Annotated in this window: 33 protein-coding genes and 1 pseudogene (1 of these 34 cut by a window edge); 13 read left to right on the top strand and 21 right to left on the bottom strand. The window is 69.2% G+C overall.

Annotated elements, in window-relative coordinates; translation table 11 throughout:
- Positions 1–202: 202 nt before the first annotated feature.
- The gene (locus J7E91_RS28555; protein ID WP_214909493.1) at positions 203–3,424 is read left to right on the top strand and encodes a Tn3 family transposase; all 3,222 of its coding nucleotides are present in this window, start codon (positions 203–205) and stop codon (positions 3,422–3,424) included.
- A gap of 47 nt (positions 3,425–3,471) precedes the next feature.
- Here the strand turns inward: J7E91_RS28555 and J7E91_RS28550 are convergent, their stop codons facing one another.
- Both J7E91_RS28550 and J7E91_RS28545 read right to left on the bottom strand, forming a co-directional pair.
- Positions 3,472–4,197, bottom strand: coding sequence for a TetR/AcrR family transcriptional regulator (locus J7E91_RS28550; protein ID WP_251016369.1), 726 nt, complete (start codon positions 4,195–4,197; stop codon positions 3,472–3,474).
- Positions 4,198–4,454: 257 nt separating this feature from the next.
- The gene (locus tag J7E91_RS28545) at positions 4,455–5,522 is read right to left on the bottom strand and encodes a hypothetical protein (protein WP_214909491.1); all 1,068 of its coding nucleotides are present in this window, start codon (positions 5,520–5,522) and stop codon (positions 4,455–4,457) included.
- Positions 5,523–5,783: 261 nt separating this feature from the next.
- On the opposite strand from J7E91_RS28545, the gene J7E91_RS28540 reads away from it, so the two are divergent.
- Entirely contained in the window at positions 5,784–6,851 is a 1,068-nt protein-coding gene (locus tag J7E91_RS28540) for a tyrosine-type recombinase/integrase (protein WP_214909490.1), read from the top strand.
- A gap of 305 nt (positions 6,852–7,156) precedes the next feature.
- Positions 7,157–7,624 (top strand): SUKH-4 family immunity protein, encoded by a 468-nt coding sequence (locus J7E91_RS28535; protein ID WP_251016368.1) that lies wholly within the window; start codon positions 7,157–7,159, stop codon positions 7,622–7,624.
- A gap of 24 nt (positions 7,625–7,648) precedes the next feature.
- Here J7E91_RS28535 and J7E91_RS28530 read toward each other — a convergent pair whose 3' ends face one another.
- From J7E91_RS28530 to eccB, 9 genes and pseudogenes are all read right to left on the bottom strand, one after another.
- On the bottom strand, positions 7,649–8,263 hold the full coding sequence (locus J7E91_RS28530; RefSeq protein WP_214909489.1) for a transposase: 615 nt from the start codon (positions 8,261–8,263) through the stop codon (positions 7,649–7,651).
- Positions 8,176–8,712, bottom strand: a pseudogene (locus J7E91_RS28525) (winged helix-turn-helix domain-containing protein); the annotation flags it as partial. The pseudogene J7E91_RS28525 and the gene J7E91_RS28530, both read right to left, overlap by 88 nt.
- Positions 8,713–9,113: 401 nt before the next feature.
- Complete coding sequence (gene mycP, locus J7E91_RS28520) at positions 9,114–10,358, bottom strand: type VII secretion-associated serine protease mycosin (RefSeq protein ID WP_308377401.1); 1,245 nt, start codon at positions 10,356–10,358, stop codon at positions 9,114–9,116.
- A 126-nt stretch (positions 10,359–10,484) separates the two neighbouring features.
- Positions 10,485–11,933: a hypothetical protein gene (locus J7E91_RS28515; protein ID WP_214909485.1), complete on the bottom strand. Its 1,449-nt coding sequence runs from the start codon at positions 11,931–11,933 to the stop codon at positions 10,485–10,487.
- Between the two features lie 36 nt (positions 11,934–11,969).
- Positions 11,970–12,320, bottom strand: a complete 351-nt coding sequence (locus J7E91_RS28510) for a hypothetical protein (RefSeq protein ID WP_214909483.1) — start codon at positions 12,318–12,320, stop codon at positions 11,970–11,972.
- Positions 12,321–12,383: 63 nt separating this feature from the next.
- Entirely contained in the window at positions 12,384–13,670 is a 1,287-nt protein-coding gene (mycP, locus tag J7E91_RS28505) for a type VII secretion-associated serine protease mycosin (RefSeq protein WP_214909481.1), read from the bottom strand.
- Positions 13,671–13,825: 155 nt separating this feature from the next.
- Positions 13,826–14,110, bottom strand: a complete 285-nt coding sequence (locus tag J7E91_RS28500; protein ID WP_214909479.1) for a WXG100 family type VII secretion target — start codon at positions 14,108–14,110, stop codon at positions 13,826–13,828.
- 49 nt (positions 14,111–14,159) lie between these two features.
- Positions 14,160–14,471, bottom strand: coding sequence for a WXG100 family type VII secretion target (locus J7E91_RS28495; protein WP_028814813.1), 312 nt, complete (start codon positions 14,469–14,471; stop codon positions 14,160–14,162).
- Between the two features lie 206 nt (positions 14,472–14,677).
- A complete protein-coding gene (gene eccB, locus J7E91_RS28490) occupies positions 14,678–16,255 on the bottom strand; it encodes a type VII secretion protein EccB (protein ID WP_214909477.1) in 1,578 nt (525 codons plus the stop codon).
- A 309-nt stretch (positions 16,256–16,564) separates the two neighbouring features.
- Here eccB and eccE point away from each other — a divergent pair, with 309 nt between their 5' ends.
- The 4 genes from eccE (at position 16,565) to J7E91_RS28470 (ending at position 22,147) form a co-directional block, all read left to right on the top strand.
- Positions 16,565–17,899, top strand: coding sequence for a type VII secretion protein EccE (gene eccE / locus J7E91_RS28485; protein ID WP_214909475.1), 1,335 nt, complete (start codon positions 16,565–16,567; stop codon positions 17,897–17,899).
- Positions 17,899–18,738, top strand: coding sequence for a hypothetical protein (locus J7E91_RS28480; protein ID WP_214909473.1), 840 nt, complete (start codon positions 17,899–17,901; stop codon positions 18,736–18,738). Before eccE ends, J7E91_RS28480 begins: the two co-directional genes overlap by 1 nt.
- 213 nt (positions 18,739–18,951) lie before the next feature.
- The gene (locus tag J7E91_RS37105; RefSeq protein WP_214909471.1) at positions 18,952–21,792 is read left to right on the top strand and encodes an SCO5717 family growth-regulating ATPase; all 2,841 of its coding nucleotides are present in this window, start codon (positions 18,952–18,954) and stop codon (positions 21,790–21,792) included.
- 121 nt (positions 21,793–21,913) lie between these two features.
- Positions 21,914–22,147 carry a DUF397 domain-containing protein gene (locus J7E91_RS28470; protein ID WP_069926601.1) on the top strand — a complete coding sequence of 78 codons (234 nt, stop codon included), beginning with the start codon at positions 21,914–21,916 and terminating at the stop codon, positions 22,145–22,147.
- 85 nt (positions 22,148–22,232) lie between these two features.
- On the opposite strand, the gene J7E91_RS28465 is transcribed toward J7E91_RS28470, so the two are convergent.
- Positions 22,233–22,880 carry a hypothetical protein gene (locus J7E91_RS28465; protein WP_214909468.1) on the bottom strand — a complete coding sequence of 216 codons (648 nt, stop codon included), beginning with the start codon at positions 22,878–22,880 and terminating at the stop codon, positions 22,233–22,235.
- Between the two features lie 312 nt (positions 22,881–23,192).
- Here J7E91_RS28465 and J7E91_RS28460 point away from each other — a divergent pair, with 312 nt between their 5' ends.
- The 5 genes from J7E91_RS28460 (at position 23,193) to J7E91_RS28440 (ending at position 29,439) form a co-directional block, all read left to right on the top strand.
- The gene (locus J7E91_RS28460) at positions 23,193–25,055 is read left to right on the top strand and encodes an ABC transporter substrate-binding protein (RefSeq protein WP_214909467.1); all 1,863 of its coding nucleotides are present in this window, start codon (positions 23,193–23,195) and stop codon (positions 25,053–25,055) included.
- A 3-nt stretch (positions 25,056–25,058) separates the two neighbouring features.
- Entirely contained in the window at positions 25,059–26,129 is a 1,071-nt protein-coding gene (locus J7E91_RS28455; RefSeq protein WP_214909466.1) for an ABC transporter permease, read from the top strand.
- Positions 26,126–27,046: an ABC transporter permease gene (locus tag J7E91_RS28450; protein ID WP_214909465.1), complete on the top strand. Its 921-nt coding sequence runs from the start codon at positions 26,126–26,128 to the stop codon at positions 27,044–27,046. Before J7E91_RS28455 ends, J7E91_RS28450 begins: the two co-directional genes overlap by 4 nt.
- Positions 27,043–28,047: an ABC transporter ATP-binding protein gene (locus tag J7E91_RS28445; RefSeq protein ID WP_214909464.1), complete on the top strand. Its 1,005-nt coding sequence runs from the start codon at positions 27,043–27,045 to the stop codon at positions 28,045–28,047. The genes J7E91_RS28450 and J7E91_RS28445 overlap by 4 nt, the downstream gene beginning before the upstream one ends.
- Positions 28,048–28,386: 339 nt before the next feature.
- Positions 28,387–29,439, top strand: coding sequence for an ABC transporter ATP-binding protein (locus J7E91_RS28440; protein ID WP_214909463.1), 1,053 nt, complete (start codon positions 28,387–28,389; stop codon positions 29,437–29,439).
- Here the strand turns inward: J7E91_RS28440 and J7E91_RS28435 are convergent.
- The 9 genes from J7E91_RS28435 to rimP all read right to left on the bottom strand — a co-directional run bounded on the left by J7E91_RS28435 (position 29,414) and on the right by rimP (position 41,498).
- Positions 29,414–30,367 (bottom strand): bifunctional riboflavin kinase/FAD synthetase, encoded by a 954-nt coding sequence (locus J7E91_RS28435; protein ID WP_214909462.1) that lies wholly within the window; start codon positions 30,365–30,367, stop codon positions 29,414–29,416. The two genes, J7E91_RS28440 and J7E91_RS28435, sit on opposite strands and share 26 nt — an antisense overlap.
- Positions 30,368–30,411: 44 nt before the next feature.
- Positions 30,412–34,245: a serine protease gene (locus J7E91_RS28430; protein WP_251016366.1), complete on the bottom strand. Its 3,834-nt coding sequence runs from the start codon at positions 34,243–34,245 to the stop codon at positions 30,412–30,414.
- A gap of 258 nt (positions 34,246–34,503) precedes the next feature.
- Positions 34,504–35,406, bottom strand: a complete 903-nt coding sequence (gene truB / locus J7E91_RS28425; protein WP_214909461.1) for a tRNA pseudouridine(55) synthase TruB — start codon at positions 35,404–35,406, stop codon at positions 34,504–34,506.
- Positions 35,403–35,867: a 30S ribosome-binding factor RbfA gene (gene rbfA / locus J7E91_RS28420; RefSeq protein WP_214909459.1), complete on the bottom strand. Its 465-nt coding sequence runs from the start codon at positions 35,865–35,867 to the stop codon at positions 35,403–35,405. The genes truB and rbfA overlap by 4 nt, the downstream gene beginning before the upstream one ends.
- A gap of 33 nt (positions 35,868–35,900) precedes the next feature.
- On the bottom strand, positions 35,901–36,194 hold the full coding sequence (locus J7E91_RS28415; protein WP_214909457.1) for a DUF503 domain-containing protein: 294 nt from the start codon (positions 36,192–36,194) through the stop codon (positions 35,901–35,903).
- 148 nt (positions 36,195–36,342) lie between these two features.
- On the bottom strand, positions 36,343–39,492 hold the full coding sequence (infB, locus tag J7E91_RS37100) for a translation initiation factor IF-2 (RefSeq protein WP_214909455.1): 3,150 nt from the start codon (positions 39,490–39,492) through the stop codon (positions 36,343–36,345).
- A gap of 147 nt (positions 39,493–39,639) precedes the next feature.
- A complete protein-coding gene (locus J7E91_RS28405; RefSeq protein ID WP_214909453.1) occupies positions 39,640–39,924 on the bottom strand; it encodes a YlxR family protein in 285 nt (94 codons plus the stop codon).
- A 75-nt stretch (positions 39,925–39,999) separates the two neighbouring features.
- A complete protein-coding gene (nusA, locus tag J7E91_RS28400; RefSeq protein WP_214909451.1) occupies positions 40,000–40,998 on the bottom strand; it encodes a transcription termination factor NusA in 999 nt (332 codons plus the stop codon).
- A gap of 2 nt (positions 40,999–41,000) precedes the next feature.
- The gene (gene rimP / locus J7E91_RS28395) at positions 41,001–41,498 is read right to left on the bottom strand and encodes a ribosome maturation factor RimP (RefSeq protein ID WP_214909449.1); all 498 of its coding nucleotides are present in this window, start codon (positions 41,496–41,498) and stop codon (positions 41,001–41,003) included.
- A gap of 154 nt (positions 41,499–41,652) precedes the next feature.
- Here rimP and J7E91_RS28390 point away from each other — a divergent pair, with 154 nt between their 5' ends.
- Positions 41,653–41,738 carry the 5' end (the start) of a twin-arginine translocation signal domain-containing protein gene (locus J7E91_RS28390; RefSeq protein WP_214909447.1) on the top strand. It continues 424 nt past the right edge of the window, so 86 of the gene's 510 nt are visible here — the first part of the coding sequence; it begins with the start codon at positions 41,653–41,655; its stop codon lies off the right edge, out of view.

Below are 41,738 nucleotides of genomic sequence, written 5' to 3'. Positions count from 1 at the left end.
GAAAGACATAGAGACACCCCCCGTCGGCGCCGCCGACACCACCGCCTACCGCATTGACCACGGCGCTCTTGGGGTGTGACCGAGATACGCGCCAAAGGGGCAACGAGATGATCTTGAAGCCCTGACGCCCGTCGCCCGTCACCCATTCGGCTCAGTGTCGTTGGTGGTGATGTTGAGCGTCGTCTGGGGCCTGGGGTGGGTTGTGACATCGATTGAACGGACCGCGTATCCGCGGTTCAAGCGGCTGATCACCGCGCATGAGCTGCATCTGTTCTTCTCGCCGAGCCGCGATGAGCTGGAGTGGGCGGCCGATGCTACGGACTGCGATGAGCATCTGCTGGCCCTGCTGCTGATGCTGAAGTCGTACCGGCGTATGGGGTGTTTCCCCGCGCTGGAGGACGTCCCGGAGATGGTGGTGGACTTCGTGCGCCGGGCGGTGGGGCTGCCGGATGGCACGCTGCCGGTGTACCGGGCGGAGCGGACCGCCAAGCACCACCGGGGCCTGGTCCGCAAGCAGGCCGGCGTGACGTACGACCAGGCCAAGGCCCGGGGGATCGTCGAGCAGTCGATCCGCAAGGAAGCCGCGGCGAAGAACCGCCCGGCGGATCTGATCAACATCGCGCTGGAGAAGGTGGTGGAGGCCGGGCTGGAGCTGCCGGGGTTCTCCACCTTCGACAAGATGGCCTCGAAAATCCGCACCGAGGTGAACGCCTCGATCCGCGCAGGTATCCACGATCGCATGAGCGGCGCTCAGCGGGCGGGGCTCATGCGGCTGCTGGAGGAGCGCGACAGCGACGGGACGACGCTGTTCAACCGGCTGAAGAAGCCCGCGCAGGGCCCGACCTGGTCGCACTTCAAGAACCTGACCAAGCGTCTGGAATGGCTGGACGAGCTGGGCGACACCGATGTATGGATGGACGGAGTCGCCGCGGGGAAGATCACCGACTTTGCCGGAGAGGCGGACGCGGCGGATGCCTCGGAGCTGCGGGACTTCGTCTCCGTCAAACGCATCGCGCTGGTCGCGGCCCTGACGCACAAGGCGAGGATGCGGGTGCGGGACGACCTGGCGACGATGTTCTGCAAGCGCGTGGCGACGAAGATCAAGAAGGCCAAGGTGGAGCTGGAGGAGATCCGGCTCTCCGAGCGGGAGATCGTCGAGGCTCTGATCGGGAACTACCGCACGGTGCTCAAGCACATCGACGAGGGCGGCCCGGCACAGGAGGCGTTGGAGAAGGCCGCGGCCATGACCGCCGAGGTACGCCAGGCCCTTCAGGGTCTGGACGAGGAGGCGTCGGTGGACGAGGTCGCGACGCGGTTGGAGGGCAGGGTCTCCCCGGCAGTCCTCGCCCTGGTGAAGGCCCAGGTGGTGCAGGCCGGCGGGTTCGGCGCGGTCACGCAGGCGGTGGACGGCTTCGGTGGATTCGCGAAACAGTACGAGCAGATCGAGAAGGTCTCTGCCCACCACGGCAACTTCTGGGAAGTGCTGCTGTATGGGCAGATCGGCCGGGACCGGGCGGTGATGTTCGACCTGGCCGACAACGACAAGCTGGAGTTCACCGCGACCAGCGAGGACAGCCGGGTCTTGGACGCACTCGCGCACGCCCAGCGGCACCAGGCGGCCCGTGGCGAGTACATCACCGCCTTCAACGAGGAGGGCAAGGAGGTCGACCTCTCCTTCGCCACCCAGAACTGGCGCAAGGCTGTGGTCGACAAGACCCGGACCGGGCAGTTCGTCCGCAAGCACTTCGAGGCGATGGTCTTCACTGCCCTCGCCGAGGAACTGCGCACCGGCGACGTTGCGGTGGTCGGCTCGGAGGAATACGCGGACTGGTCCGAACAGCTGCTGGCTTGGGAGGTCGTCCAGGAGACGCTGGGGTCCTATCTGGTGGAGGTCGGCCTGTGCGAGGCGGGCGAGAGCACCGAGTTCGACGCGAAGTTCTTCCGTCGGCAGCTGGAGGACAAGCTGCGGAACGCTGCTGCGGCGGCAGACGCCGGGTACCCGGAGAACGACGGCCTGGTCATCGACCCCGAGACGGGCATCCCCTCACTGAAGGCGTTTAGGGCGGACGGTCAGCGGCCCTCGGCGAAGCGGCTGGAGCAGGAGATCAAGGCGAGGATGCCGGAGCGTTCCCTGATGGGGATCGTGGCCCGGACCGCGTACTGGGTGGAGTGGTGGCGCCGTTTCGGCCCGCCTTCCGGCAACGAGCCCAAGCTCACCGACCCCCTGGGCCGCTACGTGATCGTCACGTTCGTCAAGGGCACCAACATGGGCCCGTACGAGGCCGCCCGGCACATCCCCGGGGTGAGCGGGCACGAGCTGTCGTACGTCGCCAACAAGCACTTCTCGATCGTGCTGCTGAACGAGGCGGTCGCCGACCTGGTGAACGCGCACGCCCGCCTGGACATCTCGCAAGCGTGGGGCGACGGGACCACAGTTGCGGCGGACGGCACCCACATGGACACATATCTCGACAACCTGCTCTCCGAGACGAGCGTCAGGTATGGCAAGCCGGGGGGAATCGCCTACCACCATGTCTCGGACACCTATATCGCGCTGTTCACGCACTTCATCCCGTGCGGGGTGTGGGAGGCCGTCTACATCATCGAGGGCCTGCTGAAGAACACCTCCGAGGTGCAGCCGACCACCGTGCACGCGGATACCCAAGGCCAGAGCTTCCCCGTCTTCGCGCTCGCCCACCTGCTGGGCTTCGATCTGATGCCCAGGATCAGAAACTGGAAGGAACTGACCTTCTACCGGCCGAGCAAGCAGAGCGAGTACGTTCACATCGACGCCCTGTTCGGCGAGCCGGGCAAGCACGTCATCGACTTCGACCTGATCGAGTCCCAGTTCCGCCACCTGATGCGCGTGGCCGTCTCCGTACGCGAGGGCACCATCTCCTCCTCCACACTGCTCAAGCGGCTGCGGTCGGGGTCGAGGAAGAACGCCACCTATGCGGCCTTCCGCGAGGTCGGCCGCGTGATCCGCACCGTCCAGCTCCTGCGCTACCTTTCCGACGCGCCGCTGCGCCGGCGGGTGACCGCGGCGACGAACAAGGTGGAGTCGTTCAACCGGTTCTCCCAGTGGATCGGGTTCGGCAACCGCGGCGTGATCGCGGACAACGACCCGATCGAGCAGGAGAAGGCGATGAAGTTCAACGCGCTACTCACGAACGCGGTGATCTTCCACAACGCCCTGGACATCGCGGAGATCGTGCGGCAGTTGTTGGAGGAGGGATGGGAGATCGACCCGGAGGACCTGGCGCACATCTCGCCGTACCTGACCGAGCACATCAACCGGTTCGGCGAGTACAGCACGCACGAACTCGGCATCCAGCCCGAGGCGTATGACCCGAAGCTGGACGTCGACTTCACCCCGTTGCGCGAGCAGGACCTGACCGCTGCCGGCCTCAGTCAGGCGGCCTGATCACATCCTGGCCTCGCTCCCGATGGTGCCATGTCCCTCCAGCGGGCTTATCGGGTCGGCGGCTGGTACTGCTCTTCTAGCCCCATGCCACGCATCAGGTCTTGCATCAGCAGCTCGAACATGGGCTCTTGGTCGGAAAAGAGAGGGGCGAAGTGTGCAAAGACCTCCAGCGCGACCTGGCCGTAGATCGACCGCCAACAGCTCAGCATCACCACCATCGCGCCGGGCGGAAGGTCCACGCCGGTGTCTTCCCGGTAGTCCTGCATCTGCTGCCGCAGACACGGATCCATCTCATCCTCGGCGAGAATCGGAAACGGACGCGTCGTCCACAGCTGCACGAAGACCTGACCCCAGACGGCGGCAAGTCGCCGCACCCAGGCACTAGTCAGCTCGGCGTGGACGTCACCGGCAGCTGCCGAGGGTGTGCCGAAGAGCAGGTTGAACTCACGCGGTCGCGTTATGAACCACTCTCGGAACACGCGCGTGGGTTCAATCATGCGCATCGCGAAGTTGTTGTCGGGCTGTGAATCGACAGCGGCCTGGAGGCCTTGGACCAGGTCGTCGACGATGTCCTCGGCGACCCGGTACACGATCTCTGGGAGCCCTCCTTTGAAGTGGTGATAGAGGGCGGCAGAGGTCACGCCGACACGCCTTGCAATCGCGGCAAGGGTGAGGGCATCGATGCCCTGGTGCGTGATGATGTTACGGGCGGCGGACCGCACTTCTGCGGACATCTCAGCGCGCATCCGCTCACGTCGCCCCGGTGTCGCCATCTGCCGCCCCTCCTTACAACCTGGCCTCATTCAGGGAGCACGCTACGTCGTCGTTTCTCGGATAAATCAGTGCGGTAGTCGTTTGCGTAGATTCGCCGGGGCCATGAAAGCCATTCGGACTTCGTCGGGTTTACCTGCGAGCTCCGCCTGAATTGGCCCTCATCGCTCTGATGAACCAGCGCTTGACCCGCCGCGCGGCGGCGGCTCAGAAGTCCGCTGGGTGGCGGGTGAGCCCCACGGCCAAATTTCGTTGGAGGTCAGCCTTGAATCGAGATCGAGAAGAGCTTGTGCGCTTCCTGGTCTCCCTCATTGGTCCTCTCCTGGCGAACACTGTCAGGACCGCGGACATCTAGGGTAATCTTGGTCAATTTGTTCGTGGGGACTCCGACCAGGACGAGGGTCGCTGTGTCGGTCGCTCCGGGCGCGTTCCGACCGCCAAGGTCGTATCCCGTACAGGAACCTTCATCCCATTGGAAGTAATCATCGATGCCGCTGGGGACGTTCTTAGTGGAAACCAAGGCGGAGTCCGGGGAGAATTTGATTGAATCCTCCCAACCTGGATCGTTGGTATTGGTCAGCTCGATTGTTACGGGAACGATCGATGTACCAGGAAGAGCCTTTAATCCGCACGCGGCATAATTTTGCGTGGCCTCGCCAACTGTGGCGGTAACCACCCCCCGGGCGCGGTAGAGGGTTTTCTCGCCCGCAAGGTTGGTGGAACTGCCCGTGATGTCGAAGTTGACTGTCTTGGACTCTGGCGCTTCGGACTCGCCAATACCGGAGCCGTGCACGCCGCCCGTGTCTCCGGTGACAGATGACTGGTCACCTCCTTCCGAACCGCTGTCGCCGCCAAACCACCGCGTGACGCCGTAGCCGCCAAGCACAACGGCCAGGACGGCGAATGCGCCGATGCCGATGCGGATGTTGCGCTTCTTGCTGTTGTCGATGTTGCCGCCGGCGACCTGGTGGCGCTTCCCGCTGATGCCTCCACCGCTGATGTTGACCTGGTGGTGCGGCGAGCCGGAGGTGGCGGTGCCCTGGCTCGTGGCCTGGTGGTAGAGGTTGACCGCATCATTTAGGGCCTGTGCGTACGAGGGGTCACTCTGAGCGGCACCGGCGAGAATGCTCGCGGCCTCCATCCGCCGCCCGGAATCCTGCGGAGTCTCCTCGAACCGTTCCAGGGCTCTTGTGCCGTCATCAGTCGTCCGCAGACGCTGCCTCACCAGGTCCGACACGGCGCTGGCAGCCATGTTCTGGACGACTCCGGATAGGAAGTCCCCTGCGATGCCCACCGCTGCCGCCGCCAGGATCCCAAGCTCCACCATTGCTTTCCTCCCCGTGGTGCGGGCCAATTGCCCCTGAAGTAAAGAACCTTTAGAAAGTAGCGCACGCTTAAAGATCATTTCTCTAGTTGGGTACACCATGAGGGCGACCTTGGCGTGAGCAGTCGGCGCCTGTCGCAGTAAATGCCGGATTTACCGCGACGGAGCCCCTACCGTGATCATCGCGACCTGCGGCGGGCCGTTCCGGCCGCCGGGACGAGGTGTACGCATTTACTGCGGCAGCGCTAGAGAGGTGGGGCGGGCATGTCGATCGAACCAGTGACCGAGATTGGGAGCGGGGGCGTGTTGCGGCTGCCGCGCGCCCGCATCGTGCCCATGTCCGCCCCTCCCGCGTCGTACACCGCGGCGGTCGACCGGTACTTGACGGGTGCGGGCATCGCGAAGTCCTCCGCGCGGATCTACCGGATCTCGCTGACGACATGGGGATGGATGCTCACCGGCGAACCCGCGCCGACCGGACCAGCCCGCCGGGGCGCGAAGCCGCCTCTCTTCCCCGTCGCCGCGATCGACGACCCGGCGCTGCCGGAGCTGCTGTCCGAGCTGGCGGCGGCACGGGCGGATGAGATGGACGCCGACACCGTCAACCGGGAGCTGTCCATCGCGCGCAAGGCGATCGGCTGGTGGCAGCGCCAGGGCTGGATCGAACGCGATCCGACGATCGGCATCGAGCGGCGGCCGGCCCCGCCGGACCGGACCAAGGCCCTGGCCGAGAACCAGATCGCCGCCCTGTGGTGCCTGGACGTCGGACTCCGGGAGAAGACGCAGTGGAAGATGCTCTACGAGTCCGCCGCACGGGCCGACGAAGTGCTGTGCCTGAACGTGGAAGACCTGTACCCGCAGGACAAGCGCGGCAGGATCACCGCCAAGGGCGGGGCGACGGAGTGGATTCACTGGCAGTCCGGGACCGCCCAGCTGTTGCCACGTCTGATTGCCCGCCGCACTCGCGGCCCGCTGTTCCTCACCGACCGCAAAGCCCCGGCCGGAACGCCGACGCTCGACGTGTGCCCGGAGACCAGCCGGGCCCGGCTCTCCTACCGCCGGGCTGAGGAGATCTTCGAGGAGAACACCCGGCTGCTGGCCAACCCGCTCGCCTCACCCGAGGACATCGAGGACCTGGACGGCTGGACACTTCACCGGCTCCGGCACAGTGCCCTGACACACGACGCCGAGAGCGGCACATCCACCCCGATGCTGCTGGCCCGCTCCCGCCACGCCTCCGTGCGCTCCCTGGAGCGGTACGCCCGCCCCGGCGTCGACTCGGTCGCCCGGCACGTCGCCGAGCGGGACCCTGCCGCCCGCCGTCACAGGTGAGTCCGAGCGCATCAAGGCTTCAAGATCATCTCGTTGCCCCTTTGGCCCGTATCTCGGTCACACCCCCTCTTCAGTCACTCCGACTTGTCACTGCCCGTGGCCTTGGAGACTCCGTCAACAGCGACTCCATCCCCGACATTTCCTACTAGCTCACCCACTACTGAACTTGATTGGGTGATGTCGGGACCGGCCGCCCGATGTGTGAGTCGCCTGTCTCGCGGGCCGGTGGGTGTTGCCGGGCAGTCCATTGGGAGAGGATCCTGTGGTGAGCCAGCCCCTGCCGCAGTTGCAAGCCCGAGTTCGTCTTGATCCCCATCGAGGCCCCACCCGACGTGCCCACCCAGATCGCTGTGGATCTCGGCGAGACTGGCATCCCAGGCGGGTTGATCGGATACGAGTACCGGCCGCTGAGCGAGCCGGTGTACTTCGGGGGGTTCGGTGAGCGGGGGCTTGTCGTCATCGCGACGAGTGGCCTGTTCGGACGCACCGCCGTCGACGTGGCCACTGGTCACTTGGTGCAGATCCCCAAGATCAAGTCAGCGATGGCCAATCACGTAAACAGCGACCTCGACTCCTTCAACCGATGCGCCGCTGCCGTGATCGCACGCTTCCCGTTCTACGCGGAGGACGACGAGGAGAGATTCGAGGAGGTGGCGGAAGAGCTGCGCGATCTCATCTCCGCCATCGACGAGACCGCTCTCGCGCACAACGGGTTCTGGGATACCTTCTGCGACGATGTGGCGATCGGGGACTATGCGAACTGGGATGCATGATCCGGGGCCGGTCCCCGGCTTCGGTCAGCCGTCCAGGCTCAGGCCGGTGGCAGCGATGCAGCCGTCGACGAGGCCAGGGCGGTACTGGATCCCCTTGAGCTGACGCTTCACGGCTCTGGTGATCTCACCGAGGTCCGCGGCGGCCAGGTTGCCCAAGTCTCGCTTGACCAGCGCCCAGATGCCCTCGGTCGGATTGAGGTCAGGAGCGTAAGCCGGGAGTTGGAACACAGTCAGCCACTCGGCATTCGCGTCGATGAACTCTTTCATACCGGCAGTCAGGTGGAGGCGGACGTTGTCCCAAACCAGCACGATCGGACCCCCGAGCTGGAGACGGGCGCGAACGACAAGGTCGCGGAAGTCCCGCCAGCCGAAGCCCTTCGGCTCGTCCTTACGGCCCCGATACTCGCGGATCGCATAGATGAGCCGGGACCGCCGGCCCGGCTTGAAGCAGGCCATGCCCGCCATCGACACCCGTCCCGAACCGCGGCCTCGAACCCGCACGATCGGGGTCTGACCGATCCGCCCCCAGGACCTGGGACGCGGCGGAGCCATCGACTGCCCGGCCTCGTCCTCGAAGACGATCCAGGCCCCGCGCTCCGCCGCGATGCTCTTACCCGCGGCCAGGTCTCCTTCTTCCACACCTCAACCGCCTCATCGTCCCGTTCGATGGCCCGCCTGGTCGGCTGCTGCCAGCTCCACCCGTGCCGCCTCAGCAACCGCCACGTGCCCTCGACGGTGTAAGAGACCTGGAACAGCCGACCGATCAACGTCTTGATCCGCGCCAGCGTCCACCGCTGGTCCGCCCAGCCGTGGACCAGTGGACCACGCTCCAACTCACGCTCCAACCTGGCGATCTGGATATCACTGAGCCGAGACCGCCCCGGAGAGCCCTGCGAAAGCACCCCGGCCTCGCCACGCTCGCGCCAGGCCCGGCGCCACCGCTCCACCCACCGCTCGCTCACCCGCAAAGCGGCGGCGATCTCCCGGCTTGTCTCCCCACCCTCGAAACGGACGACAGCCTGCAACCGGATCCGCTCCCGCGCGGCCCTCCCGGCGTCGGTCAGCCCACCACCCTGCGCGTATCTCACTCCCCAGGAGCTACCGGAGCAAGCAGGCCGCTGTCAGGCGAACCGTCCCGACATCACTCAATCAAGTTCAGTAGCATCCACGCCGGGGTCGACAACAGCAACAGTCACTCCTTCGCCCTGAGATGTCTTCCATACCCTCTCCGCATCGAACACCCGAAGCGGCCACTGCTGATCCCTGATGGAATCTGCTGACGCCAAGGAGACTGAAGTGAGGAGCAAGGCCCCTGCCAGGGCCACGACTCCTGCCGTGGACCAGACTCGCTTGACACCCATTCCCTGCTCCTCAACTACGCCTGGTTACGCCAGGCTGCATAAGCGAACCGTCGGAAGCATGCCAACCCGACCGCTTATGTACCTACTCGATGTTGCGCGGCACGTTGCGCTTGCGGTCCTCTAGAGCTCTACGGCCGCTGGTACGAGTTGGCGTTACCTGGGTTGTGGGGTGTTCCGGCGGGTGGACACGACGAGTGGTTCGGGTAACCGCCGCCAGGCCTCCCGGGGCCTCCGTTGCCGCGGTTTCGGCGGCTGCGGATTACCGCGATAGCGATCCCGGCGATGACGACTACGGCTGCGATGCCGGCGATGACGAAGATGCTGCCGGACGAAGACTTCTGCTTGGCCTGGGGCGCGCTGCTGTTGTTGCCATCGGATGCGTTGCCAGAGTTCGAGGTGGAGGACTGCTGCTGGACCTTACCGAGGGGGCCTTCCTTCGGGCCCTCGGGGATGTCCATCGTGAGCGCCTTGTTGGGGCGGATGATGCCGTAGCCGTATTCTCTATCAGGGGCTTTGAGACCCTTGTGGTCAAGGAAGGAAGCCGACTTGATTAGGCGGTTGATCACCTGACCTGCGGTCAGATCCGGGTACTTGGCCCGGACCAGAGCGGCTGTGGCAGATACGTAGGCGGTGGCAGCGGAGGTACCGTCCGCCAAGGAGTACCCATTCGACTTGTGTTTATTTGCGGCGACGATGTCTACACCGGGAGCCACAAGTGTCAGCCCTTTTCCGGAATTAGATTTCTCCCACACGTTTGCATACTTGTCCACGGCACCGACAGAGACCACACCTGGCAACCCTGCGGGTTCGTTGAGGGCAAGGATGCCTTCGTTTCCGGAACTCGCTACTACCACGACATCGTGGGCCTGAGCATATGCAATTGCTTCACGCCCCTCACTCAGAGTCCTGGAGTGGCTGTCACCAAAAGACAGGTTGATGACCTTGGCACCCTTGTCCACGGCATAGTGAACAGCCTCTGCCCAAGTTTCATCCTCAAAATCATCACTCTTCTTCTGGATCGCACGCAACGGCAAGATCTTCGCCTTTGGCGCGAATCCCACCATGCCGGATTCATTCTTCGCACCGTGGCCGTGACCAGCAATAATGCTGGCCATGCTGGTGCCATGCCCAAATAGATCCTCTTGGGCATTCCCGCCGCCGGTGAAATCTTTCCCTTCAAGAACCTGGCCGGTCAGATCAGGATGCGAGGCATCGACACCGGAATCCACGACAGCGACGGTGACACCCTCCCCCTGAGTCACAGCCCATGTGTCCTGCATTCGAAACGCGTCCAAGACCCACTGCTGGTCCCGGACATAGTCAGCTGACGCGGTCGGTGCTGATGTGAGGAGCAAGGCTCCCGTCAGCGCCACAACGCCCGTCGTGGACCAGACTCGCTTGGCACCCAATTCCTTGCTCCTCACTCAACTTCGACTGGTTCCGCCAGTCTTCATACAGGCGAGCCGCGCGGAGGTTCCGCGCGGCTCGCGTGTGTGTGCCTACTCGATGTTGCGCGGCACGTTCCGGTTGCGGTCCTCTTCCGAGATCCAGGTCTCTTCGTCCTCGACCAGGTAGTCGGGACGGTCACCCCGCTCATTCTCTTCTCCGGAGCGACGGCCGTTGCGACCGCCCATGCCGCCTCCAGCCATGCCACCCGCCATGCCGCCGCGGCTGCCGTGCAGGCCCGCGCCGCCGCCGGCTCCCTTGGCGGTGATGCCCTGGGCCGCGCCGACTACGCCGCCGCGAGCCTTGGCGAGGGGCCCACGGCCGCCGGTTCCGGCGCCCGCGCGGCCAGCCGCGCCGGCTCCGGCGCCACCACCCATGCCGCCCATGCCGGGGCGGCCTCCGGCGCTACGGCCCGCACCTCCGGCGACACTCGGGCCGCCGACCCGACCGCCACCGCCACGAACGGGGCTGATTCCGCCGCGAGTACCGGCCGGGCGAGGGCCTCCTCCGGAGCCGCTGGGGACCACGAGGCCAGGGCCTGGGGTTCCTCCGCCGCCACCGCCGCCGCCACCGCCACTGATGGGCCCCGGGTGGCTGGGGCCCGGTCCTGTCAGTCCGGGCTTGATGCTGTCCACGTTGGTTCCGGTCGTGGGCGGGAGCTGCGCACCCCCCGTGATGCCCTTGGGGCGGGGAACCTCAGGCGCCTGGCCAACACCCTTGGGTGGGCCCGCACTCCACGGCTTGGTGGCTGCACCTGAGGCTCCTGGCCGGGCGCCGCCAGCTACACCGCCGCCGGAGACGGGCGGCGGGTACTCAACGTTACGGTCCGGCTCCCCGACGGTGCCGTCGTCCCCAATTTTCGGGGGATTATTCTTCAAATTCCGCGTGACCCGCATGTAGTTAGCCCCGAGAGTCTCCATCACGGTGACTGCCTTCAGGTGCTCAAATCTACTGCTGCTGATATCACTCTCGTTCTCTTGAGCAATCTGTTCAGCGCTCTTGTCGCCTCTTGCTAGCGCCTTGTCTGCCCCCTCCCCATCACGGCCGATGTCTTCAGTAAACCAGTCGCCAAACTTCTCCCCGTTACCGGGTTCTTGGATCGCGTCCAGATCCGTCTTGGCCTGACGCAGCTGCTCCGAAGCATCAGCCATCTGCGAACGGTTCAGGTCGGCATGCCATGCCGTATTCCTGATGCTCGTCGAGATCTTCGCTGCCTCCTTCCCGAAGGCCGTGGAGGCTTCCCCGCCCCAGTGCTCCTGAACATCTTTGACGTGCTTGTCGAGCAGACCAGCGATCCCGCCTCCCTCACCTCCGACAAGGAACTTATAGACCTCGCCCCAGTTAACGCTCGTGTCGTGGATCAGACCATGATTAACCCCTTCGAGCATCCGCTTGAGTTCCTTGAGCGGATAATCGATGAAATCAGTCTTAGTCTCGGGGCGCCCAGCAATGCAGGCCTCCCCCTCAAGTACCGGCTTCGACTGCTCTTTACCGTCAGTCATGGCGGCCCCTCCCTCAGTCAGTGATTTACGATCGGACTACGACTCGAACTTCTTGCCTGGACCCTTGTCTCCGCCACCGTATTGCTGCTCGTTTGCGTACTCCTGCTCGCTGTACTTGTCTCTGACCTTGGAAGTGCTCTTACCAAATTGATTGATCAACCGATGGAGTGAAGCGATCGCGGTTTCAAGGTCAGCCTTTGTGTCGTTATGAGCATCAAAGAGGTCTCTGGCCTCCTTGAATCTGTGGTCGGAGCCGAACGCGGAGAGCGGGATATTCGTCCCATACGTTGACTTCTTACCCACCTCGTCCATTTGGTCCAGCAGCGCCCAAAGCCGCCTGATGACCTCATCCAGCGCACTCAGATCGACCCGCATTCCGTCACTCATTCCCCGTGTCCTCTCCCCTGTTTTCCAATTTTCCAGCGCCCGCTCGCGCTCAAGTGCCCTGAACTACCTTGACTGTCCAGCCCGCTTGCTCTGCCAGTCCCGTACCGCCACGCCGCTGCCGCTCACCAGAAGTACCAGCAGCAGTCCCGCGCCCACCACGTACATCGCGACCCGGCGCTCCTGTTCCGCCTCCGTCTCGCCCATCGTTACTGCCATGGGGATGACCTCGCCCGCGCCCTGGGCCACCGGTGGGTCCGGTTGGGGGCGGGTGCCTGGGTCGGAGTCGTCCGAGAGGGCGGCTACTGGGTCCACTACGCCCCAGCCCAGGTAGCGGTTCGCCTCGCGGCCCGGGCGTTGGGCGGATTCCTGGATGCGGGTGGTGATCTGGGCCGCGTTCCAGTCCGGGTGCTTTTGCTTGAGCAGAGCCGCTACGCCCGCTACGTACGGGGCCGCGAAGCTCGTGCCGTCCGCCGCGCACTGGCCGCCCTTCGGGACGGTCGAGACCATGCCGACGCCCGGGGCCGCCACGTCCACGAAGTCGCCCGCCTGCGAGAAGAAGGCGCGTTCGTTGTTGCGGTCGGAGGCCGCCACCGCCAGGACGCCCGGGTACGACGCCGGGTACGTGTCTGCCGACTTGCCGTCGGCGCCGTCGTTGCCGGATGCCGCGATGATCAGGGCGCCGGCCTTCACGGCCTTCGCCACCGTGTTGCGCAGTATCGCGTTGTCCTTCTTGTTCGCCGTGTCCGACGAAATGTTGATGATCTTCACGCCCTTGGCGACCGCGTCCTCGATCGCGGCGGACATCGTTCCCGAGTCGCCCTGCTTCTCCTCGCCGCCCGTGTAGCGGAGGGAGAGGATCTTGGCCTCCGAGGCTATGCCCGCGAAGCCGGTGCCCGGCATCTCGCGGGCCGCGATGATGCCGGCCACCCGGGTGCCGTGACCCTCGATGTCCGCTGTGCCGTCCTTCGAGTTGCCGACGTAGTCCTTGCCTCCGGCGGCCATCGCGCCTCGCAACTGCGGGTTCGAGTCGTCGACGCCGGTGTCGATCACGGCGACCGTCACGCCCTTGCCCGTGGCCTGCTCGCGCAGCTGGTCCAGCAGTACGCGCTGGAGCGACCACGGCGTGGCCTTGATGACGTCGCCACCGAAGTCGCACTCGGAGCTCGAGGACAGGCCGAAGGACGGGTTGTCATCGGCTGCGAGGCGGGTGGGAGCGGCGGGAGCTGCCGTGGCTACTGCGGGCGGGGCGGTCGTGAGACACACCCCGGTGACCGCGAGAACGCCAAATGCCCGCTGCAGTGCGCGGGTTCCACTCGTGCGCGTACGCGGACGGGGTGTCAGGACCCCCATGTTCAGGCTCCCCAGGCTTTCTTGCTTCGTCGAAGGTCTAGTTGTTGCGATAGGTGTTGCTCTGGTTGTTGCTCTAGTTGTTGCAGAAGTGGGGCGGCCCAGCTGACGCCATTGCGTCGGCCGGGCCGGCCCATCTCGTCTCACCCCGGGTTGGATCAGCCCCAGGTGTTGGCGTTGCTCTTCTCAGTGGCCTGGTAGTTCTCGGCCGAGCTCTGCAGCGCCGCGGAGATCTTCATCAGCGTCGCGTGCAGGGCGGCGGCGGTCTTGTCCCAGTCGCGCTGCCGGCGCTGGTAACCCTCCTGCGCCTCACCTTCCCAGGTGGTGGCGACGCGCCGGACAGCGGCCTCGACGTCGTCGAGCTGCTGCTTGATGCGGCCGGCGGTGTTCTTCACGTCCGTGGACGCGTTGGTGATGGTGGCGTAATTGACGAGAATCGACATCGTTGCTCCCTTTCAGGAAGAAGTCTTGAGGAGGCGGGGAGAGAGTGGATCAGCCGAAGTCGGACATGATCTTGCTGACTTCAGCGTTCTGCTGCTCTTCCGACGCGGTGTAGTTGCTCCGCGTGGAGTCCACGGCTTCCTTGATGCCTTCGAGGATCTCGCTCATCCTCTTCGCCTCTTCGTTCCACCTGTTCTGGAGCTCGTGGTACGACTTGGCCGCTTGGCCCTGCCAGCCGCCCGCGACCTGGTCGATCACTCCGCTGAGGCGGCGGATCTCGCCCTGAATCTGACCATTCACCGTGGTGATCTGGCCCGAGAGCCTGGTCAGCTCATCTTCTGTTACCCGAAACTGCCCGGCCATGGTGAACCTTCCCCCATGTCGTTGATGGTCCGGGAAGCCTGTGCCACTCCCCGGATAAGCGTCATATCAATGAGCGCTGCAAGCACTCTATCGCCCGTCCGTCGCACATCCACATGTAGTGGTTATCAGTTACAGACTTCACACACATGCGCGACGACACTGTGATCGATTACGTCCAAGTCCCGGCGGCATTGCCCCCGTTGGGCTCACTGGCTCTGCGGCTGCGCCGCGCTGGTGGTGTCGAGCGTGGGTCCCTTCGGGATGAACTCCGCCCACGACTGCGGAACGACCGCGGAGTTCACGAGCTTCTCGTATCCCAGTCGTGTGCGCGCCTTGTCCGTCTCGCTCGCCTCGCCCTCCGACGAGGACCCGGCGCCGCTCTTGTCCGCCGCGCTGTCGTTGTTCGACGGCAGCGAGTACCGCAGGCCCGTGTCCGTCAGCAGGTACGTGCCGCCACCGCCCTCCGCCGCGCCGGTGACCTCCTGGAAGAGCAGCCCCGAGCCCGAAGAGACGTACGCGTTCAGCGAGTCGGCGATGACCTTCTTGGGGTACGCCGTCCCTGCCCAGGCGGCGAGCTTCGGCTTGTTGTCCGCTCCGAGGGTGCCGCTGTAGACGCTGCACGAGGTGTTCCGCGCCGCACTGGCCGCCGTCGCCACCGGGTTGGCCTGCACCGGGACGGTCTGCGGCCAGCCCTTGTCCGCGTAGAAGTTCTTTGCCGAGCCCTGGTTGGCCTTGATGATCTCCGAGGTACTGGCCTTGATGTAGTCGGGATCGCCGGTTCCGTACGCGACCTCGGCGGACGGCGAGTGCTTGAGCAGATTGGCGACGAACGGCGTGATGGCCGCGACCCGGTCCTTCAGCACGACGTAGTACTGGTCCCCTTGGGCGTCCTGCGCCTTGAGGACCCGGCCCACCGTCCCCGCCTCGGCCGGAAGCCCTTCGACCCCCGTCTGCGTGCCGACGTCCGGCACCGTCGGGAACGTAATGGCGCCGCGCAGGATGAAGGTCCGCAGCCACTCCGTGCTCACCGGCTGCGGCTCGGGCGCCGTGCCGATGACCGCGGCCTTCAGCTGCTCCATCTCGGTGTCGTCAAGACCCGATGTGCCGCCCAGCAGGAACGCGTTGCCCTTGCCGTCGATCAGGTATTCCAGCTTCGTCTTGGTGTCGACGACGTACAGCGCCTCTCGCGCGTCGACCTTGCCCGTGTCTGAAACCGACTTCGCGTCCTTGGCGTTGAGGACGAAGACGGCGCGGTCGATCGACGTGTTCGAGCCGCGCGCCGGGCGCTCGCAGACCGCCCAGGTCTTCGGCCTCTCGGCGTCCTCCTTGGTGGGCAGCCGGTCGGGGGCGTACGGGATGCCGAGCGTCGCGCCGTGCGGGATGCCGCTCTTGTCGATCTCCTTGCCGGGGACCTCGATGACGGTGCCCTTGCCCTTGTCCAGAAGGAGCTTGGCGGAGGCGTAGTTGAGGACGGGGTGCAGCGTCGCGACCTTCTTGCCGCCCTCGCCCTTGTCGTTGATCACGACGTAGCGCGTCGTCGAATCGCTGTCGACGATGATGTGCTGACCGGGGGTGTTCCAGCCCTTGGGCGCCGAGGGCTTGATCACACCCCAGGCGATGAAGCCGATCACCAGGACAACACCCACCGCCAAGCTGGGCATTACTGTACGAATAGGACGCGGCGCACCTTCGTCGGAACCCCCGGGCGAAGGTGCCAGGAACGCAGCGACAGTGCGCTTGCGAGCGAACGTATAGGCGGCGAGCTCATCCCGACGCGTTGCCATGGTCCTGGCTCTCCCGTTTGGTCGTGCGTAGTCGTGCGTATACGTGAAGACTTCTGCCGAACAGGCCACCTACTATGCACTGCGCCGCGCGACCGTGATCCACCAGGTGTGCGGTCCCCGCCGCATCTTCACAGGCCTGTGCCATGTTCGTAGCCCGGCACCTGTGTCGCCCCGTGTTCATCAACGGGTACCGTGACCACTCGCACAACTGACGTGGGCAATTGTGGCCCCTGGCCCCGTCGCTGAGATCCGCGCAACCGGATCCGCGCCGACGACGGCCACCACTTCGCGAAAGGGATGTCCCGGGGGATGACCAGCGCTACGAGCACTCGGCGCGGACGCCGCGCACCGCAGCAACCGGGCCGCGGCCGCAGAGCCGCGCCGGCCCCGGCTCCCGCGGCCACCGGCAACTCCGCGGCGCCGCGCACGCTTCCCCACCCCGGCGGCCTGGGTCCGCTGCGGCTTCAGCAGCTGATTCTGGTCGAGCTGGCGGCGGCCGTCATGCTGGCCGCCTGGGTCACCGCCGAGCGGTGGCTGCTCGCCCCGGCCGGCGCCGTCGCCGCGCTGCTGCTGCTCCTGGCGGTCCTGCGCCGCCACCACCGGCCGCTGCCCGAGTGGTACGAGACGGCCCGCTCCCTCAAGCGCCGCCAGCGCGAGGCCAAGCTGCCCGTCCCGCCCGGTACGGACCCGATGCTGGCCCCGACCGTGGAGTGCGACCCCGCCCTGCGGACGTACACCTTCGTCTCCCGTGACGACCGTTCGATCGGCATGATCGGCGACGGGTCCTTCCTGACCGCCGTGCTCTTCGTGCAGCCGGGCGACGAGCCGCTGCGCCCCGCGTTCGCCGGGCGGCAGCTGCCGCTCCAGCTGATCCAGGACGCCCTTGAGGTCGACGGCATCAAGCTCGCCTCCGCGCAGATCGTGCAGCACACCCAGCCGGCGCCCGCGCCGCATCTGCCCCAGCAGTCCGTCGCCGCACGGTCGTACGGACCGCTCCAGGCCCAGGCCGGTTCCCCCGCGCTCCGGCTCACCTGGGTCGCCCTCAAGCTCGACCCGGAGCTGTGCCCCGAGGCGGTGGAGGCGCGCGGCGACGGCGTCCCCGGCGCCCAGCGCGCGCTGCTGCGCGTGGCGGACCAGCTGGCGAGCAGGCTGGCCGGAGCCGGCTTCGAGGCGACCATCCTGGACGAGAACGAGCTCGTACAGGCGCTCGCGACGTCGAGCTGCCTCAACCCGCGGGCCAACGCGCAGCACGGCCAGCAGGGTCAGGACGGGCGGCCGGCTCAGCGGCGTACGGTCGAGTCGGTGCGCAGCTGGCGGGTCGACGACCGGTGGCACTCCACCTACTGGATCTCCCGCTGGCCGCAGTTGGGGGACGGCGGCGTCGCACTGCCGCGGCTCATCACGCAGTTCACCTCGCTGCCCGTACTCGCCACGACGTTCAGCATGACCCTGAGCAAGGCCGGAAACCGCGGCATCTCCGTCACCGGGCACGTGCGCATCACCGGCCGCGGCGAGAATGAACTCGGCCAGGTCCGGCGTGAGTTGGAGCGTGCCGCGAGCGCGTCCAAGGTCGGCCTCGTGCGCCTCGACCGGGAACAGGTCCCCGGAGCACTCGCCACCCTGCCGCTCGGAGGTACGTACTGATGTCATACCCGACGCCGACCATGAACCCGGGGCAGCGCGGCCAGGAGCCCGCCCGCACACCGGCGCACGTGGCCTCGCCCACCGACACCGGCCTGATCCCGATCATCCGGCCGGAGACGCCCCAGCAGCAACGGCGCATCTTCAGCCCGGGGTTCGGGCTGCGCGGACCGCGCCGTAACCGTCATGTCGTCACCGCCGAGGAGATCGCGGCGATCAGCATGCCGATCGGTGACGACGGCGTCGTCATCGGCACCGACACGCAGTCCCAGCCCGCGGTGCTCGGCCTGGCCCGGCCCACCCCCTTCGACGTCGTCGTCGTGGGCGGCCTGTGGATCGCACAGGTACTGGCGCTGCGCGCGGCCGCGACCGGTGCGCGCGTGGCCGTCGAGACCGGACGCCCCCAGGCCTGGCAGCAGCTCGCCCAGGCGGCGGGCGGCGGTCAGCAGTGCATGACGGTCTATCCGGTGGGCCGCGTGCCCGCGCAGGGTCCTTCCGTGTCCAGCCCGGTGGTGCTGATCCGCGACTGCGGTGTACGTCCGCCGCGCGGGCGGGTGACCTCGCTGCCGTGGCAGGCCGTGGTGACCGTGCTGCCGTTCGTCGGCGAGCACGCGCCCCGCTGGCTGGCGCAGGCGCAGTTGGTCGGAATCCAGCGCATCTCGCCCCAGGAGACCGAGGTCGTACGGGAGACCCTCGGCATCCCGGCGGAGCACCTCGAGATGCTGCCGACGCTCTCCGACAACGTCGCCCTGTGGTGCACGCGCAAGCACCGCAAGTACGTCATGACCGAGCCCACGGACGCGGAGACGGGTCTGCTCGGCATGGCCCGCCGACTGGACTGAGGGCCGCGCCGAGCGTCGTGGGCGGGGCGTCGGGCGGGCGTGGTGCCGGGGGAACATGGGAGCCGGTCCGCACGCAAGGGCGCTTTTCCGTACCGTGGGGCGAAAGATTAGTCTTCTGGTGATGCGGTGAACGTCGCAGCCGCGTAGGACGCGCCACCCCATCCGCCCGACCGCGACGACGCCAGCAGCAGTTGCTGACCAGGAGGCAAAGCAGTGAACAGGGATCGGTCCGAGTACCACGGCGACGGCCAGTCCTCGGACGGGGACGACCGCGAGCTGGATCTCACCGGCGAGTTCGAAATCGTCTACGAGCCTCCTGCCTGGTACGACCAGAGCAGCACGCGGGGTGGCTCCGCGCAGGGTGGCCAGGGGAACGCCGGACCAGCGTCTCCCCCGCCGCCGACCGGACCGCCGCTGGGGCAGGGTGGCCCGGCTCAGCAGGGGCCGCCCGCGCCTCAGGGCCAGGCGCCGGCGCAGCCGTACGCGCAGGGCGCGCCCCCTCCTCAGGCGGATCAGTACGGCACGGGTGGCTACGGCTTTCCGCAGCAGCCGGGGCCCGGCGCGCCGCAGCAGGCCGTTGGGTACGGGTATCCCCAGCAAGGCGCGCCGGGTGGGTACGGGTACCCCCAGCAGCCCGCGCCGCAGCAGGCCGCTCCCGGAGTGCCGCAGCCCGGCCAGGACCCGTCGGGTGGTTACGGGTATCCGCAGCCACCGGCACCGGCGCAGCCGGCCCCGGCCGCCGCGCCCCAGGTGCAGGCCCCGGCGCCTGCCCCGGCTCCCGGCTTCCCCGTACTGCGCCCGGTCGGGGACGACGCGCAGGGCAACGCGCCGCAGGCTGCTGCTCCCGAGGCGAACGTCCCCGAGCAGCAGGCGGCTCCCGCTCAGCAGATCCCCGAGCCCAACTACGCCGCCGCCGACGCCGAGGCGGCAGCGCTCTTCGGCGGTGCGGACGACGACGCGGAGGAGGCGGAGCACGGCGACGAGGCGGCGGCGGGCGACTCCGAGACTGCGTCAGGCTCCGACTCCACGACGGACGCAGGAGTCGACGGCGACGGCGGTGGCGAAGCTGCCGACGAGCCCGATGCCGCGTCCGCGGCGGTGGTGGCGCCCGCCGCCGCCCAGCCGCAGCCCGCGGCGCAGGTTCAGCCGCAGGGTGATCCCGCGCCGCAGACCTCCCAGGAACTCCCCCCGCTGCCGCAGGGCTTCCAGCCCGCGGCGCAGCCGCCCGCGCAGGGCGCACCGCACCAGGCAGGACAGCCCGACCAGCAGGCCGCAGCCGCGCAGGCCGCCGGATACGGCTACCCCCAGCAGCCCGTCCAGGGCGCACCGCAGCAAGCAGGTCAGCCCGACCAGCAGGCCGCAGCCGCACAAGCCGCGCAGGCCGCCGGATACGGCTACCCCCAGCCCTTCCCCCAGCAGCCGCAGCCGCAGCACCAGCCCCCGCAGCAAGGCACCTTCGGCGCGGCCCAGCCGCTGCCGCAGCAGCAGGCCGCGCCGCAGCAGCACCCCGGGTACCCCGCGCAGGGCGGACAGGCGGCACCCGGCTACCCGCAGCAGCCCCAGCAGCAGGCACCGCAGGGCGCACAGCCGCAGCCGATGCAGCAGCCGCAGCCCGTACACCCGCAGCAGCAGCCCCCGCAGCAGCCGCAGTCCGGCTACAACTACCCGCCCCAGCAGGCTGGTTACGGCTACCCGCAGCCCGCGCAGCCGGTGCCGCCGCAGCAGGCCGCACAGCCGCAGCCACAGGCACAGCCTCAGCAGCAGCCGCAGGCCCAACCGCCTCAGTACCAGCAGCAACCTCAGCAGCAGGCACCACAACAGGCACCCCAGCAGCAGCCCCCCGCCTACGGCTCACAGGGCTGGACCGCCCCGGCAGGTCCGCAGGCCGGTTCTCCCCAGCAGCAGGCCGCGCCCGGCACGCCGCTCGGCTACAACGCCGCCGTCGAGCTCTCCTCCGACCGGCTGCTGCGCAACCAGCCCAAGGCCCGTAAGAACAACTCGGGTCCGTCCCGCTTCAAGCTCGGCGCCAAGAAGGAAGAGGAAGAGCGGCAGCGCAAGCTGGCGCTGATCCGTACGCCGGTGATGTCGTGCTACCGGATCGCGGTGATCAGCCTCAAGGGCGGCGTCGGCAAGACCACGACGACCATGTCGCTCGGCGCCACGCTCGCTTCCGAGCGCCAGGACAAGATCCTGGCGATCGACGCCAACCCGGACGCCGGCACGCTGGGCCGACGCGTACGGCGCGAGACCGGCGCCACCATCCGCGACCTGGTGCAGGCGATCCCGCAGCTGAACAGCTACATGGACATCCGCCGCTTCACCTCGCAGGCGCCGTCGGGGCTCGAAATCATCGCCAACGACGTGGACCCGGCGGTCTCGACGACCTTCAACGACCAGGACTACCGCAGCGCGCTCGAAGTCCTGGGCAGGCAGTACCCGATCATCCTGACCGACTCGGGCACCGGTCTGCTCTACAGCGCGATGCGCGGAGTCCTCGACCTCGCCGACCAGCTGATCATCATCTCCACCCCGTCCGTGGACGGCGCGAGCAGCGCCTCGACGACCCTCGACTGGCTCTCCGCGAACGGTTTCGCCGACCTCGTCCAGCGGTCGCTCACCGTGATCTCCGGGGTCCGCGAGACCGGCAAGATGATCAAGGTCGACGACATCGTCGCGCACTTCGAGACCCGCTGCCGCGGCGTCGTGGTCGTACCCTTCGACGAACACCTCGCGGCCGGCGCCGAGGTCGATCTCAACATGATGCGTCCGAAGACCCGCGAGGCGTACTTCCACATCGCGGCCCTCGTCGCCGAGGACATCGCCCGCACCCAGCAGGGCCAGGGCTTCGCCCCGCAGCAGCAGGCCCCGCAGCAGATCCCGCAGCAGCAGCCCCCGCAGGGATACGCGCCGCAGCAGCACCCCGGCGCCGCGCCCCCGCCGGGTCAGGGCTGGCAGCAGCCGGGTCATCAGCAGCCCCCGCAGGGCCAGGGCTGGCAGCAGCAGCCGGCACCGCCGCAGAACCCTGACCAGCCCGGCCCTGGCTGGACGCAGTAGCCGCCGGGGCTCGTCCCTCGTGCGGGTGAGTTACTACAAGGTGCTTATGCGCAAGGCACGTTGTGTCGGCCTAAGATGCCGGAACGACGTCCTGCCGTTGGGCCGAAAGGGAGTTTGACTGATGGGGAGCGCACAGGAGAAGGAAGAGCTGTACGCCCTCGACATCTCCGGGGTCGAGTGGCACAGCGCCCCCGGCACCAGCGAGAACGAGGAGCGGGTCGAGATCGCGTACCTGCCCGAGGGGGCTGTCGCGATGAGGTCGTCCATGGATCCGGATACCGTCCTGCGGTACACCGAGGCCGAGTGGCGGGCGTTCGTCCTCGGAGCGCGCGACGGTGAGTTCGACCTGACCTGAGTGCGGCGCTGATGCCGTGACAGCACTTCGCCCCGCCGGACGTAATCCGGCGGGGCGAAGTCGGTTCCGTACGGCGCCAAGGGTGTCAGCGGCGGTTTTTGCCAATGGCGTAGGCGAGTCCCCAGGCGGCTGCCGCGGCTCCCACGAGAGCCAGCACGGCGATCAACTGCGTCACGCCGTCGCTTCCGAACCAGTTCTTGGCCGGAAAGAAGAGGTCGAACCGCACCATGTCCTCGAGCCAGCCGGAGTCGAAGGCAATGAGCACCACGCCGTTGGTGTAGCCGAAGAAGCCTCCGAGCACGGCCACGACGGCACCGCAGATCCTGGCACCGCCGCGACTGCGGCCCACGAGGCCGACGACGGCACCGACGGCCGCTCCGTTGAGCAGGGCGTGGATCACGTACATGGCCTGCGCCGTGTTCTTCGACTGGTCTTCGAACGTGGCGTACATGACGAAGCTGTAGACGGTCGCGACGACCACGGAGACGAGCAGCCCGAGGAAGAACGCCCCAGCCGGGCTCCCGGGTGGTTTCTGCGGCTGTCCGTACGGCGCCGGGAAGGGAAAGCCGGGGTGGCCCGGCTGGCCGGCAGGGCCAGGAGGGCCGGGTTGCATCGGGAACTGCCCCGGCGCGGGCGGCGGGGCGCCGAACCCCTGTGGGGGCCCCGGTGCCTGCTGGGGCATGGGTGGTGGCTGGTGGCCCGGGTTGTACTGGGGCTGCCAGGGCTGGCTCATGAAGGGGTCCCCCGAGAAGCAGAAGCTGGAGCTGCCCAAATTATCAAACCGGGCCGCCCGCGCCCCACGGGCGATCCCGGTCTCCTCCAGACCCTCACCAGGAGGGCAACAAGGGTATAGACCAATGAGGGCAAGCTTGGTGTCCGTGACGCCCGTCCATCGCCCTCCCCTCCGGCATTCCCGCAGTACACACGGGGTTTCGGACATCGTTGACGCGGCCCATCAGCGCTGATAGACCTTCGCTTCACCAGCTGGACATCAGTGATCAAAACGCCCTCTCCGTGCGAGTGATGACGCGAGGTCAAACGTCCCATGGACACCACCACAGTTCCGCGCAATGCCCGGCCCTCCCCCCGGATCCGAACCCTGCTCGCCGTCGGAGCCACCGCCCTGGCCCTGGCCGCCGGAGCCGCGACTCCACTGAACCCCGCCCCGCAGCAGGCGAAGGCGGCGACAGCAGCGGCCGACGGGAAGCGGACGCTGACCGTCGCGGTCTCGCAGAGCGTCGACTCCCTCAGCCCGTTCCTGGCCCAGCGCCTGGTCTCCACCACCGTTCACCGGCTGATCTACGAGAACCTGACGAACTACGACACCAGGGACAACCACGCGGTCCCGGGCCTCGCCACCAAGTGGGAGTCGTCCCCCGACAAGCTGACGTGGACGTACACCATCCGTGAGAACTCCAGGTGGTCCGACGGCAAGCAGGCCACCGCCGAGGACGCCGCCTGGACGTTCAACACGATGATGAAGGACGAGGGCGCGGCCACCGCCAACGGCAGCTTTGTCGCGAACTTCAGGAAGGTCACCGCCCCCACCCCCACCCGGCTGGTCATCGAACTGAAGAAGCCGCAGGCCACGATGGCCGCGCTCGACGTGCCGATCCTGCCCAGGCACGAGTGGGAGAAGGTCGGCGACTTCTCGAAGTTCAACAACGACAAGAAGTTCCCGGCCGTCGGCAACGGGCCCTTCGTGCTCACCGACTACAAGGTCGACCAGTACGTGAAGTTCCGGCCGAACCAGAAGTTCTGGCGCGGCGCCCCGAAGTTCGACGAGCTGGTCCTGAAGTACTACAAGGACGGTGACGCGGCCGTCGCCGCGCTCCAGAAGGGCGAGGTGTCCTTCGCGGCCAACCTCACACCCGCCCAGGCCGCCTCCCTCGCCGCGTCCAAGAACATCAAGGTCAACGACGCCCCCGGCCGCCGCTTCTACGCGCTCGCCACCAACCCGGGCGCCAGGTCCAAGGACGGCAGGAAGTTCGGCGACGGCCACCCCGCGCTGCTGAACCCGAAGGTGCGCCAGGCCCTCTTCGCCGCCACCGACCGCAGGACCATCGTCGACAAGGTGTTCCAGGGCCACGCCGTCGAGGGCGAGGGCTACATCCCGCCGCGCTTCTCGGCGTACCACTGGAAGCCGACGGCCGGTCAGAAGATCCCGTACGACCCGGAGAAGGCCGCGGCGCTCCTCGACGAGGCCGGCTACAAGAGGAACAGCGCGGGCAAGCGCGTCGGCAAGGACGGCAAGCCGCTCGACTTCCGCATCCTGTGCCACGCCATCGACCCGAACGACAAGGCCGTCGGCAAGTACATGCAGGAGTGGTGGGGCGATCTCGGCATCGGTCTGAAGGTCGACTGCCGCGACAACGTCTCCGACCCCTGGCTGGCAGGCGAGTACGACCTTGCCTTCGACGGCTGGTCGGTGAACCCCGACCCCGACTTCGTCCTCTCCATCCACACGTGCGCGGCGCTGCCGTCCACGCCCAAGGACACCGGCGCGACGGACAACTTCATCTGCGACAAGAAGTTCGACGAGCTCTACGCGAAGCAGACCACGGAGTACGACGCGGCCAAGCGCGCCGGCCTCGTCAAGCAGATGCAGTCGCGGCTTTACGACACCGGCTACATGAATGTCATGGCGTACCCGAACGCGCTCGAGGCGTACCGTACGGACCAGATCAAGGCGATCACGACGATGCCCGAGTCCGGCGGCAACATCTGGGGTCAGGACGGCTACTGGAGCTGGTGGTCGGCCGTGCCCGCCGACGGCGGCGACACCTCCGGGGAGAGCGGTTCCTCCACCGGTCTCGTCATCGGTACCGGCGCGGCCGTCGTCATCGCCGCCGCCCTCGGTGCCTTCGTCGCCATGCGCCGCCGTGCCACCGCGGAAGACCGTGAGTAGTCCATGAGCACTGCAAGCACCGCCCCCCTCGCGGAGGGTACGGCCGACGGCCCGGTCCCGGTGAAGACCGGGCCGTCCGGCCCCCGCGCCCGCTCCGCCCGCGCCTATCTGCTGTACGTCGCCGGAAAGCTGGGCGGCGCGGCCGTCTCGCTCTTCGCCGTACTCGTCACGAGCTTCTTCCTCTTCCGGATCATCCCGGGCGACCCGGTGCGCACCATGACGCACGGCCGCCAGGTGTCGGCCGAGCAACTGGCTTCTCTGCGCCACCAGTTCGGCCTGGACCTGCCGGTGTGGCAGCAGTTCACCGGCTACTGCGTCAAGGCTCTGAGCGGCGATCTCGGCATCTCGTACCAGTTCCACGCGCCGGTCGGTGAGCTGATCGCGGAGAAGCTGCCCGCGACCCTGCTGCTCACCGGCGTCGCCGTCGTCATCTACTCGGTGCTCGGCCTGTGGCTCGGCACGCGTTCCGCGTGGCACCACGGCCGGCTCGGTGACAAGGTCAACACCGGCGTCGCCCTCACGCTGTGGTCCGTGCCGTCGTTCTGGCTCGGCCTGCTGCTGATCATCACCTTCTCGGTGGGCATCGGCCCGATCCCCGGCATGTTCCCCACGGGCGGCATGGAGTCGGGCGGCGCGACCGGTTTCGCGTACGTCGCCGATGTGGCGCACCACATGGCGCTGCCCGTCGTGACCCTGGTCGCCGTCGGTTACGCGCAGACGCTGCTGGTCATGCGGGCCTCACTGCTCGACGAGATGGGCAGCGACTACCTGACGACGGCGCGCGCGAAGGGGCTGCGCGACGACCTGGTGCGGCGCCATCACGCCGTACCGAACGCCCTGCTGCCCACCGTCACCATGGTCTTCATCAACCTCGGCCATGTGGCGGCCGGTTCGATCCTCGTCGAGACGGTGTTCTCCTGGCCGGGGCTCGGCGGTCTCTTCTACCAGGCGCTGAGCGTGCCCGACCTGCCGCTGGTGCAGGGGCTCTTCGTCGTCTTCGCCGGCGCGATGATCCTGATGAATCTTCTCGCCGACCTGCTCTATCCGCTGCTCGATCCCCGGGTGGGCCGATGACTGCTCCTACCGCGACCGCCGCTCAGACCGCCTCCGCCCTCACCTGGGCGCGGCGCCGCAGCTCCGTGGCCCGGTTCTGGCGTTCGTACCGTACGCACCGGGCGGGCCTCTTCGGGCTCGGCGCCCTGGCCGTGATCGCGCTGGTGGCGCTGGCCGCGCCGCTGCTCGTCGGCAGCGACGTACAGAGTGTGACGAACGCTCCAGGGGCGGCGCTGGAGTCCCCGAGCGCCGAATTCCCCCTCGGGACGGACCAGTTCGGGCGTTCGCTGCTCGGCCTGCTGGTCTGGGGCGCGCGGATCTCCCTCACGGTCGGGCTGATGGCGGCCGCGCTGTCGGTGGCCATCGGTACGCTCGTGGGCATCGTCGCGGGGCACTTCGGCGGCTGGTTCTCGACCGTGATCATGCGGATCACCGACTGGTTCCTGGTGATGCCGACGCTGGTGCTCGCGATCGTGCTGGCCACGGTGATGTCGCGCAGTGTGTGGACGGTGATCCTGGCGATCGGCGTCACCACCTGGCCGACGACGGCCCGGCTGGTGCGAGCACAGACACTGGCCGTCGAGTCGCGTCCGTACATCGAGCGGGCGACCGCGCTCGGCGGCGGCCACGGGCACATCATGACCCGCCACGTCCTGCCGAACGTCATGCCACTGGTCCTCGCCCAGACCACGCTCGGTATCTCCAGCGCCATCCTGACCGAGGCGACACTCGCCTTCCTCGGCCTCGGGGACCCGGACGTCGTCTCGTGGGGCGGCATGCTCCAGGACGCGCGGGAGGCGGGCGCGGTCTCGTCGGGGCACTGGTGGTATCTGGCGCCACCGGGCATCGCCATCGCGATCGTCGCCCTTGCCTTCACGCTGTGCGGGCGCACGGTGGAGTCCGTCCTGAACCCGAAGCTGGGAGTGTCGAACCGATGAGCACACAGGGCCCCTTGCTGGAAGTGAGGAACCTGCACGTGACGTACGGCGCCGGGACGCGCGCCGTACGCGGCGTGGACCTGACGCTGTCGGCCGGTCAGAAGCTCGGCATCGCGGGCGAGTCAGGGTGCGGCAAGTCGACACTGGCGCTCGCGCTGCTGCGACTGCTGCCCGCTACGGCGAAGCTCAGCGGTGAGATCCTGCTGGACGGTGAGGACGTCCTCACCATGAAATGGGGGCGGCTGCGGGCCGTACGGTGGGCGGGCGCCTCGATCGTCTTCCAGGGCGCGATGCATTCGCTGAACGCCGTGCACCGGGTCGGGGAGCAGATCGCCGAGCCGGTGCTGCTGCACGGCAGGTCCACCGCGGGGGCCGCGCGCAAGCGTGCCGTCGAACTCCTGGAGCAGGTGGGGCTGCCGGCCGCGCGCGCCGAAGCGTATCCGCACGAGTTGTCCGGCGGGCAGCGGCAGCGCGTGATGATCGCGATGGCGCTCGCGTGCGATCCACGGCTGATCGTGGCGGACGAGCCGACGACGGCGCTGGATGTGATGATCCAGGCGCAGATTCTGCGGCTCATCGAGCAGCTCGTGGCGGACAAGGACATCAGTCTGCTGATGATCAGCCACGATCTGTCGGTCCTGGCCGACACGTGTGACCGGCTCGCGGTGATGTACGCCGGGAGGCTCGTCGAGGAGGGCCCGGCGGACCAGGTCTTCACCGACGCGCAGCACCCGTACGGCCTGGCCCTGTCGGCGGCGTTCCCCCGCATCGGCGATCCCGCTTCGCGCCGGGCCCCGCGCGGCCTGCCGGGCGACCCGCCGGACCCGTCGGCGCTGCCGCCCGGCTGTACGTTCCACCCGCGCTGCCCCGTCGCGCTGGACGAGTGCGCCACGGAGGACCAGGCGCTGCGGGAGGCGGGGGCGGGGCGGCTGGCGGCGTGCGTGCGGGTGGGGGCGGTGCCGGCGCGGGTGGCGGTGCCGGAGCCGCCGGCGGCGGTTTGAACGGGGGCGCGTCGCCCGGTGCCTTGCGTTGTCCGCTGCGCGGGGCGTTTCCCCTACCCGCCCCTTCCCGAACTGGGGGCAAGCCCCCAGACCCCCGGGACGCCCTACGGGCGTGTCCTCAAACGCCGGACGGGCTGGATTTGCCGCGCAGCGGCAACTCTCAGCCCTCCGGCGTCTGAGGAGCGGGGTCTGGGGCGGAGCCCCCCGCGGCGGAGCCGCAAATGTCACGGCCGGGAAGGTGCGGGGTGGGGAAAGCCCCGCGCAGCGGGCTCCGCCCCGACCCGCCGCCCACCAACCATGACCACTCCCCCACCCCACTCCACCCCACCGGAGCCGCACATGAGCACCACCACCCGCCCCCTCCTCTCCGCCGCCGGGCTCCACGTCGCCTTCCCCGGGCGGCGTGGCGCGGCGGTCGCGCGGGCCGTCGACGGTGTCGATCTCGACATCCGCCCCGGCGAGATCGTCGCGCTGGTAGGCGAGTCCGGCTGCGGCAAGACCACGCTCGCCCGCTCCCTGCTCGGCCTCGTACCGCCCACCTCCGGCCAGGTCACCTTCGGCGGCGCGCCCCTCGACTACGGCTCGCGTTCCCTCAAGGCGTACCGCAAGCGCGTCCAGCTTGTGCTCCAGGACCCGAGCGGCTCACTCAATCCGCGTCACACCGTGTACGACGCCGTGGCGGAAGGCCTGCGGATCCACGGTTACGCCGGCGACGAGCGCGAGGCCGTCGCCGAGGCGCTGTCCCGTGCCGGGCTCAGGCCCCCCGAGCGGTTCTTCCTGCGCTACCCGCACGAGCTCTCCGGCGGCCAGCGCCAGCGCGTCGTCATCGCCGGCGCGCTCGTTCTCGAACCCGAACTCATCGTCGCCGACGAGCCGGTGGCGTCACTCGACGCGTCCGTACGGGGCGAGATCCTGGCACTCCTGCTGTCACTGCGCGACGAACTCGGCCTCTCCGCCCTGGTCGTGACCCACGATCTCGGGCTGGCGTGGAACATCGCGGACCGCGTGGCGGTGATGTATCTGGGCCGGATCGTGGAGAGCGGCCCCGCCGAGCAAGTACTGACGACACCTCAGCACCCGTACACCCAGGCCCTATTGTCCGTACTGCCGGAATCCGGTGAAGTGCCGGTCGTCCTCACGGGTGAGCCCCCGGACCCGTCCCGCGTCCCCGGCGGCTGCCGCTTCCACGCCCGCTGCCAGGTGCTCGCGTCGGGCGAGGCGGAGCGTACGGGCGTCGCCGCCGACTGCCGTACGACGCTCCTGCCGGTCCTGACCGGCGGCGACGAAGCGCAGGTCGCCTGCCACTGGGCAGCGGCCCTGCGGGCGGATCGCCCGGAGAAGGTAGGGATGGGGAAGGAGGGGACGGCTACCGGGTCTCGTACGCCTCGATGAGCTCGCTCGATCGCTTCACGTCGGCCCCGATCGCTTCCAGCAGCGCCTCGATCGACTCGAACTTCTCCTGGCCGCGCACGTACGCGAGGAAGTCGACGGCGACGTGCAGCCCGTACAGGTCGAGGCCGACCCGGTCGATGGCGTACGCCTCGACCGTGCGCTCCGTGCCGTCGAACTGCGGGTTCGTGCCGACCGAGATCGCGGCGGGCATCTTCTCGTCCTCCACGGTCAGCCAGCCCGCGTACACCCCGTCGGCGGGAATCGCGGTGTGCGGCAGCGTCTCGACGTTCGCCGTCGGGTAGCCGAGCTCGCGGCCGCGCTGCGCGCCGCGCACCACGACGCCCTCGACGCGGTGCGGCCGGCCCAGGATCTCCGCGGCGCCTTCGACGTCGCCCTCCGCCACCAGCCGCCGCACCAGCGTCGACGAGAACGGCTCGCCGCCGCCCGCCTCGCCCCTCACGTACAGGTCGACGACCTCGACTTCGTAGTCGTACGTCTGACCGAGCTCGGCCAGGAATGCCACATTGCCGGCCGCCCGGTGCCCGAAGCGGAAGTTGGGTCCCTCGATGACCGCCCGCGCGTGCAGCTTGTCGACCAGCACCTTCACGATGAAGTCGGCCGGTGAGAGCTTCGAGAACTCCTGGGTGAAGGGCAGGATCAGCAGCGCGTCCACGCCCAGCTCGGCCATCAGTTCGGCGCGCCGGTGGTGCGGGGCGAGCAGCGGCGGGTGGCTGCCGGGGCGCACGACCTCGCTCGGGTGCGGATCGAACGTAACGACGACCGACGGCACGCCCAGCTCGCGGGCGCGCTCGACCGCGCGACCGATGATCAGCTGGTGCCCGCGGTGCACGCCGTCGTAGGAGCCGATGGTGACGACGCTGCGTCCCCAGTCCTGGGGGATGTCCTCCAAGCCACGCCAGCGCTGCACTGTGACCGCTCTCCTCGTCCGAACTCGAACCCGATTACGCAGGTCTAAGACTGCCATGCCCCGGGCCTTCGGCTCGCATCGGTATAGAGGTCCTCCAGGCTCCCGACCGTCCTGCGGGCGCTCGGCCCCACCAGCGCCTCCCACTCGCGGGGCGCGGCGGCCAGCCAGCCGGCGACGAGCGCCGCGAATCCGGGGATCTCGCGGCAGAGCCCGGCCAGCAGCCGGTCGAAGCAGGCCGCCCCCTCGGGCGTACGGACCAGGAGCATCCCGGTGCGGTGTACGAGGTCCCTGGTCCGGGCATCGCCCCTGCGCCGGGCGCCGGTGGCGGCGGCCAGCAGCACCGCCTCCAGAACGCCGGGGTCCCGCGCTCCGTACCTCTCCAGGAGTACGTCGAGCAGTTCGGCCCGCAGCGGCCGCGAGGCCCGGCTGCCGGGCGCGGCGAGCACGGGGGCGAGGGCGCGCGGCAGGTGGCCGGGGTGGTTCCGCAGGAGGCCCGTGACCAGGGGGTAGAGGACGGCGCGGGCGGCGGGGCCGTGTTCGAGGCGCCGGTCCACGTACGCGGCGGCGTGCGCGGCGCCGTCGGGGTGGCGGCCGACGTACTCGCGGACGAGGGCGGCGGCGCGGCGGGCGAGGGCGGGCGTACTGACGTCGGCGAGCGCGCGCACTACGTCGCCCGCGCCCTCTCCTCCCCGCGCCAGGCGGGCCCGGAAGGCGGCGAGAACGGGCTCGGGGTGGGTGGTGAGCGCGGTGGCGAGGGCGCTGGCGGGCAGCCGCGAACCGTCACCGGCGTACGTCGCCAGCGCCCGCGCCAGGCAGTGCGACCGGGTATCCGGATCCCGTACGAGCAGGCCGAGAGCGGGACCGTGCAGGGCGCTGTCGCCCGGCCGGGCGAGCAGCGAGAGCGCGGCATACCTGAGCAGGACGCGGTCGGCGTCCGTCGTGATGTACGGCGCGGTGGTGAGCCCGTACGTCGCGGCGGCGACCCGGCGGGCCGGCCGCCCGTCGTCGTGGGACCAGCGGTCGACGGCCCGGCAGAGCGCGGACGGCTCGTCCTCGGCGAGGGCGGCGAGCAGTTCGTCGGCGCGGGGGTGCGCGCTGTCGACGAGGGCCTCGGTCAGATCGTCGATGGCGAGGCAGCGGCGGGCGTAGAGCAGCGCCTGGGCGACGCCGGCGACGGTGGGACGTATCTCGGCGTCGTCGGCGGCGGGCAGCGGCCGCTCGTCGTCGAACCAGTGGCAGAGCATGGGCTGCACGGCCTGTGGCGCGGCCTCCAGCCGGCGCGCCGCGGCGTCGAGGTACCGGCCCTGCGGCGGTACGTGCCCGCTCCCCGGCGCTCCGTCGGCGGGCAGGAGCCGTCGCAGCAGGTCGATCCGCTCCGCCTCCGCGAGGCGTACCCGCTCCCAGAACCAGGGCCCGAACTCCGCGAGCCCGCCGAGGCCTTGAGGGCCGCCTTCCCGTACCGACCGCCGGCTGATGCTGTCGGCCAGCGCGCGCAGCACGCCCAGGTATTCCCCCGCGTCCCCCACCCGCAGCAACACCTCCCGCAGCAACCGGCTTCCCCACCACCACCAGCTCCCGCACGGAGCTGCCGGCTCCTCATCGGTTACGCCGCCCGCCCGCCCGGGGTGTGTGCGCCCCGGCGGCGCGTCGGGGGTCTCCGCCTCCGGGGGGCCGGGAAGTGGCGGGGCCGGGGAAGCGTCCAGCGCGTGCACCAGGTCCATCAGCCGGCGGGACAACGCGGGCGGACCGTGCACGCGGCCCAGGCGCAGCAGCGCCTGCACCACCGTCCCGATGCGATGAGGCGGCACTGGCGCCGTCGCCGACGACCAGCACCCCGCACCGCGCCGCCGGGACATGGGCAGCACGTGCCCGCACGCCTCGCCCGCCCGGTCGTGTGCCTGCCGGTCGGCGGCCCCCGCGTGCGCACCGCGCGGGGACGGCACGGGCGCGGCGGGCCCCGGCGGATGGAGCGGGGAGCCCGCCCGTTCGGGTGCCCGGGCTTCGCGGGTCCCGTCGGCCTGCTGCCCCTCTCGCGCCTCGTGGACCAGGGTGTGCAGCGCCGTGTCGACGTCCAGGTGTGCGCCCTGGAGCCAGTCCGCGAGCTCCTCGTGGGCGAACCGGTACCCGGCCCCGGCCGGCACCAGCAGCCCCTCCGTCAGTACCGCCGACGCCCACCCCGTACGCCACGGGAAGATCGCCTCGAAGGCCGCGCGGTCCAGTGCGCCCCGCCCGGAGCCAAGACACCGCCGCGCCGCCTCGTGCACCTGCCCCGAGACCCTCGCGGCGAGCCGCCGCACCGCCGTACCCCGCGGCGTCGGCCGGGCCGCCGCCGCCAGCCGCGCCGCGATGCGCAGGCACTTCAGGTCCAGGTACGCGGCGAACACGTCCTCGCGCGAAGGCTGCCCGGGTACGTCCCCCGGCAGCGCCTCCCGTACCTCCGCCAGCAGCCGCAAGGTCAGCGGATGCCGGGCGTCGGAGGCGTCCGCGAGTGTCCCGTCCGGGATGCCGTACCGCTCGCGGGCGCGTACCGCCTGGGCCTCGGTCAGGTCCCCGATCCGTACGGCCGCGGGCAGCCCGGCCCAAGGACCGGTCCAAGGCCGCGCCGGGCGGTGCAGGGCGCCCTCCGGGTACAGCGCCCCCGCCTGCTCCCAGTACTCGGCCCGGCACGCCACGACCAGCCGCGCCCCGGCTCCGCGCAGCCAGCTCGCCGTCCCCGCGGTCCAGTCGGGCAGCCGTTGAGCCAGTGCGCGTGGCATTTCCTCAGGAGCGTCCAGCAGTACGAGCAGCGGCCGTCCCGCGTCGCGTGCCAGCCGCGCCACCCGCTCCGGTGTGGCGGCCCCCGGATCGCCGCTCCGCTCCCCCGAAGCGCCGACGATCCGCCCCGCCTGCCGCAGCGCCCGTCCCACCGCGTCCGCGACCGAGGTGTCACCGGCCCGCAGGTCCGCGCCGCGCAGCCAGAGCGTCGGGGCCGGCTCCGGGCCCTGGGCACACCGTTCGGCCAGCGCGGCGAGTTCCGTCGTACGCCCGGTTCCGGGGTCCCCGACCAGAGCGAGCACCAGTGCACCGGCGGACGCCGAGGACGCTGAGGACGCCGAGAAAGCTGTGAACTCCCGTGCCGTCTCCGGGCGTTCCACCGGGCCCTGCCACCGGCCCGGCCCCGGCCCGGCCGATGTCGCCGTCAGCTGCAACGCGCCCGCGAGGTTCAGGTCCGGCCCGAAGCCCGGCACCGTCGCCGCGTTCCGCCGCAGCAACTCCGCCAGCGGCCCATCGGGCCATGCCGCTGCCGCCGCCCGCAGTGGTACGGCGAACCCCGCCGCCCGCCGCTCCGCGCACAGCGCGGTGCCCAGCACGGCCAGCACCGCTCCCGTCTCGGCGTCCAGGACCGGCGTCCCCGCCGCCGGGCCGCCGAGGCGCAGCGCGTCGCTGCCGGCCGTCCCCATCGCCAACTCCACCGCGTGGTCGATGAGATGGAAGCGGTCGGTCGCCGTGTAGGTGACCGTAACCGGCCTGAGAACCCGCGCCTCCCGCCAGCCCCCGGCCGCCAGTCGTACGTACGTGCCCGTCCCGATCCGGTCCCGCACCGCGACCGGTACGGGCCGTACGCCGAGCCCTTCGGTCCGTACGAGCGCCAGATCCGTCTCCGGCAGCGGGGTGATCGCGTCGGCCTCGGCGAGACAGGTCCGCTCGCCGGGTCCGCCGGGCTCGCCCGGCGCGTGCAGGACGATCCGGGTCAGGCCGTCGACTGCCTCGTGGCTGGTGACGACGGTGCCCCGGTCGTCGGCGACGAACCCGGTCCCGCGCGGGCGCCCGGCCGGATCGCAGATCCGCACCAGCGTGACGGGGGGCGACGAGGGCAACGCCGTCTCCGGTACCGCCATCGCCGAACCTCCCGCCGTGCCCCGTGATCACCGACGGTAGGTCCGCTGTGATCACCAGGAGAAGGACGCACGGCGAAAGCGCCCCCCAGTGCACCCGTCAGTCACTCCGAGCGCCCGCCCAAAGGGGTGAATCGGCGGTGCGGGCTGGAGAGACTTCCGGAGGGGGATCGTGGAGCGGGCAGTCGACGGGCTGCCCGCTCCACGATGGGGGGTCGGCCACTCCCCGGCACAGCTCAGCCGAATACCCCCCGGCTTGCCTCAGCCGAATACGGCGAGACTCTTCGCCTTGCCCCGGCTCTCCTCGACCAGCGCCAGGAACCGCCCCTCGGGCCCGAAGACCGCGACCGGGCTGGTGTCGTAAGCCGGCATGTCGAGCCGTACGCCGTTGGTCACCAGGCCCGCGCGCCGCTCGTCCACGTCCCACCGCGCGAACGCGGCCGCGGCCGCCTCGGCGATCGGCATGACGGTGAGCTCTTCCTGGAGCTGCTCCAGCGTCTTCGCCGCGTCGAGCCCGTACGGGCCGACCCGCGTGCGGCGCAGCGCGGTCAGGTGACCTCCGACGCCGAGGCCCGCGCCGAGGTCACGGGCGAGGGCGCGGATGTACGTACCGGAGGAGCAGACGACGGAGACGACGAGGTCGACGACGGGCGTCCCGTCCTCGGCCACCGCCGGACGCACGTCGTACACCTGGAAGGACGAGACGGTCACCGGCCTGGCCGGGATCTCGAACTCCTCGCCCTCGCGCACCCGCGAGTACGACCGCTTGCCGTCGATCTTGATGGCGCTGACCTTGGACGGCACCTGCATTATGGCGCCGGTCAGCTCGGCGACGCCCGCGTCGACGCCTTCCCTGGTCACGCCCGAGGCGTCGACGGACGAGGTGATCTCGCCCTCCGCGTCGTCGGTGACCGTGGTCTGGCCGAGCCGGATCGTCCCGAGGTACTCCTTCTCGGTCAGGGCGAGATGGCCGAGGAGCTTCGTGGCCTTCTCCACACCGAGGACGAGGACGCCCGTCGCCATGGGGTCGAGGGTGCCCGCGTGCCCGACGCGGCGGGTCTTGGCGATCCCGCGCATCTTGGCCACGACGTCGTGCGAAGTGAAGCCGGACGGCTTGTCGACAATGACAAGGCCGTCCGGCGTCGTGGTGGTGCGCTTGTTCATTCCGCGGTTTCGCCCTCGTCCTCGGCCTCGTCGGCTTCGTCGTCCTCGGGCTTGCGGTACGGGTCGGCCTCGCCGGCGTACGTCTTGCCCGTCGACACCTGGCGCACCTCGGCGTCCTTGGCGCGCGCCTTGTCGAGGAGGTCCTCGATCGTGCGCGCGTTGTCCGGCAGCGCGTCCGCGACGAAGGTCAGTGACGGCGTGTGGCGCACGCCGGTCTGCCGCCCGACCTCGGAACGCAGGACACCCTTGGCGCTCTCCAGCGCGGCGGCCGAGGCGGCGCGCGCCTCGTCGTCGCCGTAGACCGTGTAGAAGACCGTGGCCTCCCGGAGGTCACCGGTGACACGGGCGTCCGTGATGGTCACGAACCCCAGTCGCGGATCCTTGATTCGGCGGTCCAGGGTCTCCGCGACCACGACCTGGATGCGATCGGCCAGCTTGCGGGCCCGCGCTTTGTCGGTCACCGGTCCTTCTCCTCTTTCTGCTGCTGCTGAACTTCAGTCTTCGTCACCGTGCAGCCGCCGTCGTACTGACAGCAGCTCCACCTCGGGCCGGGCGGCGACCATGCGCTCGCACCGGTCCAGTACTTCCGTGAGGTGCCCTGTGTCCCCTGATACCACCGCCAGGCCGATCTCGGCCCTGCGGTAGACATCCTGGTCGCCGACTTCCGCGACGCTGACCGCGAACTTGCGCTGGAGTTCGGCGACGATCGGGCGTACTACAGAGCGCTTCTCCTTCAGCGACCGTACGTCGCCGAGGAGCAGGTCGAAGGACAGTGTCCCCACATACATGTGTGTCCGGATGTCCCGCCGGTTCGGGGTCGTGCCCCGCCAACCACTTGGCAGGGACACAAGAACCGTACACGCAACGGCCGGGGCCGCTCGACGGAAATAATCTCCGCCGAGCGGCCCCGACACTGCACTCGCGTGGCTACACGGCTCAGCCGCGCGGCTTCTCGCGCATCTCGTACGTCGCGATGACGTCGTCGACCTTGATGTCGTTGAAGTTTCCGAGGTTGATACCACCCTCGAAGCCTTCCCGGATCTCGGTGACGTCGTCCTTGAAGCGGCGCAGACCCTGGATGTTGAGGTCCTCGGCGATGACCTTTCCGTCGCGGATGAGGCGCGCCTTGGTGTTGCGCTTGACCTCTCCGGAGCGGACGAGAACACCGGCGATGTTGCCCAGCTTGGACGAGCGGAAGATCTCGCGGATCTCAGCCGTACCGAGCTCGACCTCTTCGAACTCCGGCTTGAGCATGCCCTTGAGGGCCGCTTCGATCTCTTCGATCGCCTGGTAGATGACCGAGTAGTACCGGACGTCGACGCCCTCGCGGTCCGCCATCTGCGCGGCGCGGCCGGCAGCTCGGACGTTGAAGCCGATGACGATGGCGTCGGAGCCCATCGCCAGGTCGATGTCGGACTCGGTGACCGCACCCACACCGCGGTGCAGGACCCGGATCTCAACCTCTTCACCGACGTCGAGCTGGAGCAGCGAGGACTCGAGAGCCTCCACCGAACCGGACGCGTCGCCCTTGATGATGATGTTGAGGTCCTGGACCAGACCGGCCTTGAGCACCTTGTCGAGGTCCTCGAGGGACACCCGGCGGGTGCGCTTGGCGAAGGCGGCGTTGCGCTCACGCGCAGCACGCTTCTCGGCGATCTGGCGAGCCGTACGGTCCTCGTCGACGACCAGGAAGTTGTCGCCGGCACCGGGGACGTTGGTGAGACCCAGGACCAGGACGGGGGTCGACGGACCCGCTTCCTCGACGTTGTTGCCGTTGTCGTCGAGCATGGCGCGGACTCGGCCGTACGCGTCACCGGCGACCATCGTGTCACCGACGCGGAGCGTTCCGCGCTGGACGAGCACGGTGGCGACGGCGCCGCGGCCCTTGTCGAGGTGGGCCTCGATGGCGATACCCTGCGCGTCCATCTCGGCGTTCGCCCGGAGGTCGAGCGACGCGTCGGCGGTGAGGATCACGGCTTCGAGCAGCTGCTCGATGTTGAGACCCTGGCGCGCGGAGATGTCGACGAACATCGTGTCGCCGCCGTACTCCTCGGCCACCAGACCGAACTCGGTGAGCTGACCGCGCACCTTGGTCGGGTCGGCACCCTCGACGTCGATCTTGTTGACCGCGACCACGATCGGCACGTTGGCCGCCTTGGCGTGGTTCAGCGCCTCGATCGTCTGCGGCATCACACCGTCGTTCGCCGCGACCACGAGGATCGCGATGTCGGTGGACTTCGCACCACGGGCACGCATGGCGGTGAACGCCTCGTGACCGGGGGTGTCGATGAAGGTGATGGCGCGCTCTTCACCGTTGACCTCGGTGGCGACCTGGTACGCACCGATGTGCTGCGTAATACCGCCGGCCTCGCCCGCAACGACGTTCGTCTTGCGGATCGCGTCCAGCAGTCGGGTCTTACCGTGGTCGACGTGACCCATGACGGTCACGACCGGCGGACGGGAGACGAGCATGTCCTCGCCGCCCTCGTCCTCGCCGAACTCGATGGAGAACGACTCGAGAAGCTCGCGGTCCTCCTCCTCCGGGCTGACGATCTCCAGGATGAAGTTCATCTCTTCAGCGAGGAGCTTGAGCGTCTCGTCGGAGACGGACTGCGTGGCAGTGACCATCTCGCCGAGGTTCATCATCACGCCGACGAGCGACGCCGGGTTGGCGTTGATCTTCTCGGCGAAGTCGGTAAGCGAGGCACCGCGCGACAGGCGGACGGTCTGTCCGTTGCCGCGAGGCAGCATGACGCCGCCTACCGACGGGGCCTGCATGGCCTCGTACTCCTGGCGCCTCTGCCTCTTCGACTTACGACCGCGACGCGCGGGACCGCCGGGACGGCCGAACGCACCCTGCGTGCCACCACGGGCACCGGGGCCGCCGGGGCGTCCACCGAAGCCGGGACGACCGCCGAAGCCGCCGCCACCACCGGGACGACCAGCGCCGCCACCGCCACCGGGACCACCGGGACGGCCGGCGAAGCCGCCACCGCCACCGCCGGGACCGGCCGGACGGCCTGCGAAGCCGCCGCCACCGGGACGACCGCCGCCACCGCCGGCCGGACGGCCACCGGGGCCGCCAGGACCACGGCCACCGCCGCCAGGACCGCCACCGGGACGGGGGCTGGCCGCGGGACGCTGCGGCATCATGCCGGGGTTCGGACGGTTACCGCCCGGAGCACCACCCGGACGCGGGGCGCCGCCCTGCGGACGGGGCATGCCACCGGGGGTCGGACGTGCGCCACCCTGGCCCTGCGGGCGGGGAGCGCCGCCGGGAGCACCCTGCGGACGCGGGGCGCCACCGGGGGCACCGGCACCGCCGTGGCCACCGGCAGGGCGGGGTGCGCCACCCGGACGGGGCGTCTGCGGACGCGCCATGCCGGTGGAGCCACCAGAGGTGAAGGGGTTGTTGCCGGGACGCGGACCCGCGGGGCGCGCGCCGCCAGGCCGTCCAGGCTGCGCCTGCTGGCCACCGGGGCGGGCGGGACGCTCGCCACCACGGCGGTCGTCACGCTGGCCGCCGTCACGCTGACCACCGTCGCGCTGACCGGCCGGAGCCGGACGGGCGGGACGCGGGCCGGGCGTGGCACCCGCGGGACGCGGAGCCTGCTGGGGCTGCGCGGGGGCAGCGGGGGCCTGCTGGGCAGGCTCGGGCGCGGAGAACTCCGCAGCGGGCACCGGAGCCGCCGGAGCGGGCTTGGCCGGTGCGGGCTTCGGACCCGGACGCGGGGCACCGGACGGCGCGGAGGCCGCCGGAGTCTCGGCCGCGGCCGGCTTGGGGGCCGGTGCGCCCGGCTTCGGGGCGCCCGGACGGACCGCCTGTGCCGGGGAGGGCGCAGACGAGGGGGTAGCCGGGGACGGCTTTGCGGGCGCTGCCTTACGCGGCGCGCCCGGCTTGGCTGCGGTCTTGCCGGCGTTGCCGCCGGGACCCTGCAGTGCGTCAGTCAGTTTGCGTACAACCGGCGCCTCGATCGTCGAGGACGCCGAACGGACGAATTCACCAAGTTCTTGGAGCTTGGCCATGACGACCTTGCTCTCAACACCGAACTCCTTGGCGAGTTCGTATACCCGGACCTTTGCCACTTCGCTCCTTTTAGGTCCGGGTTACCGCCGGACCGTCGCTACTTCATGGGCGTACTCATCGCGTACTCATCGAGTGCTCATCGCAATCTCGACCTACTTCCAACTCGCGAGGTACCTGACCGCACGGTTATCCGTGCCGTTCTCTTCTTACGGTGTTGCTGTTGCCTGCTCGACAAACCGGCTCAGCGCCGATGTGCCAAGCGGTGCCCGGCCCCGAAAGGCCCGGGGAAACGCCCGGCGGCGGACCGCCAGAGCGAGACACTCAGAGGCGGGGTGGATGTACGCACCCCGGCCGGGCAGCGTACCGCGAGGATCGGGGACACATTCACCCTCGATCTCCACGATGCGCAGCAGTTCGCGCTTGGCCGCTCGCTCCCGGCATCCCACACAGGTTCGCTCAGGGCATACGCGGGCATGCGTCCGGCCAGACACTATTAAGTCTACCTCCCCGCGGCGACCTCGCCCCATGGGGGCAAAAATCGAACGGTTGTTGTCGTAAAACCGGCCTCAGTCCTGGTCTGCGGACTGGGGCTGCTCGGTGTCAGAACGGATGTCGATGCGCCAGCCGGTCAGCCGGGCGGCGAGCCGGGCGTTCTGGCCCTCCTTGCCGATGGCCAGCGAGAGCTGGTAGTCGGGCACGGTGACGCGGGCGGAGCGGGCCGCCATGTCTACGATCTCGACCTTGCTGACGCGCGCGGGCGACAGGGCGTTGGCCACCATCTCGGCCGGGTCGTCCGACCAGTCCACGATGTCGATCTTCTCGCCGTGCAGCTCGGCCATGACATTGCGCACACGGCCGCCCATCGGGCCGATGCAGGCGCCCTTCGGGTTCAGTCCGGAGCGCGTCGACCGTACGGCGATCTTCGAGCGGTGGCCGGCCTCGCGGGCGATGGCCTCGATGACGACCGAGCCGTCGGCGATCTCCGGGACCTCCAGGGCGAAGAGCTTCTTCACCAGGTTCGGGTGGGTGCGGGACAGCGTCACGGACGGACCGCGCACACCCTTGGCCACCCGCACGACGTACGAACGCAGGCGCAGACCGTGCGTGTACTCCTCGCCCGGCACCTGCTCCTGCACCGGAAGGATGGCTTCCAGCTTGCCGATGTCGACCAGGACGTTCTTGGGGTCCCTGCCCTGCTGCACGACGCCCGTGACGACATCGCCCTCGTGGCCCGCGTACTCGCCGAAGGTCCGGTCGTCCTCAGCGTCGCGCAGACGCTGGAGGATGACCTGCTTGGCGGTGCTCGCCGCGATCCGTCCGAAGTCGGACGGGGTGTCGTCGAATTCCTTCGGCTCCTGGCCCTCTTCGAGGTCCGCCGGGTCTTCCTTCGCCCAGACCGTCACATGCCCGGTCTCGCGGTTGAGCTCCACGCGCGCGCGGCGGAAGCTTCCCTCGGTGCGGTGGTACGCGATGAGGAGGGCCGATTCGATCGCCTCGACCATCAGGTCGAAGGAGATCTCCTTTTCCTTCGCCAAGCCCTTCAGGAGCTTTACGTCGATATCCATGGCTACGCCTCCTCTTCCTTCTTGTCCTTGCGGCTGAACTCGATCTCCACCCGGGCCTTGGCGATGTCCGCGAAGGCGACCCGGCGGGCGGTGGGCTTACGGCCCTTCACGCCCGGCACTTCGAGGTCGAGCCCCTCGTCGTCCACGGTCAGAATGCGTGCGACCAGCTCGGTGGCGTCGTTCAGCGTCAGCTTGGCGAGGCGGCCGGTGGCCCGTACGTAGTGGTGGTGCTCCGACAGCGGACGGTCGGCGCCCGGGGAGCTGACTTCGAGGACGTACTCGCCCTCGCCCATCGCGTCCGTCTCGTCGAGCTTCTCGGAGATGGAGCGGCTCAGCTCGGCACAGGCGTCGAGTTCCACGCCCTCGTCGGAGTCGACGACGATCCTCAGCTGGCGGCGCCTGCCGGCCCGGGACACCTCGATGTCTTCCAGATCGAGGCCCTCCGCGCTGACCAGTGGTTCCAGGAGTGCGCGCAGCCTGTCGCTCTGGGTGGTGCTCATCCGGGTGACTCCTCGGCCGCGTGTGCTGTTGTGTGGATCGTCGCGTGTCAGATCAAAGGGTATCCGGTCGCGAGGGGTGTTGCCGTCCGCCTGCCGGGGAGCCGCGGGTACGCTCGCCTGCGGTGATCACCGCAGAGCCCCGAGGGAGACACAGGTGCGGCGCACGGAAACCACACGCAGGGGTGCGCTCGCGGCGACCGGGGCCGCGGCCGTCGCGCTGCTGACCGGCGGGTGTACGGA

Origin of the sequence: Streptomyces sp. ISL-99 (genome assembly GCF_018614005.1) — a bacterium.
GTDB lineage: Bacteria > Actinomycetota > Actinomycetes > Streptomycetales > Streptomycetaceae > Streptomyces > Streptomyces flavidovirens.
This window is presented reverse-complemented; position numbering and strand designations above follow the sequence as displayed.

Coding starts and splice junctions, on each gene's coding strand:
- J7E91_RS28500 (WP_214909479.1), bottom strand. CDS start 14,110: ATGTCGATTCTCGTCAATTACGCCACCATCACCAACGCGTCCACGGAC.
- J7E91_RS28440 (WP_214909463.1), top strand. CDS start 28,387: ATGAGCACCACCACCCGCCCCCTCCTCTCCGCCGCCGGGCTCCACGTC.
- nusA (WP_214909451.1), bottom strand. CDS start 40,998: ATGGATATCGACGTAAAGCTCCTGAAGGGCTTGGCGAAGGAAAAGGAG.
- J7E91_RS28510 (WP_214909483.1), bottom strand. CDS start 12,320: ATGAGTGACGGAATGCGGGTCGATCTGAGTGCGCTGGATGAGGTCATC.
- mycP (WP_214909481.1), bottom strand. CDS start 13,670: ATGGGGGTCCTGACACCCCGTCCGCGTACGCGCACGAGTGGAACCCGC.
- J7E91_RS28480 (WP_214909473.1), top strand. CDS start 17,899: ATGTCATACCCGACGCCGACCATGAACCCGGGGCAGCGCGGCCAGGAG.
- J7E91_RS28515 (WP_214909485.1), bottom strand. CDS start 11,933: ATGACTGACGGTAAAGAGCAGTCGAAGCCGGTACTTGAGGGGGAGGCC.
- J7E91_RS28470 (WP_069926601.1), top strand. CDS start 21,914: ATGGGGAGCGCACAGGAGAAGGAAGAGCTGTACGCCCTCGACATCTCC.
- J7E91_RS28455 (WP_214909466.1), top strand. CDS start 25,059: ATGAGCACTGCAAGCACCGCCCCCCTCGCGGAGGGTACGGCCGACGGC.
- J7E91_RS28445 (WP_214909464.1), top strand. CDS start 27,043: ATGAGCACACAGGGCCCCTTGCTGGAAGTGAGGAACCTGCACGTGACG.
- J7E91_RS28545 (WP_214909491.1), bottom strand. CDS start 5,522: ATGGTGGAGCTTGGGATCCTGGCGGCGGCAGCGGTGGGCATCGCAGGG.
- J7E91_RS28460 (WP_214909467.1), top strand. CDS start 23,193: ATGGACACCACCACAGTTCCGCGCAATGCCCGGCCCTCCCCCCGGATC.
- J7E91_RS28550 (WP_251016369.1), bottom strand. CDS start 4,197: ATGGCGACACCGGGGCGACGTGAGCGGATGCGCGCTGAGATGTCCGCA.
- J7E91_RS28465 (WP_214909468.1), bottom strand. CDS start 22,880: ATGAGCCAGCCCTGGCAGCCCCAGTACAACCCGGGCCACCAGCCACCA.
- J7E91_RS28495 (WP_028814813.1), bottom strand. CDS start 14,471: ATGGCCGGGCAGTTTCGGGTAACAGAAGATGAGCTGACCAGGCTCTCG.
- truB (WP_214909461.1), bottom strand. CDS start 35,406: ATGAACAAGCGCACCACCACGACGCCGGACGGCCTTGTCATTGTCGAC.
- J7E91_RS28540 (WP_214909490.1), top strand. CDS start 5,784: ATGTCGATCGAACCAGTGACCGAGATTGGGAGCGGGGGCGTGTTGCGG.
- rimP (WP_214909449.1), bottom strand. CDS start 41,498: ATGAGCACCACCCAGAGCGACAGGCTGCGCGCACTCCTGGAACCACTG.
- J7E91_RS28430 (WP_251016366.1), bottom strand. CDS start 34,245: ATGGCGGTACCGGAGACGGCGTTGCCCTCGTCGCCCCCCGTCACGCTG.
- eccB (WP_214909477.1), bottom strand. CDS start 16,255: ATGGCAACGCGTCGGGATGAGCTCGCCGCCTATACGTTCGCTCGCAAG.
- J7E91_RS28450 (WP_214909465.1), top strand. CDS start 26,126: ATGACTGCTCCTACCGCGACCGCCGCTCAGACCGCCTCCGCCCTCACC.
- eccE (WP_214909475.1), top strand. CDS start 16,565: ATGACCAGCGCTACGAGCACTCGGCGCGGACGCCGCGCACCGCAGCAA.
- J7E91_RS28415 (WP_214909457.1), bottom strand. CDS start 36,194: ATGTATGTGGGGACACTGTCCTTCGACCTGCTCCTCGGCGACGTACGG.